Source organism: Bradyrhizobium sp. OK095 (assembly GCF_900109945.1).
Lineage (GTDB): Bacteria > Pseudomonadota > Alphaproteobacteria > Rhizobiales > Xanthobacteraceae > Bradyrhizobium.
Genome location: NZ_FOBX01000019.1, coordinates 1 through 55,010 on the forward strand (window position 1 = coordinate 1; position 55,010 = coordinate 55,010).

Genomic DNA, 55,010 nt, shown 5'->3' on the forward strand with positions numbered 1-55,010 from the left:
CCACGCCAAATGCAAAGATCTATACCCAAGCCCCGTTCGGCACGCTTGACTTAAAAGCCCTCATATGAGGGTGGGCAAAGCGAAGCGTGCCCACCATCTCCACCATCTGCGCCCAGTTGCCTGAGCAGATGGTGGGCACGGCGCGAGGGCGCCTTTGCCCACCCTACGGCGTTCGCGATTGCGGCGAGCCCTACTCCGTCACGGGCTTGTCCGAGACCTCCCAGTCCTTGCCGTTGAAGGTCGAGATGAAGAGCGTCTTCATCGGGGTGTAGTCGTCGGGCGTATAGTTGTAGTTGACGCCATCAAGGAAGAACGGCGAATGGAAGCCGTTCAGATTGGACGCCTTGTTCAACACATTGGCGCGCGTGAGATCGTCGCCGCAGCGGCGCAGGATCTCGCCCATGGTCACGGCCTGGCCATAGCCCGCATAGGCGATGGTGTTGTCGGGGTCGATAGCCGGCAGGTACTTCTTGCGCAACTCCTCGAACGCCATCGCCTCAGGATCCTTCTCCCAGGGGCCGGGTCCTGCGTCCTTGGAATAGCGGATGGCGACGATGCCCGTTGCATTTTCAAGGCCCGCGGCATTGAGGATTGACCGGCCCGTCGAACCCGCCGACAGCAATTGCAGCGGCTTCCAGCCGAGTTCGGCGACTTTTCGGATCGATTGCGACGTCGCCTTGCCGGTGGTGATATTGTAGAAAGCGTCGGCGCCCGACTTCGAGAGATTAACGAGCTGGGAATCGATGGTCGGGTCGCTCAGATCGTAGGTCTGCTCCATGATCACCTGCGCGGTGCCGCCGGCATCCGCCAGTGCTTTCTTGAACGGACCGAGGAAGTCACGGCCGAAATCATCGTTCTGATAGAGGATGCCGATCTTCGCGTTCGGCTTCACAGCGATGACGTGCTTGGCCAGGATCCGCGCCTCGGTCGGATAGAGCGGCAGACCCGCCATGGTCCATTTGAACTCTTTTGGATTGTTCCACTTGGACGCGCCGGTGTTGAGCAGAAGCTGCGGCACGCCCTTGGAATTGAGATATTTGTGCACGGCGGTCTGCGGTGCGGTGCCGAGCGAGCCGTAAAGCGCGAGCACTTCCTCCTGCTCGACCAGACGCCGCGTCGCCTCGACGCATTTCGGCGCGCTGTAGGCGTCGTCCATGGTGAGGAACTTGACCTTGCGCCCGTTGATGCCGCCCGTCTCGTTCAGCATCTGGAAATAGGCCTCGCCGACGCGGCCGAGCACGCCATAGAGCGAGCCGGGACCGGAGTGCGGCACGGTCTGCCCGATCTTGATCTCGGTGTCGCTGGCGCCGGCGTCGTATTTCTTGTCCGCGGCCCATACGTAGGGCGCAGGCAAGGTGGATGCAGCGATGGTCGCGAGCGCGCCGGCGCCGAAATCGCGCCGCGATGGATTCTTGGTCATTATTTGTTTCTCCCTGGTGCGCGCATTGTGCTGGCATCCCCGCACAGCTCGCAAGTGGGAAGTCGTCGCTTTGCGACGCAATGACCCTCAAATCGGAGCGCGATTAGCGCCTAGACTCAAGTTTTGTCGGCGACGATGACGAGGCCGCGCACCGGCTCGTTGTTCTCGATGCGCGGCGACCCCGGCTCCAGTGTCAGCAGCTTGAGTCCGGCCCTCGCAATCGCACTGCGCACATATTCCGCCGAGTGGGCATAGCGCAGGCCCTCGCCGAGAATGATGCCGCCGCCGTCATGGGTCTCCAGCGTGAAGGCGAGCACGCCGCCGGACGCAAGCACGCGCCTGGCTTCGGTCAGCACCGGCGCGAGATCGGAGAGATAGACGAAGGCGTCCGCCGCAATGACGAGGTTCGCGCTCGCATCGGCCTTGCCGCGCAGGCCATCGATCATGTCGGCGACTTCGAGCTCGGCATAGAGGTTTGTCGCGCGCGCCTGCTTGATCATGCCGGGCGACAGATCGATGCCGATGAAATGATCGACCTGTCTGGCGAAGGCGGCGGCTGCGAGACCGGTGCCGCAACCGAGATCGACGGCACGCTTGAACAGAGCGGGCTTCCTCGCGGCGACGCGTGCGGCCACCACCGCCTTGAAGATCAGGCTGGGGCCGCGATAGTCGAGATCGTTGACCAGCGTATGCTCGAAGCGCGGCGCATATTGATCGAACAGGGCCTGCACATAGGCTTTTGGCATTTCCGACAAATGCGCATCGCCGAGCCGCATCAGATGCAGGCCGGCGCCGTGCTGGTCGTCGGGATCGGATCGCCACGCTTCCCGGAATGCCACGATCGCCTTGTCGCGCTGGCCAAGTTGCGCGCGGATTTCGCCGAGCGTGAACCAGGCGGAGGTGAAGCCGGGCGCGAGCTCGAGCGCCTGCTCGATGAGGTCGGCAGCGGCCGGCAAGTCACCCTTGAGCTGGAGGTCACGCGCGAACTCGAAGCGGCGGTCGGCCATGAGATCGCCGGAAGTCAGAAACAGGCGCAGGGGCATTGGGAACCAAAGAGGAGTGGATGACGACTCGAAGATGCGGTGGCGCAACCTATATAACAGGCATGCGTCCGCAAGACATCCTGCTGCCAGTCGCGAGCGGCCTATGCTGCAAGCCCGGCGGCTTCCATATCGACCCTGTCCGTCCCGTCGAGCGGGCCGTGATTACCCACGGCCATTCCGACCATGCCCGCCCCGGCCATGGCGCTGTCCTCGCGACGCAGGAAACGCTCGACATGATGCGGTTGCGCTACGGCGAGAACTTTGCCGGATCGACGCAGGCGATCCGCTATGGCGAGGAGATCCGGCTCGGCGATACCAGCGTCAAATTCCATCCGGCCGGGCACGTGCTGGGCTCGGCGCAGATCGCGGTGACCTGCAAGGACACCTGCATCGTCGCCTCCGGCGACTACAAGGACGCGCCCGACCCAACCTGCACGCCGTTCGAGCTGGTGCCCTGCGACGTCTTCATCACGGAGGCCACGTTCGGGCTGCCGGTGTTCCGGCACGGCGATGCCGCTGACGAGGTGAAGAAACTGCTGGCCTCGGTTGCTTTGTTTCCGGAGCGCGCGCATCTCGTCGGCGCCTATTCGCTCGGCAAGGCGCAGCGCGTGATCGCACTGCTGCGGCAAGCCGGCTATGACGCGCCGATCTATCTGCATGGCGCGATGGAGAAGATCACCGAGTACTATCAGAGCCGCGGCATCGCGCTCGGCGAACTCCGGCCAGTGATGGGCATGAAGAAGGCGGCGCTCGCCGGCACCATCACGCTGGCGCCGCCGTCGGCGACCTCTGATGTTTGGACGCGCCGCTTTCCCGACCCCGTCACTGCGTTTGCGTCAGGCTGGATGCGCGTGCGCGCCCGCGCGCGGCAGCGTGGCATCGAACTGCCGCTGGTGATCTCCGACCATGCCGATTGGGACGGCCTCACCGCGACGATTGCCGCAACGGGCGCCGGCGAGATCTGGGTCACCCACGGCCAGGAAGATGCGCTGGTGCATTGGTGCCAAAGCAAGGGTCTGCGGGCGCAGCCGCTCGATCTCGTCGGCTATGGCGACGAGGAGGAGAGCGAGACGCCGCTTCAGGACGAGACGGAAGCATGAACCGCTTCGCCGAACTGCTGGACCGCCTCGCCTACGAGCCCGGCCGCAACAACAAGCTGCGGCTGATCACCTGCTATTTTCGCGAGGTCGGCGATCCCGACCGCGGCTACGCGCTGGCCGCGCTCACCGGCGCGCTCAGCTTCAAGCACGCCAAGCCGGCGCTGATCCGCGATCTCATTGCCTCGCGCACCGATGAGGTGCTGTTCGGATTGAGTTACGATTATGTCGGTGATCTCTCGGAAACGGTGGCGCTGATGTGGCCGAAGGCCGCGATGGCCGCCCACAACAACCCACCGCCTCCGACGCTGACCGAAGTCGTCACCACGCTGCGCACGCTCGGCAAGACCGAGCTGCCGAAGCAGCTCGAACGCTGGCTCGACGAGCTTGACGAGACCGGCCGCTGGGCGTTGCTGAAGCTCGTCACGGGCGCATTGCGCATCGGCATCTCCGCGCGGCTGGCCAAGACCGCAGCCGCGGCGCTCGGCGACAAGGACCCGCACGAGGTCGAGCTGATCTGGCCGGCGCTCAGCTCCCCCTATCTCGACCTGTTCGCGTGGCTGGAAGGCCGCGGCGAAAAGCCGGTCAATCGCGATCCCGCGCCGTTCCGGCCCGTGATGCTGGCCCATGCGATCGAGGACACCGATTTCGCCGCGCTCGATCCCGCCGACTACATCGCCGAATGGAAATGGGACGGCATCCGCGTGCAGGCGGTGGCGGGCCGCGACGAGCGCGGCCAGATCACGGCGAGGCTTTATTCGCGTACCGGCGAGGACATCACAGGCAGCTTTCCGGACCTCGTGCCGTCGCTGCGGCTGGCAGGCGCGATCGACGGCGAGCTGCTGATCCTGCGCGAAGGCCGCGTGCAGAGTTTTAATGTTCTGCAACAGCGCCTCAACCGCAAAATCGTCTCGCCAAAACTGATCAAGGAATTTCCGATCCATTTGCGCGCCTACGATCTGCTCGGCGACGACGAAAACGATTTTCGCGAACTCCCCTTTATCGAACGGCGCGAACGGCTGGAGACCTTCGTCAAGAAGCTCGATGATCCCCGCATCGATCTATCACCCACCGTCCCTTTCGCAAGCTGGGAAACCCTGACCGCCGCGCGCGCCGATCCCGCGAGTGCGGGTGCGGACGAAGACGCGGACGCCGTCGAGGGCGTGATGTTGAAGCGGCGCGATGCGCCCTATCTGCCGGGACGGCCGAAGGGCCAATGGTGGAAGTGGAAGCGCGATCCGCACATCATCGATGCCGTGCTGATGTATGCGCAGCGCGGCCACGGCAAGCGCTCGTCCTATTATTCCGACTACACTTTTGGCGTCTGGACCGAGGGCGAGACCGGCGACGAGCTGGTGCCGGTCGGAAAGGCCTATTTCGGCTTCACCGATGAGGAGCTGCTCCAGATCGACCGCTTCGTCCGCCGCAACACCACCGAAAAATTCGGCCCTGTCCGCCATGTGGTGCACGAGGCCGACAAGGGGCTGGTGCTGGAGGTCGCCTTTGAGGGCCTGCAACGCTCGCCGCGGCATAAATCCGGCGTCGCGATGCGCTTTCCCCGTATCAGCCGCCTGCGCTGGGACAAGCCGCCGCGCGAGGCCGACCGGCTGGAAACGTTGGAAAAGATGCTGAAGGCGGAGGTTGAGGCGTGAATCCGATCGCCGCCACGAAGGCAGCACGCCCCCTCTCCCGCAAGCAAGCGGGAGAGGTTGCAGCCAGCCCGCCGCATGTTCTTGCCCGAATTAAAATCCCGTAAGCCGATTGACGCTCCGTTGCGGGTTCCCCATGTGCCTCGCCGTGCCCTATAATGGGGTCGAATCCCCTGAGGAGTTTGAGATGGTCCAAGACGTCAGAGATTTGCCGGCCGGCCGCAGCGATGGGCTGAACCGCTTTCTCGGCGGCTCGCCGCTGGCGGTCGCATTTCGCCTGGTCCTGCTCTCGATCCTGGTCGGCGTCGTGCTGGCCGCGATCGGCTTCGATCCCTGGAACATCCTCATCAGCATTCGCCTGCTGTTCCAGCGTCTGTGGGATCTCGGCTTCGATGCCGTGAACTGGCTGTGGCGCTACTTCCTGCTCGGCGCCGTCATCGTGGTTCCGATCTGGCTGCTGATGCGCGTGTTCGGCTCGCCGCGCGGCCGGTAAGGTTTTGGAGGTCCGCAGCCGATGCAATTGCGCTTTGTCGGCTGCGGCGACGCCTTCGGTTCGGGCGGCAGGCTCAACACCTGCTTCCATATCTCGGGACGAGAAGCCAATTTCCTGATCGATTGCGGCGCGTCGGCTCTGCCGGCGCTGAAGCGGCTCGAGATCGAGCGCAACGACATTGACCTCATCCTGATCACGCATTTCCATGGCGACCATTTTGCCGGGCTGCCGTTTTTCCTCCTCGACGCACAGTTCTCGCGGCGGACAAGGCCGCTGACCATCGCGGGCCCGCAGGGCATCGAGATACGGCTCAAGCAGCTGATGGAAGCGCTGTTCGAGCACTCCTCCAAAACGAAGCAGCGCTTCGAGCTCTCCGTCGTGGAGCTCGCGCCGGAACAGGGCCAAAACTTCGGCGCGGTAATGGTGACGCCCTACCCGGTCGTGCACGGCGAATCCGGCGGACCATTTCTCGCCTATCGCGTCGAGGCCGAGGGCCGCACGCTCGCCTACAGCGCCGATACCGAATGGACGGAGACGCTCATTCCGCTGGCGCATGGCGCCGACCTTTTCATCGCGGAAGCCTACATGTACGAGAAAGTGGTCAAGAACCATCTCAGCCTGAAGACCTTGGAACAGCACCTCCCCGCCATCGGCGCCAAGCGGCTCGTCCTCACTCATATGAGCGACGACGTGCTGTCGCACCTCGACGATTTGGAACATCTCGCCGCCGAAGACGGCATGGTGCTCGTGTTCTGACATGCACGCGCCCGTTCATCCCAAAGTCGGCTCCCGTCAGGTGTTCGCCATCGCCGGCCCCGCGATGGTCGCGAACCTGACCACGCCGCTGATCGGCGTGGTCTCGACCACCGCAATCGGACGGCTCGATGATGCCGCCCTCCTCGGCGGCGTCGCGATGGCCTCCGTGATCTTCGACTGCCTGTTCTGGCTGTTCGGCTTCCTGCGCATGAGCACGCTCGCCTTCACCGCGCAGGCGCTGGGCGCCGGCGAGACCCGCGAGCAGACCGTGATCCTGGTGCGCGGCTTCATCGTTGCAGGCCTGATCGGCGCGGCACTGATCGCGCTGCAATTGCCGCTGGCCGCCGGGCTGTTCGATTTGATGGGCGGCAGCGAAGGGGTGACGCGGGCCGCGAAGACCTACTTCACGATCCGGATCTGGTCATCGCCGTTCGCGCTCGCCAACTACGTCATCCTCGGCTGGCTTATCGGCAAAGCCCGCGCGAATCCGGCGCTGCTGCTCCAGGTCGTCATCAACCTCGTCAACATGGTGGCGACGATCCTGCTGGTGCTGGTCTACGACGCCGGCATCGCGGGTGCTGCGGTTGCCGCGCTGCTGTCGGAGGCGATCGGCTTCGGGCTCGGCGTGGTTGTTTGCCGACGCTATGCAGACGGCCGTTTCGCCGTGCCCCGCGCAACGCTGTTCGATCGCGCAAAACTGATGCGGCTGCTGGCGGTGAACTCCGACATCCTGATCCGCACCGCGGCGCTGATCGCCGTGTTTCTTTTCTTCACCGCCAAGGGCGCGCGGGCCGGTGACGTCATTCTGGCGGCGAATTCCGTGCTCAACAATTTCCTGCTGGTCAGCGCCTTCTTTCTCGACGGCCTTGCGAATGCGGCCCAGCAGCTCTGCGGCCGCACTTTTGGCGCGCGCGATGCAAAAGGTTTTGCGGATTCGACCCGGCTGGTGCTGCTGTGGGGCCTCGGCTTCGCCATCGTCGTCGCCGCGCTGTTTGCGCTGTTCGGGCCGGCCTTGATTGATTTCATGACGGCGAGCGAAGCCGTCCGCCACGGCGCGCGCGAATTCCTGCCGTTCGTCGTACTTGCGCCAATTCCCGGCGTATTCGCCTTCGGCTTCGACGGCATCTATATCGGCGCGACCTGGGCGCGCGAGATGCGCAATCTGATGCTGGCCTCGCTCGCGATCTTCCTTGCCGCCTGGTGGGCGCTGCAATCGTTCGGCAATGCCGGACTGTGGGGCGCGCTGCTCGCTTCCTACGTCTCGCGCGGCGGCTTGCAGGCCGCGCGATATCCGGCGCAGTTCAGGGCGACGTTTCCGAAATCGTAGCCCAGATGCCTTACATCCCCGGCCAGTCTTCCGCGGTCAGCGTCGCGGCATCCGCGCCGACGATCTCCGACAATGAATCCCGTCCCGTCCGCAACATCGTCGAAGTCAGATCGCGCTTGATCTCGTCGACGAGGCCGAGGCCCTTGTAGACCAGCGACGAATAGAGCTGGATCAGGCTCGCACCGGCGCGGATTTTCGTCAGCGCCGCGCCACCGGAATCGACGCCGCCGACGCCGATCAGCGGGAATGCACCCTCGACGCGCACATAGGTCTCCGCGACCATCCGCGTCGACAAGCGGAACAGCGGCCGGCCGGACAGGCCGCCCTGTTCCTTGGCGCGCATCGCCTCGCGCAGCGTGCTCGGTCGCGCAATCGTCGTGTTCGACACGATGATGCCGTCGACCTTGCGTGAGCGCGCGACCTGCACGACATCGTCGAGCTGGGCGAGGCTCAAATCCGGTGCGATCTTGAGCAGTACCGGCGTGTCGCCGGCCTTCTGCCGCACCCGCTCGCGTGCATCGATCACGCGCGCGAGGAGCTCGTCGAGCAGTGCGCCTTCCTGGAGATTGCGCAGGCCAGGCGTGTTCGGCGAGGAGACGTTGACGGTGAAGTAGCTTGCGACCGGCGCGAAGGTCTCGATCAGCTTGACGTAATCATTGACGCGGTCTGGCGAATCCTTGTTGGCACCGACATTGACGCCGACGATGCCGCCGTGCTGCGCGCGCGCGGCAAGCCGGCGCAATGCGACTTCCGCACCGTCATTGTTGAAGCCCATGCGGTTGATCACGGCCTCGTCGCGCTCGAGCCGGAACAGCCGCGGCCGAGCATTGCCGCTTTGCGGCTTCGGCGTCACCGAGCCGATCTCGACGAAGCCAAAGCCGAGCCGCAGCAGCGCGTCCGGCACCTCTGCACTCTTGTCAAAGCCCGCGGCCATGCCGATCGGATTGGGAAAGTTGAGCCCGAAGGCGCGCACCGCGAGCTTGGGATCGTCAGGGCGCGGCTTGACCGGCGGCAGGAAGCGCAAGCCCTGGATCGCGAGGCGATGCGCGTCTTCCGCATCAAGCCAGCGCAGCAGCGGCAGCGAGAGAGCATCGAAGGCGCGGATCACGGCAGGAGCTCCGGAACATCGTGGCCGCCATCGGAGCGCATGTTGAGGTTCATCACCGAGAGCACCGCGCCGAGATCGAGCTCGCCGTAGAGATGCGGAAACAACTCCTCATTGCGCGAGCGCTCCCAGCGCAATTCGCTGCCGAGCACGTCGCCGTCGACCTCGACCAGGAACAGCGCGCGCTGCCCGAAATAATGTTTTCGCAGGGTCTCGGGAACCTGGGGGGCGGTCGAAAAATGGATGAAGCCGTCGCGCGCATCGTCCGCACTGCCGCGGTAGACACCCTGCCGTTCCGCCTCGCGCCAGGCCGAGGCCGGACAGATTTTGTAGATCTTGACCACCGCTTACGGAGCCCTTTGAATCTCTTGGGGTTTTTCGTCTCTTACGGGTCTTAAAACCCGAGCGCGACCGTAAAGGCCGCCCCCTCCGAACTCAAGAGTTAGAGCCATTCCCGCTCCGATGAAATCGGAGCGGGGCTCTAAATTCTTGTTTTGACGCGTTTTCTTCACGCGAACCGGGCATCCACTTCGCTTGAAAACGCTTTCCTTGCCGCCCCTTGCGCGAAAATCGGAAAACCGGTTGATTTGAGGACAGTTTTCCTGAGTTGCGACGGGCTGGACCTCCCATGGTCAGACAGGCCAAAGCGCAGAGGATACTGACACACGACCAGATCTGGGTCGCGCTGGATCGGTTGGCGGAGCGTGCCGGCCTGTCGCCATCCGGCCTTGCCAAACGCGCCGGGCTCGATCCCACCACCTTCAACAGGTCAAAACGCGTCACCCCCGACGGCCGTGAACGCTGGCCATCCACCGAATCGATCGCCAAGGCCCTCGAGGCAACCGGCGCCTCGCTCGACACTTTTGCCAGCTTGATCGGCGAGGCAGCAGGCGACGCCCGCGCGGTGCCGCTGCTCGGCTTTGCGCTGGCCAACACGAGCGGCGCTTTCGACGAAAGCGGCCTGCCATCCGGCAAGGGCTGGACCGAGACCGCGCTGCCCGCCACCGAGGATGGTCGCACGTTCGCACTTGAGATCGCCGGCAATGCGCTCGCGCCGGTCTATCGCGACGGCGACATGATCCTGATCTCGCCCGGCACGCCGATCCGCAAAGGCGATCGCGTGGTGGTGAGGACCAAAGCGGGCGACATGATCGTCGCGACGCTGAAGCGCCGCACGGCGAAGGCGCTGGACTTGCAGCAGATGGACGAGACGCAAGCGGAGCGGACGATCGCGGCGAGCGAGGTCGCGTGGATTGCGCGGATCGTTTGGGCGAGCCAGTGAACCGCGTCCCTCACGCACTCCGTGCCAGCGCGCCGTCGATCATGTTGACCGCGTTCTGCACGCCGTACACCGCGACGAAGGAGCCGAAGCGTGGGCCCTTCTCCTGGCCGAGCAGCACCTGGTAGAGCATGTTGAACCAGTCGAGCGTGACACCCGGACGGCCGTCCTTGCCCTTCTTGACCTGATCGAGGAACGGCTCGCGGCGGCCGATCTCGTAGACGACGTTCTGGATGTCCTCGGCCGACGATTCCTGCGGCAGCTGCGACAGCGCTTCGCGCAGATCCTGCAACGCGGCGCGCTCGACTTCGCTCGGCTGGCGGAACGTCTTCGTCGGCGCGACGAAGTCGCGATAATAGTTGATGGCATAGCCGACCATCGCATCGAGCTTCGGATGCGTCTGCGGGCTCACGCCGGGACGGTAGCGGCCGATGAAACCCCACAGTGTCTCGGCATTCTCCGCGTTCGACGACGACACCAGTGTCAGCAGCAGCTGGAACGTGACCGGCATGTCGGCTTTCGGCGGATGGCCTTGGTGAATGTGCCAGACGGGATTGCCGAGCTGCTGCTTGCCATCCTGCTTGGCAAAGCCGTCGCTGAACTGCTGGTAGTCGTCGACGTTGCGCGGGATGACGTCGAAATACAGCCGCTTGGCCGCCTTCGGCTCGCGATACATGAACAGCGTCAGCGATTCGGGCGAGGCGTAGCGCAGCCATTCGTCGATGGTCAGCCCGTTGCCCTTCGACTTCGAGATCTTCTGGCCCTTCTCGTCGAGGAACAGCTCGTAGTTGAAGCCCTCGGGCGGCGTGCCGCCCAGCGCCTTCGCGATCGCGCCGGACAGCTTCACGGAGTCGATCAGGTCCTTGCCGGCCATCTCATAGTCGACGCCGAGCGCGACCCAGCGCATCGCCCAGTCAGCCTTCCACTGGCATTTTACATTCCCGCCTGTGACGGGCGTTTCGACCTCTTCACCGCTGTCGGGATCGACATAAGTCACCGTGCCGGCCGCGACGTCGCGGCGGATCATCGGCACCTGGAGCACGATTCCGGTGGTCTTGCTGACGGGCAAGAAAGGCGAATAGGTCGCGCGGCGATCGGGCCCGAGCGTCGGCAGGATGATGTCCATCACCTTGTCGTAGGCCGCGAGCATCTTCAGCAGCGTCGCGTCGAAGCGGCCTGACTTGTAATAGACGGTCGAGCTTGCGAACTCGTAGTCGAAGCCGAAATGATCCAGAAACGCGCGCAGGCGCGCGTTGTTGGCATCACCAAACGACGGATATTCGTTCGAGAACGGGTCAGGCACCGCGGTCAGCGGCCGCCCCAGATATTGCGCCAGCATATCCTTGTTCGGGACGTTGTCCGGCACCTTGCGGAAGCCGTCCATGTCGTCGGAGAAGGCGAGCAGGCGCGTCTTGATCTTGTCCTCGGTCAGCACGCGGAAGGCATGGCGCACCATCGAGGTGCGCGCGACCTCGCCGAACGTGCCGATATGCGGCAGGCCGGACGGGCCATAGCCGGTCTCGAACAGCACCTCGTCCTTCGGGCTTTTCTTCAGCCGCGCGACAATCGCCTTCGCCTGCTCGAACGGCCAGGCGTTGGATTGTTCGGCGAGCGCACGCAGGTCGCTCGGGTTCGCGGCAAGATCGATAACAGACATCTAAGAGGCCTCCGGGCCGCGGAAAATAGCGATTTCCGGGCAGAATGCAATTTTGTGGGATAGTGCAGCCATACCCACCGTCATTGCGAGCGAAGCGAAGCAATCCAGAATCTTTCCGTGGAGACACTCTGGATTGCTTCGTCGCTACGCTCCTCGCAATGACGACGGGGGCAGTAGCGGCAGAACTAAAACGGGCTTACCGAAAAATACCGCAGCCACAGATCGGTGTAGCGGCCTTTTTCCCAGACGCGGAACAGGGCCCAGTTCAGGGCCTGGCGCAACACGTCGTTGCCCTTGCGCACGGCGATGCCGATGCCCTCGCCGAAGAACCGGCTCTCGACGAAGGGGCCGCCGGAGAAGGCGCAGCAATCTCCGGAATCCGTGCCGTTGATCCAGAACGCCAGCGAGATGGCATCGCCGAAGATGAAATCGACCTCACCCTTGCGCAAAGCGCCGCGCAGCGCATCGTCATTGGGATAGCCGTGCAGCTCGGCGTCAGTGAACATCGCCTTCAGATACGCCTCGTGCGCGGAGCCGCCGATCACGCCGACCTTCTTGCCCTCGAGATATTCGGGGCGGATCTCCGGCATCACCGCATCCTTGCGCGAGACGAAACGCGCGGGCACCCGGTAATAGGGATCGGTGAAGTCGACGCGGGCACGCAGCTGCGGGCTTACCGCCATCGAGGCGATGATGGCATCGCCCCGGTTGGAGGAGAGCGCATCGACCAGCGTCTCGAAGCGGCGCATCTGCACGGTGCAGGTGACCTTGATCTCCTCGCAGAGGCTGCGTGCGAGATCGACGTTGAAGCCGGCCGGATTGCCGTCCGCACCGGTGTAGTTGAACGGCGGGTAGTCGGTCTCGGTCAGGAAGCGGATCACGGTCAGGCGCGACAGGTCCGGCCGCTCCGGCCGCCGCCGTGGGTCCCAGAAGCCGGGGACGGCCTGGGGGGCCGCTTGAAGCGTGGTTTGCGGCGTGGCTTGGGGCGCAGCCGGAGGCTGCTTGGCCGGGGCCTGGGCCGTGGCGACGGTCAGGCCGGCGAGCAGGCAGACGCCTGCGACCAGCCCGGTCAGAAGCCCACGGGCAGATTTGGACGATTTCGCCTGTTGCGATGGAGCCATCGGCCGAAAATGAACTGATATCATTGGGATCGGAGGGCCTTATAGACCATCCGGCCGGGAACGCGAGCGCGGATTGAAGTTAACCCGAGGCGTCAGAGATACCGCTTCAAATCCGCAGCCGCCTCTTCCGGGGTCCGCTTCAAATTGAACGGCGAGACGAACCGGCCGTCACGGTCCATCAGATAGATCAGCGCGGTGTGGTCCATGGTGTAGTCGCCGTCCTTGGTCGGGACCTTCTTGGCATAGACCCGGTAGGAGGTGATCACCTTGGCGGTCTCGGCGGGGTCGCCGCTAAGGCCTTCGAGATGCGGGTCGAAGCTCGACAGATAATCCTTCATCGTCGCGGTCGTATCGCGCTCGGGATCGACCGAGATGAAGACGGCATTGACCTTGTCAGCGTCCTTGCCCATCGCACGCAGCACTTCCGAGATCTCGAACAACGAGGTCGGGCAAACGTCGGGGCAATGGGTGTAGCCGAAGAAGATCAGGGTCGGCTTGCCCTTCAGGTTCTTGTCAGTGACGGCCTTGCCGTGCTGGTCGGTGAGCTGGAACGGCCCGCCGATTGCGGCCGGCTGCACCACCTTGCTGACCCCGCCCATGGCCCAGAACACGATCAGGAGCCCGAGAACGAGGCTTGCGGCAAAGGCGGTCGCGATCACCAGCGGACGGGCGGTGGAGCTCATGAAAACTTCCTGTCGGGGGTCAGAAGCAGGCGGCGAAGCCGGTCCTGATCATTTCGAAGAACACCTGGGAGCCGTAGTGGAACCACAGCGCGAGCGCACCGAGCATAACCAGCCCGCCTACGCCTGCACCGGCCAACAGCAGCACGGTCGGCGTCCGGGCGGCAGTGGGCGAATTGTCCTGTAGCGGATGGGTGGGGTGCAGTGGTTGAGCCATGACAACGATCGGGGTCAACGATCGGGGCGACGGCCCCGGTTCCCTGCCTTTCAAATAGGCTTCACCCCGCCGGCGGGCAAGCGCCACGGGCGGTGCAGAGATCACGTCGTGCTGATAGTCTCAGTGAAGCAACTGGCCCCGGGCGGACTCGAGCTGCTCCAACTTCGGCGCAGGTCGGGGCGAAGCGGGCTTGTTGGTGGAGGCCTGCGCGTCGAGGTAGCAGGGCTTGTACATGGCCTGGAGCTGCCTGCCCTTCAGGAACAGCATATGCGGGGTGAGGCCGCCGCGCTGGTTGATCCAGCGCTTCACCTGCGAGGGATACATCGCATAGAGCATCTGGGTCGCTTCGGAATTGGTGACGGCGCGGCCGTTGGTGCCGAAATCCCAGGCGGCGTGGAAGCCCAGCGTCGCGTGCGAGGTCACACAGATACGGTCGTGCGGGATGGCGCCGAGGACGATGGTGCAGGCCGAGGCGCAGAGGCCATCGATGATGACAGTGTCACCTGATTGCCGCAGGTCCTGGTATTTGTCGACGTAAGTTCCGATCCGTCCACCACGGTCATCCGCGATGCGAACCACCGCGTGAGAAGCCCCCATGCAACCGACCAGGAGGACCGCCGCCAGCAACCCCGTCAGAAACTTCATTGTCCCCCGCCCCAGTCGAATTCGAATCTGTGTGTCAGGTGGTGATGCACGGCTAGCGTCTGTCGTAACCGGGGTTTTGTCTAGGCACGCCGGCTCGCTCAAAACAAATTCAAATCCAGTGTTGCGTCCGCGCTGCACTCAGGCCCGTTTCAATCCCAATGTGGAACAAGTTAACGAACTCTTACGCGCCTACCCCTTGATCTCAGTTGCAACCGCTGGCTTCAATCCGGGCAATTACAGGGGGGAACTCTATGACCGAGCATTCGACTGAGCAGGCTGACGTCATTGTCGTCGGCGGAGGACTATCGGGATTAGTCGCTGCAACCGAGATTGCCGACGCCGGCAAGCGCGTGATCGTGGTCGACCAGGAAGGCGAGCAATCGCTCGGCGGCCAGGCGTTCTGGTCGTTCGGCGGATTGTTTCTGGTCAATTCGCCGGAGCAGCGCCGGCTCGGCATCAAGGATTCCTTCGACCTCGCAATGCAGGACTGGCTCGGCACCGCCGGCTTCGACCGCGACGAGGATTTTTGGCCGCGCCAATGGGCCGAGGCCTATGTGGCATTCGCGGCCGGCGAGAAGCGCGCCTGGCTGCGCGCGATGGGCCATCGCATCTTCCCCGTGGTCGGCTGGGCCGAGCGCGGTGGCTATGACGCGATGGGCCACGGCAATTCGGTGCCGCGCTTTCACGTCACCTGGGGCACCGGCCCGGGCATCGTCGAACCGTTCGAGCGTCGCGCGCGCGAAGCCGTGAAGAGTGGCCGCCTGACCTTCAAGTTCCGCCATCGTGTCGATGCGCTCTCCATCACCAACGGCACCGTGGACGGCGTGAGCGGCGCCATTCTCGCGCCCGACACAGTCGAGCGCGGCAAGAGCTCGTCGCGCACTGTCGTCGGCGAGTTCGCGCTGAAGGCGCAGGCCGTGATCGTGGCGTCCGGCGGCATCGGCGGCAATCACGATCTGGTGCGGCAGAACTGGCCGAAGCGGCTCGGCGAGCCGCCAAAATTCATGATCTCCGGCGTGCCCGAGCATGTCGACGGCCGCATGATCGGCATCACCGAAAAATCAGGCGCGCGCCTGATCAACCGCGACCGCATGTGGCATTATGTCGAGGGCATCCAGAACTGGTCGCCGATCTGGCCGCGCCACGGCATCCGCATCCTGCCCGGCCCCTCCTCGATGTGGTTCGACGCCACGGGCACACGATTGCCGGCGCCGCTCTTCCCCGGCTCCGACACACTCGGCCAGCTCCAATACATCATGTCCACCGGATACGATTATTCCTGGTTCATCCTGACCCAGAGCATCATCAAGAAGGAGTTTGCGCTGTCGGGCTCGGAGCAGAATCCTGACCTGACCGGCAAGAGTTGGCGCATGACGATCAAGCGCGCCACCAACAAGGGCGCGCCGGCGCCGGTCGAGGCTTTCAAAAGCCATGGTGTCGACTTCATCGTGCGCGACAAGATCGAGGACCTCGTCGCGGAGATGAACAAGCTCGCCGGCAGCGACCTGCTCAAGCTCGAGCACATCAGGATGCAGATCGAGGCGCGCGACCGCGAGATCGCCAACCCTTACGTCAAGGATGCGCAGGTGATGAACATCCACAATGCGCGGCGCTATATCGGCGACAGACTGATCCGCACCGCATCCCCGCACCGCATTCTCGATCCTGCCCAGGGGCCGCTGATCGCGGTCAAGCTCAACATCCTCACCCGCAAGACGCTCGGCGGCTTCGAGACCGATCTCGACTCCCGCGTATTCGGTAGCGAGGGCGGCGTCATTCCCGGCCTCTATGCGGTCGGCGAGGCCGCGGGCTTTGGCGGCGGCGGCGTGCACGGCTACCGCTCGCTGGAAGGTACCTTCCTCGGCGGCTGCCTGTTCTCGGGCCGCAATGCCGGCCGCGCCGCGGCAAAGGCGGTGGGCTAGATCATGCGGCGGTGGATGCACATCGGGGCGCTTCTTGCAGGTCTCGCCGCTGCCCCGGCTGCGTCCGCCGACACCATCGACATCAACGGCACGATGCGATCCTACACCGCGCAACTGCCGGCGAAACGGCCCGCACCGCTGGTGATCGTGCTGCACGGCAAGACCCAGCGCGGCGCCGACATGATCACGCGGACGGCCTGGCCCGCAGTCGCCAAGCGCGAAGGTTTTGCCGTCGCCTATCCCGACGGGCTGAACAACGCATGGGCCGATGCACGGCCCGAGGAGCGGCGCGCCGGCCGCGGCCCGCCTGAGGGGACCGACGACGTCGCTTTCATCACCAAGCTGGTCGAGAAGCTGGTGGCCGACGGCACCGCCAATGCCAGGCGCGTCTATGTCACCGGCATCTCCAATGGCGGCGCGATGACGATGACGCTGGTCTGCGCGCGTGCCGATCTGTTTGCGGCCGGAGCAAGCGTGATCATGAACCTCACCGACGAATCGGCCGCCGCCTGCCATCCGTCGCGCGGCCTGCCGATGCTGATCATGAACGGCACAGTCGATCCCTTGATCCCCTATGAGGGTGGACGCGGGTCGAGCTATTTTGCCGCAGACGGGTTCTGGTCCACCGAGAAGACCGTGTCGTTCTGGCGCAAGGTCAATGGCTGCGAGGCAAGTGATGCCGCCAGGAGCGACCTGCCTCACAAGAATTCCGCTGACCAGTCCACCGTCACGCGGATCACATCGCGCTGCCCTGGGGGGCACGATGTCGTGCTCTATCGCGTCAACGACGGCGGTCACCGCATGCCCGGATTTGCGCCGGATGCCCGCTTCCCAAAGGTAGCAGCCGGCCTGCTCGGGCCACAGAACGGCGACATCGACGGCGCCGAGACAATCTGGACGTTCTTCAGTCAATTTCCCTGAGGCAGCGCATGCATGGCCGGCGACGCATGCGTGCCCGGCAACGCATGCGTGCCGGGGGTGGCAGAGCGCGGGGTGCTGGGCTAGACAGGGCCGCCATTCCAGCAGGAGATCCCAAATGAGCATTCAGCGTTTTGAAACCGGCCCGCGCATGAGCCAGGTCGTCGTGCACGGCAACACCGTCTATCTCGCCGGTGTCGTCGCCAACAATGCCGCCGGCGAGAGCGTGACCAAGCAGACCCAGGACATCCTGAAGACCATCGACAGCCACCTCGCCAAGGCCGGCACCGACAAGTCGAAACTGCTGTCGGCCACGATCTACATCACCGACATGAAGACCTTCGGCGAGATGAACGCGGCATGGGACGCCTGGGTCTCGCCCGGCAACACCCCCGCGCGCGCCACCGTCGAGGCCAAGCTGGCGGCGGCGCAGTACACCGTCGAAATCATGGTGACGGCTGCGAAGTAATTTCGCGCCAGAATTGTTGAGAACGAATGAAGCGCGATGAGACCATCATCGCGCTTCATTTTTTGCGCGTGACGATGACCTCCGAGGTAATCGATCAGCGCAAGCGAACCTTCGATAGTTGGGACAGCCGAACCCGGCAGCATCGAAGGAGAGCCCCATGACCGACCCCGTCACCATCGCCCACCGCTACGTCGAGCTCTGGAACGAGCGCGCGACAAGCCGCCGGCGCGAATTGCTGAGCCAGAACTGGACGGCGGATGCGAGCTATGTCGACCCCCTGATGAAGGGCGACGGCCAAGACGGCATCGACGCCCTGATATCAGGCGTGCAGCAGCGTTTTCCCGAGTTCAAATTCAAGCTGATCGGCGAGCCCAATGGCTACGGCGACCATCTGCGCTTTTCGTGGGGACTTGGTCCCGACGGCATCGACAGCCCGATCAAGGGAACGGATTTCGCGATGCTGAAGGATGGGCGGATCAGGAGCGTCACGGGATTCTTGGACCAGGTGCCCGCGGGGGCGTGAGAGGCTCCTCGTTACTGCGCCTCTCCCCTTGCGGGAGAGGGCAGCTCCGCTGGTAGACACAGACTCACCGGGGTGAAGGGTATCTCTCCCCGAGTGAATTTTGAGAGTTGAGTTCGCGGAGGCATACCCCTCATCCGGCGCTTCGCGCCACCTTCTCCCGCAAGGGGAGAAAGAGCACCGAGTCTGCGGCTTACGCAACTGCCAGCCGATACGCAGCTTTCGCGTTCGCCCCGAACGCCTTCTCCCGCACACCCGGACCCAGCTTCGCCAAACACGCCTCCAGCGCGCCCTTGATCTTACCATAGCTTCCCGCCAGCAAACACACCGGCCAGTCCGAGCCGAAGATCAGGCGATCCTCGCCAAAGCACGTCGCTGCGTGTTCGACGAACGGAAACAGCCGCCCTGCATCCCAATCATTCCAGACCGCTTCCGTCGCAAGCCCCGAGATCTTGCACCAGACATTGCCGCAGGCAGCTAACGCCTTGATGCGGTCGGACCATTCGGCGCTGCCACCATCGGCGATCGGCGGCTTTGCGGCGTGGTCGAGCACGAAACGCGCCTGCGGAAACGCCTTTGCGCTTGCGATCGCCGCGGGCAGCTCGCGGGTGCGGCCGAGGACATCATAGGCGAGATCGCGGGCAAACACTGCGCTGAGGCCGCGCTGGACGTCCTCGCGCAACAGCCAATCGGGATCAGGCTCGTCATGGACCTGATGGCGGATGCCGACGAGCTTTTCGCCGCCGGGCGAGGCGCGCAGCCGGTCGAGCGTGTCGCCGAGCGCGGCGTCGGTCAGATCAGCCCAGCCGACGACGCCGATTACAGAGGGCGTGGCATGCGCGATGCGCAAAAATTCCTCGGTCTCTTCGAGCGCGGAGCGGCACTGCACCACAATGCTCGCATCGATACCGTTCGCTCTCAGCAAGGGCGCGAGATCGGCGGGGCCGAAGGCGCGGCGGATCGGCGCGAGTTCGGGCGCGTCCATCCAGGGATAGTCGGCGCGCGCGGGATCCCAGAAGTGCTGGTGGCCGTCGATGATCATGGCTCACGCTCCGCCCGGCAGCGGCGCGCGTGCGTCGACGAGGTTTTGTGCGCGCAGTTCCTGCCAAAAGGCCGGCGGCACCGTCGCCTGCGACATCGCAATGTTGTCTGCGACCTCACCGGCGTTGCGCGCGCCCAGCACGGCGACCGTTACCGCCGGATGCGCCATGCAGAACTGAAGTGCGGCCGCCTTCAACTCGGTGCCGTGCTTGCGGCAGAGTTCGTCGAGCGCGAGCGCACGCGCGATCAGCGCCGCATCGGCGTCCTGATAGTTGAACTTGGCGCCGGTATGGGGGTTCGCCAAAATGCCGCTGTTGTAGATGCCGCCGAGCAGGATGCCGATGTTTTTGGCCGCGCAGACCGGAAACAGCGCATCCAGCGCGCCCTGGTCGAGCAGCGTGTAGCGGCCGGCGAGCAGGAAGCAATCGACCGGCACGGCTTCGGCAAAACGGACCAGCATTTCCGACTGGTTCATGCCGGCGCCGATCGCCTTGACCGTCCCCTCGCTGCGCAGGCGCTGGAGCGCGCGGAAGGCGCCAGCGACGGCCTCGTCATAATGATCGTCTGGATCGTGCACGAGCAGGACATCGACGCGGTCGAGCCCGAGCCGGACCAGGCTTTCCTCGACCGAGCGCATCACGCCGTCATAGGAGAAGTCGAACACCGGCCGCTCGCGCTGCCCGCTCTTGTAGTAATCGTCATCGGCAGCAGCGCCATCAGGCGCGCGCAGCAGGCGGCCGACCTTGGTCGAGACGACGTAGGACGCGCGCGGCTGTTGCCGGAGGAATGCACCCAGCCGCCGCTCGGCGAGACCAAAGCCGTAGAGCGGCGCAGTGTCGTAGAAGCGGATGCCGGCCGACCAGCCGGCTGCGAGCGTCGCTTCCGCATCGGCATCGCTGACCGGAGCAAACAATCCGCCGAGCGGCGCGGTGCCGAGGCCGATTGAGGTGACGTCGAGTGAGCCCAGTCGCGAACGCTGCATTCCAATTCCTTCCAGAAGCCAGTATCTCTCCCGCCTGCGGAGACCGCAAGCGGGAGAGACCATAGGAGTGTGGGGCTGGCGACACTCCTATTTTGACTCCATTACTTCAACATCTGCGCGACGTTGTCCTTGGTGACGAGATCGAGGCCGGTGTAGACGATCTCCGGCACCTTCTCGCCCTTCTTGATGGCGAGCAGCGTGTCCATCGCCTTCTCGCCCATCTCGAACGGACGCTGACCGACCAGCGCATTGGCATAGCCGTCGCGCAACAGCTCGAGTTGCATCTTCAGCGTATCGGCGACGACAAGCGTGAACTTGCCGGAATCGATGTCCTTCTTGGACCTCGAGGCAAAGGCCTTGAAGCCCTCGGGGGCGAACATCGGCCAGCCGCCGATGGGAACGATCGCGGCAAGGTCGGGCGTTGCGGTGCGCATATCCGTCATCTGCTGGACCGCGAGCGCGGGATCGTCGTTGCAGAACGTCGGCGAGCCCGCGACCTCGGCCCATTTCGAGCCCTTCAGCGCCTCGCGGACGCCGTCGACGCGCTCGGCGAGGTTCCTGGCGCCAGGGCCGCCCGAGACCATGGCGTATTTGCCGCCGTCGGGCCGGAGCTTGAGCAATTGCTTGCCGAGCGCGACGCCGAACTCCTTGTTGTTGGTGCCTATATAGGCGATGCGCTTGGAGCCGGGTGCATCGGCATCGAAGGTGATGACGGGAATGCCGGCCGCGGTCGCCGCCTCGATCGACTTGGACATGGCCGCGACGTCGGCGACCGAGATGGCGAGGCCGTCAACCTTCTGGGTGACGAAGTCCTGGATGATCTGCGCCTGCGTCGCCGGCTCGTGCTCGACCGGTCCCTTGTAGATGCACTCGATGTTACCGAGCTCCTTGGCCCGCTTCTGGCAGCCGTCGCGCGCAAAGTCGAAGAACGGATTGTTCATCGCCTTGGGCACGATCACGAAGCGGTAATTCGCCGCAAGCGCCGGCGTCGCCATCAGCGCGACGGCGATGCCGGCAAGAAGAAGTTTCCTCATTGTCTCCTCCACCCTTCTTTGGCGCCTGTCCTCTCGAATTTCGTCCGGGAAGCGGACAGGCGGCATTTTCGTTACCCTCCCGGAACGTTCGTTACGTCAAATCATCCGCGAGCGGATTCGGTCGACCAGTACGGCCAGGATGATGATCACGCCCACCAGCGTCTGCTGCCAGTAGGAGCTCACCTGCGCCAGCACGAGGCCGTTGCGGATCACCTCGAGCAGCACGCAGCCGACGATGGCCCCCAGCGGGCCGCCGATGCCACCGGCCAGATTGGCGCCGCCGATCACGGCCGCCGCGATCACGTTGAGCTCGTAAGAGGTCGCCATGTTGGCCGGCGCCGATCCGAGCCAGCCGGAGATGATGATGCCCTGGAGGCCGGCCGCGAGCGCGCAGACCACATACACCTCGATCTTCACCCGCACGACCGGGATGCCGGTGAGTTCCGCCGCCTTCTCGTTGCCGCCGAGCGCGAAGACGTGACGGCCGAACGAGCTGTGGTGCAGGACCACCGCCATCGCCAGCGCGAGGACCACCAGATAGATGAAAGGCACGGGCAGGCCGAGTATGTCACCCGAGGTGAGCGCGTAGAAATAATCGGCGTCCGGCCCACCCGGGAAACTGCCGCGCCCGTTGGAGACGACATAGCCGAGCCCGCGCACGATCGAGAGCATGCCGAGCGTGGTCACGAAGGGCGACAGGCCAAGCACGGCGATGCAGAAGCCGTTGACGAGACCCGCGATCAGCGCGACGCCGAGGCCGGCGAGGATCGAGACCAGCAGGATCAGCCCGGGCACGTTGGCCAGCACGGTCTTGCCGTCGGTCGCCATATGCACGAACAGCGAGGCGCCGAGCCCACCGGGCGTCGATAGCTCGGTCATGACCATTGAGGTGATCATGGCCGAGAAGCACATCATCGAGCCCACCGACAGATCGATGCCGCCGGTGATGATCACGAAGGTCACGCCGAGGGTGGCGATGGCGATGAAGGAAAAATTCTTCGCCACGTTCTGCATGTTGCCTTCGGTGAAGAAATACGGGCTGGCGAAATGCATGATCACCAGCAGCACGGCGAGCGCGAGCAGCACATAGCCGGTCTGGGAGGCGAAGATGCCGCGCTGCCACCATCTGGTCTTGCCGACGTTCGAGAACGTGACGGGAGATTCCATGGGCATGGCCATCACGCCGCCTCCTTCGCGCCGGTGATGAGGGCGGTGACTTCCTCAGGGCTGGTCTGGTGGATCGGCTTATCGGCGCGCTTCTCGCCGCGGCGCATGACGATAACGCGGTCGCACACCGCGAACACATCGGGCATGCGGTGCGAGATCAGCATCACGGCGACGCCCTGCTCCTTCAGCCGATGAATCAGGCCCAGCACCTGCTCGACCTGGCGCACCGAGATCGCGGCGGTCGGCTCGTCCATCATCACGAGCCTCGCGTTGGAAAGGCGCGTCCGCGCGATGGCAACCGCCTGGCGCTGGCCGCCCGACATCTGCTTGACGAGATCATCGGGCCTCGTCTCCGAACGCAGCTCGCCGAACAGCTCCAGCGCGCGCGCCGCCATCGCCTTGTGGTCGAGCAAGGCGATGGGTCCGAATTTGCGCTTCAGCTCGCGGCCGAGAAACACGTTGGCAGCGGCCGTCAGATTGTCGGCGAGCGCGAGGTCCTGATAGACGACCTCGATCCCGACCGCACGGGCGTCAATGGGCCGGTTGAAATGGACCGCATCGCCGGCAAAGCGGATCTCGCCATGGCTGGGGCGGAAATTGCCGGCGATGATCTTGACCAACGTCGACTTGCCGGCGCCGTTGTCGCCCATCAGGCCGACCACCTCGCCGGGATTGACGTGCAGATCGACGCCATGGAGCGCGCGGATCGCGCCGAACTCCTTGCCGATGCCGGAGAGCTCCAGGACCGGTGTCGCTTCAGCGCTTGTCATCGGCGGCCTCGCTCAGACATGGCGGTTGACCAGGGATTCCAGATATTCCTGCCGCCCCGAGCGCGGCTGCGGGTCGAAGCCGGGGCTCATCGCATGGTCGGCGAGATCGGCAAGCGACCGCTGGCCGCCGAGAATGGCGCGGCCCTCGGGAGCCGCCCATCCCTCGTAGCGCGTAGCGAGTGGCGTCGTAAGGACGCCGGCATCGATCATGTCGGCGGCGGCCAGGAACGCCCGCGCGCAGGCATCCATCGAGCCGACATGGGCATGAATGAGGTCATCGGGATCGATCGACTGGCGACGGATTTTTGCGTCGAAATTGAGCCCGCCCGAGGTGAAGCCGCCGCGGTTCAGGATCTCGTGAAACACCAGCGCCAGCTCGCCCACGTTCATCGCGAACTGGTCAGTGTCCCAGCCGAGCAGATCGTCGCCGCGGTTGATGTCCAGCGAGCCGAACACGCCGAGCGCTCCGGCCAGCGCGACCTCGTGATGGAAGGAGTGACCGGCGAGGATGGCGTGGTTCTGCTCGATGTTGAGCTTGACGTCCTTGAGCAGATCATAGCGCGCGAGGAAGCCGTAGCAGGTGGCGACGTCGAAATCATATTGATGCTTGGTCGGCTCCCTCGGCTTGGGCTCGATCAGGATCGGCCCCTTGAAGCCGATCTTGTGCTTGTGCTCCACGACCAGCGACACGAAGCGGCCGAGCTGGTCGAGCTCGCGCTTGAGGTCGGTGTTGAGCAGCGTCTCGTAGCCCTCGCGACCACCCCACAGCACATAATTCTGGCCGCCGAGCCGGTGCGTCACCTCCAGCGCGGCGCGGACCTGGCCGGCGGCATAAGTGAAGATATCGGGGTCCGGATTGGTCGCAGCGCCCGCCATGTAGCGGCGGTGCGTGAACAAATTGGCGGTGCCCCAGAGCAGGCGGACTTTTGCGGAAGCCATCTTTTCTTCGAACACATCCGCGATCGCATTAAGATTGGCGACGGATTCGCTGAGCGAAGCGCCTTCCGGTGCGGCATCGACGTCGTGAAAGGTGAAGAAGGGTACGTCCAGGATGCGAAACAGTTCGAAGGCGACATCCGCCTTGGCGCGCGCCATCGCCATGGGATCAGTGCCGTGATGCCAGGGCCGCAAAAAGGTCTCGCCGCCGAAGGGATCGCCACCCGGCCAGCAGAGCGAATGCCAGTAGCAAACCGCAAAGCGTAGATGATCCTCCAGCCGCCGGCCATGCACGAGCCGGTCCTTGTCGTACCAGCGGAAGGCATGCGTGTTTGCGGCATCCTTGCCGGCAAAGGCGACAGGCGTGCTTGCATCGAAGAATTTGGCTGACGCGTTCACTTAAGCGATCTCCTTCAACGCGGGATAAAGCTCGCGCCAGCGGCGATAGGCGTCGTCATAGGCGGAAGCGATGGATGCGCGGGGCACAAAACTCGCGAGCCGTCGCGGACGGGTACAAACCAACGCCGGATCCTCACCTGTGGCCGCAAGGCGGCCGAGCCGGGCGGCGCCGAGCGCGGCACCCACCTCGCCTTCCTCGACGCGGTGGACGGGAATCCCGAGCACATCGGCGCAGATCTGCGCCCACAGCGGCGAGCGCGAGCCGCCACCGACGAGATCGACTTCGCTGATCGGCCCGCTTGCCGCGCTCAGTGCCGCCAAATTGTCGCGCGCGGCGAAGGCAACGCCTTCGAGCACGGCCTGCACGATCTGGCCGCGCCCGGTCGCGCCGCGCAAGCCGACGAAGGCGCCGCTGGCGGCGGCGTCATTGTGCGGCGTGCGCTCACCGTCGAGATAGGGCAGGAATTTGATGGGGCTTGGCCCATCGACGCGCTCGCCAAGCGGCGCCAGCAGGGCTGCCGCCGGAATCTCCATCACGCCGGCGAGCCATGCGAGTGAGGCCGCCGCCGACAGCATCACGCCCATCTGGTGCCAGAGGCCGGGCAGCGCGTGGCAGAAGGCATGCACGGCGGTTTCAGGCGCCGGCGCGAAGCGATCGGTGACGCGGAACACCACACCTGAGGTTCCCAGTGACAGAAACGCATCGCCGGGCGCGATCGCGCCGAGCCCGATCGCGCTCGCAGCGTTATCGCCGGCACCGCCCGCAACCACGACGTCTTTGGCCATGCCCCAGCGCTGCGCGAAGTCCGGCGCGAGCACCGCGCTGACCTCGCTGCCCTCGACGAGGCGCGGCATGTGATGCAGATCGAGCCCGGTCGCGTGCAGCAGCGCTTCCGACCAGCAGCGCCGGCCGACATCGAGCCACAGCGTGCCGGCCGCGTCCGACATATCCTCGGCCATCTCGCCGGTGAGACGATAGCGCACATAGGCCTTCGGCAGCAGCACCTTTGCAACGCGCTTGAAAATGTGAGGCTCATGCCGCGCGACCCACAAGAGCTTTGGCGCGGTGAAACCGGGCATCGCGAGATTTCCGGCAATCGTGTGCAGCGACGGACAGCGTCGCTCCAGCTCGCCGCATTCGGCCTGCGAGCGGCCATCGTTCCAGAGGATCGCGGGGCGCAGCGGGCGGCCATCCTCGCCCAGCAGCGTCGCGCCATGCATCTGGCCCGACAGCCCGATGCCGCGCACCTGCGCGACCTCGCGCGGATGGTGGCTTGCGAGATCATCAACCGCGCCGGTCGCCGCATCGACCCAGGAATCGGGATCCTGCTCGGACCTCAGCGGCGCGGGATGCGACAGCGCAAGCTCGCGCGCTGCCGTCGCGACGATCGCGTCGGCTTCGCTCACAAGCACCGCCTTCACACCTGACGTGCCGATGTCCAGTCCGAGATACACGCCATCCTCCCTGTCGCCCAATGCGCTGTGCGAACTTGAAGTCGCCTTCCCCGCAACGGGCCTTCTCGAAATTTGTCCTGCCGCTTAAGGCAAATTGTCCCGCATCACGATGTCGATCCTGATCTTCTCCTGTTCGCGCAAGATCGGCTCGCCGCGCGCTAGCGCGAGCAGCACGCGCACGGCGGCGCGCGCCTCATGTCCGGGATTTTGCGAGATCCCGGCATCCATCACGCCCTGGAGCAGCAGCCGGCGCGTCAACGCGGTGACGTCATGCCCGACGAACACGACCTTGTCGCGGCCGGCATCGCTCAACGCTTTCGCAACGCCTTGTGTGCCGGCACCGACGTTATAAAGGCCGACAATGTCAGCATGCCTGCCCAACAGCCGCGCCAGCAATTGCCCGGAACGGTCGTCCTCGTCGCGCCCTTCCAGCACCGGCAGCACGCTCAGCTCCGGAAATTCCGACGCCATCACCTGGTTGAAGCCAAAAATGCGCTCGGCGTGGTCGCGCAGGCCCTGCGATCCCGCGAGGATGGCGACCTTACCGGACCGCCCGCCGGCCAGCCGCCCGACCAGCGCACCAGCGGTGCGCCCCGCCGCGATGTTGTCGATGCCGACATAATGGTGGCGGCGCGAGGACGGCACGTCCGAGACCAGCGTAACGATTTTGGTGCCGGCATCGACCAGATCGTTAATCGCAGCGCGGACACGGGGATGGTCGAGCGCGACCACGGCGACGCCGTCGTAATCGGCCGACAGCGCCTCCAGCGAGGCCGCGAGCACGGACGGATCGAACACGTCGGTCGCAATCATCTCGACGTTGAGGCGGCGTGCCGAGAGCCACGCCGACATCTCGCCGAGATAGGCCTCGATCTGCTGCATGAACGGGTTCGGCCCGGACGGCATCACGAAGGCGAAGCGACGGGCGCGGCCACGCGCAAGCTCTGCGGCGGCCACATGCGGCTGGAAGGCGTTGCGCTCGATCGCTTCCCTGACGCGCCGGACCGTATCCGGCCGCACGCCTGGGCGGTTGTGCAGGACGCGATCCACGGTCGCCAAGCTGACGCCCGCCTGGCGGGCGATGTCCTTCAGCGTCAGCGCGGTCGCGGTAAGGGTATCGGCCATCGCTGAAGGCTAGCAGAGGTGTTTTGAGGTACGCAACTCATTTTGAGGGCGTCCGCAGCGATTTCAAGCGATAGTTGCATATCACACGCTGGACACCCAGCCATTCCGGCAGTCTCGCGCCCTGCGACGTCGCACGTCTCGCTCGAACGCAGGACGCGCGGTTCCACGCTCTTGCCTATGGTTGCGCTGCACCGGACGAGCGCCGCGACGGCGTTCGCGGCAAGATCATGAGAGAGAGCCTTATGAAGTGGTTGCTTGATATGTCCGAGCAGTACCGGTCGCAACTCCGGCAAGGTCCCTTTTTCAGGCAAGTTGCCGGCGCGACGCTACCGAACGATCTGCAATGGGTTCACCAACTGATCCACCAGTCGCGCGAATTCACACAGGCGCTTTGCCTGCGCTCGTCGCTGTGTCAGGACAAACGTTATCAGCGCGTCTTCGCGGAGCACGCGGTAGAGGAAGCCGACCATCCCGATCAGCTCATTGCCTGGATGAAGGAGCACGGATTTCTCCGCGACGCCGAACCTGGCGATGTCCCGGCAACGATGGAAACACTGAATGCGATTTCATACTGTTGGCGCAGTGCGATGCGCGATCCGCATGACGTGCAGGTCGTCGCCCTGAACGTGCTCAGTGAAGGGGTCGCGTTCGACTTCTATTCTGCCGTGATCCCCGTGCTGGACAGGCTCAAGATTCTGAGCGGGCGCTATTGGAAGATCCACACCGACGTCGACGTCCACCATCTGTCCATGGGGCTCGATGTTTGCGGCGATGTCACGAAACACTCGGACAAGGGCAAGCTGTATCAACGCGTGCTGTGGCAGTCCGCGACGCTCTATCACCAGATGCTCAGCTCCTGGGTCGGCGAGCGGGTCCAGCCGCTGCCGCAACTGGCCTGAGCCTTGATCAGATTTGGTTCGACCTGGGCCGGTGTTGCTCAGCGGCCCAGGTCGAGCGTCAGAAACAGGCTGTTGGGATCCTCGGCATAGCCCTCGAACGGGCCGCAAGGCGCAAAACCGTGCGCTTGGTAGAGCGCATGCGCGGGCTTGAAATAGTCCCACGAGCCGGTCTCGAGGCTGAGCCGCTTCAGCCCGCGCGCGCGGCCTTCCGTGATGATGTGGCGGAGCATCTGGCCGCCAAAGCCGCGTCGCCGCGTGGACTGAAGCGTGTGCATCGACTTCACCTCGCCGTGGTCGGGCGACAGCATCTTCAGCGCGCCGGTGGCGACCAGCGCCTCGCCGTCCCAGCCGGTCCAGAACGCAATTTCGGGCGCACGCAAGCCGGCAAGATCGAGCGCATGCGCGCTACCCGGTGCGGTCTGCGCCCGCGCAGCGGTGACATGATGGTCGAGCAGCGCGATCACGCGCGGATCAAAAGTGTCGCCGGTGCGGATCTGCATCGTCAGGGCTGCACTCCACTTGCAAGGTGCTTCTGCATGAAGACGAGATCGAGCCAGCGGCCGAACTTGCAGCCGACCTCCGGCATACGGGCGACCTCGGCGAAGCCGAGCGAGGCATGCAGGGCGATCGAGCCGGCATTTGTCGCGTCGATGCCTGCGATCATCGCGTGCTTGTTCATGGCGGTGGCGCGCTCGATCAGTGCGGCGACGAGACTTCGGCCGATACCCGCCCTGTGGTGCCGCTCGTCGACATAGACCGAATTCTCCACGGTGTGGCGGTAGCCGGGGAAGGGACGGAAATCGCCGAACGAGGCGAAGCCGACAACGTCCCTGCCCTTCATCGCGACCAGCACGGGATAGCCTGCCTCTTGCCGTGCGCGGAGCCACTGCTGCCGCGACTCCAGATCAGTCGGCCCGTCGGTCCAGACCGCCGTGGTGTTGATCGCGGCGTAATTGTAGATGGCCAAAATATCTTCGGCATCCTCTGGCGTTGCGTCCCGCACGATCAGCGACATCACATTTTCCCGTACGATGTGCCGCGCCGCGTGATGATGACGTAGCGCGAATCCTGTTTGGTCTCGTTCTCGAAGGTCACCGCGCGCATCACGTCGAAATCGAGACAGTCGCCGTCGCGCAGGCGCACCGTCTTGGCGTCGATATGCACGCAGACAGCGCCCTCCAGCATCAAGAGCTGCTGGGTGAAGGCGCTGCGGCCCCAGGGGCTGTAGGAGACGCGCGCACCGGCCGGCAAGTCCACGACGATGATCTCGATGCCGCTGGCAGCATCCGGCGGCGAGGCATGACGCCGCCGGTAGCCGCTGTCGGGATCGCGCCAATGCGGCTGGTCGGCAAGCCGCGTCAACCGCTCCGGCGGCTTCTCCGCCAGCGCGACGACGTCGCTGAGCGTGACATCGAGCGCCGCGCAGAGCTTGTTGAGCAGCGCCGCGGTGGCACTGCTCTGCGCCCGCTCCACCCGCCCGATCATGGCCCGGCTGACGCCGGAGCGCGTCGCGAGTTCGTTCAACGTCATGCCCGCCTGCGTCCTCAACGTCTTCAAGCGACGACCGATCGCGCGGTCGAGTTTTTGCTGGTCCATTTTTGCGGGCCCTGGCTTTCATCCGAACATCGCCCGTCGCAGGGACCGCACCCGCCAGGGCATGAGGAGCTTAGGGCGGGCGGGGCGCGCGTGCCGGGAGCGAGCAGCTAATATATTAGAATCTTCTGCCTGCGCGCGAGCGCAACAGCGCAGTCAGATCGGATGATGATGCAGTCGGGGTTTTGGAGCGGGCGAAGGGAATCGAACCCTCGTATGCAGCTTGGGAAGCTGCCGTTCTACCATTGAACTACGCCCGCGGATGCGTTGCTCACGCCCGCTCTGATTAGCCGAGACGGCGCCGCCCGCCAAGCGGTTTGGCGCGCCCGGCCGGACGGTTCTTAACGTTTCAGTAAGATTTTGGGTGCGCCGGATTGTGGCGGTGTTATGATCAATGTGTCTGGGGAGAGACGTGCACTGAGTGGGGCGTGTGCATGGTGGGGCGTGGCTACACGATATTCGACACGGCGATCGGGCGCTGCGGCATCATCTGGAGCAGCACCGGTGTTGTGGCCGTGCAATTGCCGGAGGCGCGGGAGCTAGACACCCGCCGCCGGATCTTTCAGGTCCATCCGGAGGCACGCGAGCAGCAGCCTCCGCTCAATGCCGAGCTTGCGATCGAGGGCATCGTGGGACTGCTGCAAGGCAGCGATCCCGATTTTTCCGACGTCAGCCTGGATGCCGGCGCGGTGCTCGCCTTCAACCGGCGGGTCTACGAATACGCCTGCACGATCCCGCGCGGGGAGACACGCACCTATCACGAGATCGCCAGGGCGCTGGGCGCTTCCGGCGCTGCGTATTCGGTGGCGCAGGCGATCGCCAAGAATCCCTACATGCTGATCGTGCCGTGCCACCGGGTGCTGGAGGCCGGCAATTACGCCGACCGGCTCTCGCCCTATGGCGGGGTGATCTCCAAGCGGCGATTGCTGTCGCTGGAGGGCGCCCATCCGGTCGCCAGCAAGACGCTGTTCGAGGTGCTGCTGCCCGTTGCTCCGCCGCGCGCGCCCGGCTAAGGCGCGATCTTGATCGCACCTTAGCTTTGTTTTTTGGGCATGATCTTGTCGGACAACCGCTACACACTTGTCCGGATCATGCCTAGATAGGCGAGATGGACGCAACCACACTGCTGACCACGCCGTCGATGACCGTCTCCGAGTTTCGCTGCGATGCGGGACCGGGCGACAATCCGTTCGCCGAGTGCCGCACCGGCCATTCCATCGCCTATGTCCGCTCCGGCAGTTTTGGCTGCCATTGCCGCGCCGGCTTCTTCGAGCTGGTCGCGGGCGCGATGCTGGTCGGCGCGCCCGGCGACGAATACACCTGCACGCATGAGCACGTCTCTGGCGATATCTGCCTGTCGTTCTTCCTCAGCGAAGACCTCGTCGACGCTCTCGGCGGGCGGCGCGAGGCCTGGCAGGTCGGCGCGACGCCGCCGTTGCCCGAGCTGATGGTGCTGGGCGAACTCGCCCAGACGGCAGCAGATGGCAACAGCGACCTCGGCCTCGACGAGATCGGCCAGATTCTTGCCGGCCGCTTTGTCGATGTCGTCTCCGGCAACTCGCGCAAACCGGCAACGCCCACAGCGCGCGACCGCCGCCGCGCGGTGGAAGCCGCATTGTGGATCGACGACAATTCGCATGCCGAGATCGATCTCGAACAGGCGGCAAAGCAGGCAGGCCTCAGCCCGTTCCATTTCCTGCGGCTCTTTTCGAGCGTGCTCGGCGTCACCCCGCATCAATATCTGGTGCGCTCGCGGCTGCGGCACGCAGCGCGCCTGCTTGCCGATGATGATCTCGCGGTCACCGACATCGCCTATGACGTCGGCTTCGGCGACCTCTCCAATTTCGTCCGCACTTTTCATCGCGCCGCCGGCGTGTCACCGACAAAATTCCGGCAGGCCTCGCGCGGGGAGCGCAAGATTCTCGGCGAACGGCTGACCCTCAACTGAGTCAGCGAACCTTGCTAAGGCTTCGTTGACCAGACGAACTGAATGGCTCTCCGCATCCGGCGTACTGCGCTATCGTATCACTAAAGCGCGCGGCGAGGCTTAACGTGGCATGGATCTTCACGATCGGGGTTTTCGCAGCCTTCTATTGGATGGCGCGGCGCACCCGCGAGCAAGCGGCCGAGCATGCCGCGACGGGCATGCTGCACTCGCCGCTATATTGGTCGGCCGCGACGATCACCATGACCTTGCTCGGTGTCGTTCTGTACATGGCGCATCTCGGGCATCAGGGGCCGATCCCATGGTTCTACTATCCGTTTGTCGGGATCATGGCTGTTGTCGTCCTGCTGCTGCGGCGCGCCTTGAAATGGCGTTATCCGGTCTAGTCTGATTGCGACCATCCCGCCTCTAGAGATCACTCCGGCTATGGCAACGAAGCGCAAGATTCTCCAAGAGCGGCCTGCCCTCGACTGACTAGGGTCGTCTCCGGCGCGCGCCATTTGCGGCGCGCTTTGGACATGGAGACGATCATGTATGATCACATCGGACTGCGCGTGGCCGACCTCGACACTGCCACGCGTTTTTACACCGCGGTGCTGGCGCCGCTGGGTTACGTGCTGTGCTCCAGCGGCGACGGTTATGCCGGCTTCGGGCCGAAGGGTGAGCCCGCGCTGTGGTTGCATCTCAACAAGGGCCGCAAGGCCGACGGCGCCCATATTGCGTTTCGCGCCGGAGATCACGACGCGGTCAAGGCATTCCACAGCGAGGGCTTGAAGAGCGGCGGCCACGACAATGGCGGCGCCGGGCCGCGCAAGGATTACAGCCCGACCTATTACGCGGCGTTTCTGATCGATCCTGACGGCAACAATGTCGAGGCGGTTTGCACGTAGCGGCCGCCGCGCGCGAGCACTCGCAGGGTGGGCAAAGCGTAGCGTGCCCACCATCGCGTGCGACAATGCCGATGAATGGTGGGCACAGCGCGCGAAGAGCGCGCCTTTGCCCACCCCACGAACTTCTCAATCAAGGACACCTTCATGGCCTCCATCCACAACGACATTCCTCTCCCCGTCCCCGCGCGCGACCTCTGGGACGCGGTGCGCGATTTCGGCGCGCTGCATCTGCGGCTGGTGCCGGGCTTCGTCACCGCTTGCATGCTCGACGGCGATGCGCGCATCGTCACTTTCGCCAATGGCTCCGTCGCGCGCGAGGTGCTGATCGACTGCGACGATACGCGGCAGCGGCTCGTCTATGCCATCAACAGCGAACGGCTGAAGCATTACAGCGCCTCGGTGCAGGTGATCGCCGAGGGCGAGGCGAGGTGCCGCCTGGTCTGGATCATCGACATGCTGCCCAACGAGCTTGCCGCCTACGTGCAGGGGCAGACGAAGGAGGCAGTCGTCGCGATGCACAAGGCGTTTCCGGCCTAGTTTGTTATTTGAGCATGATTTTCTCGAAAAACCGCTGCGCACTTTTCCGGATCATGCTCGCGGCTGCGTGATCTTTCTCACAGAGCCCTCTCCTCACCAGCCGTAACCATGGCCGCGTGCGTCCGGTTGGCTCCGCTCTCCCGGCGGAGCCACGCACGCGAGGAGCATGCCATGAGAGGTGCGGACAAGGTGATCTGCCAGGCAGCCGCCGTGCTGCTGCTATTTTCGGTCGCGAGCACGCCGGCAAAGGCGCAGTTCCTCGGCGGCGGCGCCGGCGGCGAGGACATGATGACCCAGATGGCGCCGATGCTGGAGATGATGAAGGCGAAGATGGGCAAGCGCCGCTTCGCCATGCTGATGCAAACCATGGGCCCGATGATGAGCCGCATGATGGAGAATGGCGGCGGCGGCCTCGGTGGCATGATGGGCGGTGGAGGTTTAAGTGGCCTCGGCGGCGGCAATTTCGGCGGCGGTTTTGGCGCGCCCAATTACGGCGGCTACACGCCGATGAGCGGAGGCGGCACCATGCCGAGCGGACTCGGCGGCATGGGCGGCGGCGATATCATGGGCATGCTCGGCGGTTCCGGCGGCGGCGACATGATGTCGATGATTCCGCAATTGATGCGGCTCGCCAATGTCGGCGGCGGTGGCGGCCATCGCCGCCACAAGCATCGCTGAGGCGGGTCGGCCTATCGCCGCTGCGTGGCAAGCTGGCAACGAGGCAACCACCCTTCGCGGGGCACGAAGGATGGTTGCGCCGAATCGGCGGATGGGGCGCCGCCGGTATCAGACCCGGTCGTTGAGCAGGACGCCCGACACCGAAGAATCGCTCGATTGCGTCGCGCTGTAGGTCGAATCCGTGAGCGAGTTCTTCAGCGACTGAAGGAATTGTTGCAGCAGATCCGTCGCCGACGTGCTGCTTGAGGAACTATCCGTGCTGCTCCCAGTCGTCGTGTCGCTTGATCCCGTCGTGCTGGACGAGGTCGAATCGGTGGACGAGCTAGTCAGCGACTGAAGGAATTGCTGCAGCAAATCCACCACCGAATTGCCGCTCGACGAACTATCCGTGCCACTGGCCGAAGACCCGCCAGACGGCGGCGGCCCGGGCGGCGGTCCACCTGCTCCGCCCGGTCCACCCGGACCATGGGAGAACGCCGCCTTGAACACGCCTTGCAGCTCGGTGGCCTGCTGGTCGGTCAGCTTGCCGTTCGACACTTCCTGCTGGATGAGATCGTCGATCTTGGACTTGAACTCGTCGGGCGACAATTTGCTGCCGCTGGATTGATCGCTCGCGCTGGTCGATTGCAGGGCGGAATCGATATCGCCGAGCGCGGACGACAGCGCCGATTGATCGGTCGAGCTGATCGCGCCGGAACTGACTTCCGACTGCAGCTCGTCTTGCAGTTTTTGCAAAGGTGACGCGTGGTGATGATGGGAGGAGAGCGACGAAATCGAGGTCATGTGGCCTTCCGTGCTTCTGGTGGACTCGCGGCGAAATTGTCCCCAGGAGCTGGCGCGGAGCCTTCGGCAGAGGGCAGCCAGGTTGCTCGATATTGCCAGACAACGCCTGGAAATATTCAGAAACAAAAATCCGGCAAGCAGGCGTTAGTCGGCCGCGGCCGACAGAGCCGGTCTGATCGCGGGCTTGCTTTCGCGCGGCGCCCAGCGCGTCAGCACCACGCTGGAGCAGGAGAGCAGGCCGAGCACGACCATGGAGCTTGCGGCCAGCCAGAAGTAGCTCTGCGCGGTCGCCTCATGCGTCGACAACCACCAGCCGATCGACGCGATGTAGATCAGCCGCGCGGTCTGCGCCAGCACCGGCCCGATCACCTTGGCGGCACCTTGCGAGGAGAAATACATCGTCGAGGCGAGGCCAATGAAGGCGTAGAACGGCGCCACCGTCGACAGATATTGATGGCTGGTGGCGCGCACCGTCGCGCTGTCGGTGAAGATGTTGACCCAGAGATCCGGGAAGGTCGCAACGAGGCACGCCGGCGCACCGACGGCAACGAAAGCGGACGCGCCCGCGATCCAGGCGATGCGCCGCGCGCGCGCGATGCGGCCGGCGCCGATCGCCATGCCGACCATCGGCACCGAAGCGATGCCGAACGAGAACGCGATCGAGGTCAGCAGGAATTCGAGCCGCGCGCCGATGCCGTAGCCGGCGAGGATCGCGGTGCCGAACTTCGCCAGCATGTGGGTGAAGATCGAGATCGTCAGCACCGATTGCAGCGGCGAGAAGCAGGCAATGGCGCCGACCTTGAGGATGTCGAAAAACATCGCCCATTGGATGCGCAATCCGCGCAGCTTCGGCACGACACGGGCGCGGCCGGAGAACAGATACCAGCCCATCACGCAGATGTTCATGGAATAGGCGATCAGCGAGCCCGCCGCGACGCCGCGCATGCCAAGCTGCGGCACCGGCCCAAGTCCCAGGCCCAGCGTACCGCCGAGTACGATCTGCCAGACCGCGGAGTTGAGGATCAGCAGCGACGGCAGCTTCATGTTGCCGGTGCCGCGCAGCACGCCGGCCATGGTGTTGAGCAGCCAGGGCAGCACGGCGCCGCCGAAAAACACCTGCGTGTAGGCGATCGCATGGGTCAGCACGGCGCCGCGGCCGCCGAGCATCTCGAGCACCTTGGGTCCGAAGATCAGCATGCCCAGCATGAAGACGAGACCGAAGGTGATGCCGATCAGCAGCGCATGCGCGGCAAGCGTGCCGGCGCGCTCGCGATCGCCGGCGCCGAGCGCGCGTGCGATGGCCGAGGCCACTGCACCGCCCATGGCGCCGCCCGACATCGTCATGGTCAGGATCACCGTTGGAAACACCAGCGCCATCGCGGCCAGCGCCTCGACGCCGAGCCGCCCGATATAGGAGGTCTCCGCGATCACCACGCAGGTGCCAGCCGAGAGCGCGATGACGTTCGGCCAGGCAAGCCCCAGCAGCGTGCGCAGGATCGGCCCGTCCGTCAGCGCGCTTTTCACCGGACGCGGGGGCGGCGGCAGCGGACGCTCTTGTTCATCGACCGGGATCTCGGCGATGTCGGACATTTCCTCTCCCGGACACAAGCGCCATTCACGGCGCGGCAATGATGAGGTGTGCCAATCAATTTTTCGCGTAAAGGGCGTGGCAAGGCGCTTGTTAGCACGGCGCTTGCCGATTCCTCCTGCGTCCGGCGCAGGCGTGCCCCGCGACTGCGCATTTCGATAGGCGGAATTACCCGATGGTCCAGACCAGCGGTGGGCGGCCGCCTGCCGTCGGGCCCAAGTGCACGCTGATGTGCCGCCCGCATCCGGCAGCCAGTCCTTCGAACAGTCCTTCCAGCACCTTGGCGCAGGCACGGTGATAGTCGGTGACGTCGTCCATCAGCTTCCAGCTCTGCTGGCGGATTTCGAATGTGCCTTCGGATTGCGTCGTCTCGGCCGCATCGTCCTGCGCGGCGAACAGCGCGTTGAGGAATGACGCGAACTCGTTCGCGCCACCGCGGTTCGTCGCGAGTGCGGCTGCGACCTCGTCGAAATACTGCATCCCAATCAGCTTTCCGGTCAAATGCAGCAGATAGCCGGCATCCTCCGGACCAAACAGCTGCACCATCACGGGCGCGGCGGTGCGGACATATTCCATCGCATAGTTGCGATAGGCTTTTTCAAGCCGCGGCTTTGGCCAGCTTGCGACCGGCAAAGCCGGCGCGGTCTTGGCGTCGAACGTAGGGGCTTCCAGATGCCGCGCGAACACCAGACGCTGGTCGAGCTCGAGCGGATAGTCGTATTGATGATAATAGCCTTCGAGCCCGTCCTGGCCGTCGACGCTCTGCTTGGTGCAGACGAAACCAAGCCTGATATCGCCGAGCGCGACGCCGTTGTTGGCATGCCAGCCACGCAACATCGCGCGCGAGACCTCGCCCGGCACGCCGCAAATCGCAGTGCCCTTCCAGATCCAGCGCGGTGGCGGATAGCGGATCCAGGCCTTGGTGTCGCTCTCATACATGTATTCGACGTGCACGCCGCCGATCCAGTTGGAGAGGTAGTGATATTGCGCAGCAGCCACAGCCGGCGGCAGATGGCTGAGACCGAGTTTTTCGAGCCCCGGCAGGAAGCGCTCTTGCTGCTGGCGGCGAAACACGCGGAAGACGAACTCCGCTGCATCGGCCGTGCCGCGCCGCGTGACGACGGTGAGGATCAGGCCGGTGAAGTAAGCGTGATAGAGATCGGCGACCGCGCGCCAGCGTTTCCATTGGGCCTCCTGCACGGGGTCTGATGCTGCAGTCATGTTCGCTCCCGATCATTGTTTTGATCGAGTGTGTCACTGCGCTCAGTGACAAGCAACATAACGCGCGTGCAGGACGCCCTGCGCGCCAGCACCCCAATTCCGCATCACGAATTTTGTTCAGATCTTCGGCCGCGCCGTGTTGCAAAGCGCGACCACGTCCATGCGCATCGTCTCGGGAACGCAAATGATGGAATCGTCGAGCACGACGCAATAATAGGGGAAGCGGCAGCAGGCGGTGTTGAGGACTTCGCGCAGCGTCGGCCAGGCCTCGAACTTGAACGGCGGAGGCGGCGGCGCGAGGAAGGCACGCGCGTCGTCGATCACAATGACATGGGGATGCGGCGAAGCCCCGATGGCCTCGAGCTCGGCGAGGAGCGGGCAATTGTCGTCGTCGGCGAAGAAGCCGGCGCCGGCATGCCCGTCCAGCCAAAACAAGGTCGTGCCGGTCAGACCAGCGACGACATCCGGAAGCAGGGTTGCCGAATCTCCCAGCAGGAACTCGATGTTACTGCCCAGCGAGGCCGCGATGGCCTTCTCATGAAATTCGCGCTTGATCTCGATCGTCACCACGCGCGGAAAAATCTCGGCGGCGAACCGCGCGCTCGCGCCGAGATAGGTCCCGGTCTCGACAAAACAATCGATGCCGTAGTTCTGCGCCAGCTGTCGCACCAGCGACACCAGCGGTTCGGCCGCAATGGATCCCATGCTTGCTGCTCGCCGTTATAGGCCGGGCCCTACACCCGGAAATGCTTGCTCAGCTTCAGACCCTGCGCTTGGTAGTTGGAGCCGATGCGCTGGCCGTACATCGCGTCGGGACGCGCCAGCATCTTCTCGTAGACGAGGCGGCCGACGATCTGGCCGTGCTCGAGAATGAAAGGCACTTCGCGCGAGCGCACTTCAAGCACGGCGCGCGATCCTAACCCACCTGCGCCAGCATAGCCGAAGCCGGGATCGAAGAATCCGGCATAGTGCACGCGGAATTCACCGACCAGCGGGTCGAACGGCACCATCTCCGCGGCGTAATCGGGCGGCACCTGCACGGCCTCTTTCGACGCGAGGATGTAGAACTCGCCGGGATCGAGGATCAGCCTGCCGTCGGGACGCGCCGAGATCGGCTCCCAGAACTCTTCGACTGAATAGCCGGAGCGGCGATCGACATCGACCACACCCGTGTGGCGCTTGGCGCGATAGCCGACGAAGCCGCCACTCTTCTCGCCAGAGAGATCGACCGATACGGCGACACCGCCGGTGAGATCGGCATCGTCGACATCGACGAGACGCTCAGCCGCGTGCAGCGCCTCGAGATCGTCGATGTTGAGGATGGCATCGCCGGTGCGGAAACGCACCTGGCTCAAGCGCGAGCCCTCGCTGACCAGCACGGGAAATGTCTTCGGACTGATCTCGGCGTAAAGCGGTCCGTGATAGCCGGCGCCGATCATGTCGAAACGGCGGGTGCCGTCGGCTATCACGCGGGTGAAGACGTCGAGCCGGCCGGTCGAGCTTTTGGGGTTCGCGGCTGCGACGATCTCCGGCGGCAACGCCAGGCTCTCAAGCAGCGGCACGATATAGACGCAGTTGGTCTCCAGCACCGCGCCATCAGCGAGGCTGAACTCGTGCAGCTTCAATTCGTCGATGCGCTCGGCAACGGTCGCGCCGGGTCCCGGCAGGAAGCTGGCGCGAACGCGGTAGGCGATGTCGCCAAGGCGGAGGTCGAGGCTTGCCGGCTGGATCTGGCTTTCGACGAAGTCGTATGCAGGCAGAATGAGACCCGCCTCCGCCATCGCCGCGATCATGCGGTCGGGCAGGATACCATTGGCGTCGGCGGCAACCGTGAAACTCAACCGGGGGTCCTCGTCAGGGGTTAAACGCATCCGGACATACGGGAAATACTAGCGTTTTACGGCTATCCGATGGACGTCTTGACGGAAAGGCCATTGCGGAATAAGAGCATGACTTATCCCGTGGTGATTTGAGCCGGCCGGCTTGCAGCCACGTTAAATAAGTCGCTAAACAGGCCGGGGACCTCTGTGATCCCGGCCCGTGGTTTTATCCAGGCCGGTTTTTTTGTGGCCATTTTCGATGGTCACGCAGAGGAGGTCCTATGTCGAAGTCCCCGGCGCCCACCGCGCAATATCGTCCCGAAACCCGGCTGGTTCATTCCGGCACCCTGCGCTCGCAATATGGCGAGACGTCGGAGGCGCTGTTCCTGACGCAGGGGTATGTCTACAACAGCGCCGAGGAGTGCGAGGCGCGGTTCAAGGGCGAGGACCCCGGCTTCATCTATTCGCGCTATTCGAACCCGACCATCGCGATGTTCGAGCGTCGCATGATCGAGCTCGAAGGCGCCGAAGCGGCCCGCTCGGCGGCAACCGGCATGGCCGCGGTGACCACCGCGATCCTGGCGCCGCTAAAGGCCGGCGATCATGTCGTCGCATCCCGCGCCCTGTTCGGCTCGTGCCTCTACGTCATTCAGGACCTGTTGCCGCGCTACGGCATCGAGACCACGCTGGTCGACGGCCTCGATCTCGATCAATGGCAGCGCGCGCTCAAGCCGAACACCAAGACGTTCTTCCTGGAGAGCCCGACCAATCCGACGCTCGACGTGCTCGACATTCCCGGGATCGCCGAGATCGCCCACAGCGGCGGCGCTCGGCTCGTTGTCGACAACGTGTTCGCGACCCCGATCTGGCAGAGCCCGCTCGCGCTCGGCGCCGACGTCGTGGTCTATTCCGCGACCAAGCACATCGACGGCCAGGGCCGGTGTCTGGGCGGCATCATCCTGTCGTCGGAAGCGTTCATCGCCGAGCACATCCACAATTTCATGCGCCAGACCGGGCCGTCGATCTCGCCTTTCAACGCCTGGGTTTTGCTCAAGGGCCTGGAAACGCTGGCTGTGCGCGTGCGCGCGCAGACCGACACAGCGGCACGCATCGCCGACGTGCTGGCGAGCCATCCGAAGATTTCGCGGCTGGTCTATCCCGGCCGCGCCGATCATCCGCAGGCAGCGCTGGTGAAGAAGCAGATGCGCGGCGGCTCGACGCTGGTCGGCTTCGAGGTCAAGGGCGGCAAAGCGGGCGCCTTCCGCGTGCTCAATGAGCTGAAGCTTGCAATGATTTCCAACAATCTCGGCGACGCCAAGAGCCTGGTGACGCATCCGGCGACCACGACGCATCAGCGCCTGAAGCCGGAGGATCGCGCCGCGCTCGGTATCAGCGAGGGCTTTATCCGCTTCTCTGCGGGGCTCGAGCATGTGGATGATCTGATCGAGGATCTGACGGCGGCGCTGGAAAAGGCGTGAGGTTGGATCGTAGGGTGGGTTAGCTCGCGGCTGCGCGAAGCGCAGTCCGCTGGCGTAACCCACCAACTTCGTTCTGCATTCGCTGAAGCATGGTGGGTTACGCTTCGCTAACCCACCCTACGGCACCGACGGCCTACATCGGCCGGTACGCCCGCACGTCCGCAGGTACGTTCACCCCGATCTTGATCTGGCCGACGGAGCGGATGATGTCGTCGCCGAGCAGCTGGGCGAAGCAGGCATAGCCCCAATCGTTCATGTGCAGGCCGTCGGCGATGACGAAGCTCTCCACCGGGATAGATTGTTTCTCGTGCCAGTCGCGCATCACTTCGAAGCGCGGGAAGATGCCGACGTGACGGAGCTCGGCGACCTTGCCGAGCAGCTTCACCATCTTGCCGGCGCTCTCGGCGCGCTGGTTGACGGCCGGCGAATATTGCGGATCAACCAGCACGACGTCAGCATCGCCGGCAGCCTGGATGCGGGAAATGCCGTCCTCGACCATCTTCGCGGTGTCGCCGGGATCGAGGTTGCGCAGCACGGCGTTGGTGCCGACCTGCCAGATCACCAGATCCGGATGCACATCGATCACCTCCGTCTGGAGGCGTTTCATCATCTCGGGCGCGTCCTCGCCGCCGATGCCGGCATTGATGACGGTGATGTTGGCACCTGGATATTGCCGGCGCAGCTGCGCGGCGAGACGATTCGGATAATTGAAATCGGGCGAGCTTGCGCCATAGCCCGCCGTCGACGACGAGCCGAACGCGACGATCACGACCGGCTTGCCGGCCACGAGCTTGCCCGCGACATGCGGTAGCGAGCCCATCGTCTTGGAGCCGCCCTTCGGCGCCAGACACGGCACGCGGCTGAAGATGTCGCCGGCGGATTTGGCGACCTGCTTCACCTTGTCGATGGCGCGCGCGGTGATGCCGCGCTGCTCGGCGGAGGGGTGGGTCGCAGCAACGGTGGTCTGGGACGACGAGGAACTAGCGGACGGCGCGGGCGTCGCCTGCGCCTGCGCGCGCGACTGCGATACCGGCGACAGCGACAGCAGCGCCGCCAGCGCGGGCGCAGCCAGCCATGCCGTCAGGCAAAAAGGGCGGAGAGAACTCATTAACGCTAGACCTCAATTTTGCTGCTGGGCCGGTCCCAGATGGGCGGCATCAATCACGAACTGTGCCAGCGCCCGGCCAAGGCAATCATGGACCTGTTTCGCCAGCTCAGGCCCGCGGGACGGGCTGAACAGGTCGAACTGACCCTGATCATTCCACTGCCGCATGATCGCGAAACGGTCGAACAGCGGAACGTCATGCTCCTGCGCCACCACCCGCATATTATCGAGATAGGGCGGCACCGAGATCATGGTTTCGGTACGCGGGCTGTACTGCAAGTTCATCAACACGACGTCAGCCCCTGCGTTTTGCAGCGCGGCAACCCCATCGGTCACTGCGCCGCGAAAATCGTCGGGATCGATTGCTCGGATAGCATCCACGGTCCCGGTCTGCCAGATGACCAAAGTAGGCCTTTTTGCTTCCATCAGCTTAACGAAGGTGGTGGCCGCCTCCTCGGCCGTCTTCTTGCTCTGTATTTCTACGGAGACGTGCACGGCCTCCGACGGCGGCAGCTTGTCCTTCAAAATGGCCTGCATTCGCGCCGGATAGGAAGCGTCCTCGGAGGCCGGAATCGTGGTCGAACGGCTGCCGATGACCAGGATTTCGAGCGGTTTGCCTGATTTGATGGCCTCGCCGACCTTGGGAAGCTGGCTTTCGCTGCTGAGCAGATAGGACGGCAATTCGCAGGCTGGAGGCACGGCGGGAGTTGCAGGCACAGCATCGCCCGCGCGCGCCAGAGGCGCGGCGAGACCACCGCACAGCAGGATCAGGCTCAGGAGAACCTTCGCCTTCATCAGCCCCCTCCCGCCATATCGGCGTTGCCGACGGCGATTTTGGGTTTCGCACCGCTCTTGTCAGCCACGCGCTTGTACCACGAAATCACCCACGCAACGCCCCACATGATCAGGATTCCGGAGAGACTAATCACCGCATGCATGGCTGCGCCGCCGGAGACTTCGGCCAGGATGAAATGGCCGGCGAAGGCGAGGAAGACGCCGAGGCAGAATATCTCCAGCGAATGCGAGCCGCACAGGATCAGCGGCCGCAGCCATGGCGATTTCAGGCCCGGCCAGTCGCGCGGCAGGAAACGCACGGTGAGCGCGGCCAGCGCCAGGAAATGCGTCAAACGCAGCACGTCGAGGTCGGTCTTGTCGATCGGATACATCCACTGCTCGAGCCGCTTCGGCATCAGATGGGACAATTGCGGCACATACCATGTCAGCGTCACGCAGAACGCCGCTACGATATAGGCGACCGAAATCCACATCGTCACCGGTGACGCCAGAATACGTGACATGCGCCGCGCACCTCCGAGCGCACACCATGCACCGAAGACGAAAAGCAATTGCCAGGCCAGCGGATTGAACGCCCAGAAGCCGTTCGGATAGGCGGAGAAATAAAGGTCGTATTCCCAGGTCACCGCGTAGAGCACGGCGGACAGGGCGAGCGTGAGGTCGGGCTTCCACTTCATCGACCACAGGATCACGGGTAGCGCCAGCATCAGCACGATGTAGAGCGGCAGCACGTCCATGTTGACGGGACGGAAACGCAGCAGCAGCGCCTGCACGATAGTGACGTCGGGCTGCTTGAGGAAATCCATGATGCCCATCTCTTCGGTGTAGAGCGGGTTCTCGAAGCTGGTCGCGACATAGGAGATCTCGGCGAGGAAGATCGTGAACAGGAAGACGTGGGCGACATAGATCTGCCAGACGCGTCGCATGATGCGCGCGGTGGCGATGACGACGCCGCTCTCCAGCATCGCGCGGCCGTAGACGAAGGCGGCGGTGTAGCCGGAGATGAAGATGAAGATCTCGGTGGCGTCGCTGAAGCCGTAATTGCGGATCGTGAACCAGGTCAGCACGCTCGGCGGCAGATGGTCGATGAAGATCAGCCACAGCGCCAGACCGCGGAACAGGTCGAGCCGGAGCTCGCGCTCGCCGATCGCGGGAAGCGAGATCGCCGGCGCGGCGGCGCGCGGCTTCGCCTCCGCAGGTTTCGCACCGGCGGTTCCTGCGATTGGCGTTCCCGTCACTTGGTCCGCAATGGTCATCGGGGGCTAAAAACCCTTCCGCAAATCGCGCCGTTGATGAGGAGTGTACCGATCCGGGCGGCCCCTCGCAAAGCGGCCGGATCACATCCGGGTGTACTTCTCCGCCAATTCTGGCGGGACGATGTCGCGAAAGCGGCCTGCGGCGTTTGGTTCCCGGCCGGGTTTTCGTTATGATGGCAGCCATGTACCGCGCCGTGACCCGCCATATCGAAGTGACCGTCGAGCCGAACTTTGTTCCGGAGCAGTCGTCGGCCGACCGTTCCCGGTTTTTCTGGTCCTACACCATCGTCATCACCAATTCGGGCGAGGAGACCGTGCAGCTGAAGACGCGGCACTGGATCATCACCGACGCCACCGGCCGCCAGCAGGAGGTGAAGGGCGAGGGCGTGGTCGGCGAGCAGCCAACGCTGGCCCCCGGCGAACGCTTCGAATACACCTCCGGCGTCCCGCTCTCGACCGCCTCCGGCTTCATGACCGGCCGCTACCAGATGGTCAGCGCAAGCGGCGAGCGTTTTGAGATCGATGTGCCGACGTTCTCGCTGGACAGCCCGGATAATAAGAGGGTGTTGAATTAGCGCGGTGCACATCGTTGCCGTAGGGTGGATTAGCCGAAGGCGTAATCTACCACTGTCTGCTTCCTAGGAAATGGAAGAGGTGGATTACGCTGCGCTAATCCACCCTACGCAGATCGCGCCTACGCGTCCTCGACGCCCGCCTCATCGGGCGTGAATTCGTACACCGACGAGCAGAACTCACAGGTCACGACGACCTTGTCGTCCTTGACCATGGCGGCGCGGTCGTCGGCCGAAAAACTCTTCAGCATGGCACCGACCGCGTCACGCGAGCAGGAGCATTGGGCTTTCAGGACTAGCGGATTGAACACGCGCACGCCGCGCTCGTGGAACAGGCGATAGAGCAACCGCTCGCCGGACAGCTCCGGATCGATCAGCTCGACGTCCTCGACGGTCTCGATCAGCGAACGCGCCTCGACCCAGGCGTCGTCCTCAGCGACAGCGTGCACCTCGACGCCGTCGGGCGCATCGCCGGGATGCAGATCGGCCTGCCGCGCGCGCTCCGGTGCCTTCGGCAAAAATTGCATCAGCATGCCGCCGGCGCGCCAGCGATGCTTGCCGCCGTCGTTCGAACGCCATTCCTCGCCGACCGCGAGGCGCACGCGCGTCGGGATCTGCTCGGAGCGCAGGAAATATTCGTGGGCGGCGTCTTCCAGGCTGCCGCCGTCGAGCGCGACCAGACCCTGGTAGCGGCTCATGTCGGCGCCCTGGTCAATGGTCATGGCAAGATGACCGCTACCGAGCAGCGTGCCGGAGTCCATGCCAGAATTTTGGGCATCGCCCAGACGCGCGGCATCGAAGCGCGCATAGGCCCGCAGGCGATCCGGCGCCTGGTAGTCCACCACGAGGAACGACACCGGACCGTCGGTCTGGGCCTGGAGGATAAAACGGCCCTCGAATTTCAGCGCCGAGCCGAGCAGCGTCGTCAGCACGATGGCCTCGCCGAGCAGCTTGCCGACGGGCGCGGGATAATCGTGCTTGGTCAGGATCTCGTCGAGCGCCGGCCCGAGCCGAACCAGGCGTCCGCGCACGTCGAGCGCGTCGACCTCGTAGGGCAGCACGGCATCGTCGATCGGAACCGCGGATGGTGCGCGAACCGGGCCTTCGGGCCCGGTGTTCATGTCAGGGGATTGGGAAACCATGGCGCTTTATCTGGGGTCGGAGGGTGGAAAATGGAAGGGGCGCAGCCGCATTCCGCCGTCCGCGGAACCACGGGCAGCGTAGCCCGGATGGAGCGCAGCGCAATCCGGGACGCCTTACCTGCGCGTTGAAAACCCCGGATTTCGCTACGCTCCATCCGGGCTACAAGGTGATTATTTCACCGCGTCAAAGCACCAGGCCAGAATGCCCTTTTGCGCATGCAGGCGGTTTTCGGCCTCGTCGAACACGACCGATTGCGGGCCGTCGATCACCTCGTCGGCGACCTCCTCGCCGCGATGGGCCGGCAGGCAGTGCATGAACAGCGCGTCGGATTTTGCCAATGACATCAGCTGGGCATTGACCTGGTAGGGCTTGAGCACGTTGTGGCGGTGCTCGCCTTCCTTATCGCCCATCGACACCCAGGTGTCGGTGACGACGCAATCGGCGCCCTTCACGGCGGCCTCGGGATCGGTGCCGATCATGATCGGCGCGCCGGTGGCCTTGATGAAGTCGCGCATTACCTTCTTCGGAGCAAGCTCCGGCGGAGTCGCGATGTTGAGCTGAAACTTGAAGCGTTCGGCCGCGTGCGCCCAGGACGCCAGCACGTTGTTGTCGTCGCCGGTCCAGGCCACCGTCCGGCCCTCGATCGGGCCGCGATGCTCCTGATAGGTCATGAGGTCGGCCATCACCTGGCAAGGATGCGAACGTCGCGTCAGGCCGTTGATGACGGGCACGGTCGCGTTGGCCGCAAGCTCGAGCAGCGCATCATGGTTGAGGATGCGGATCATGATGGCATCGACATAGCGCGACAGCACGCGCGCGGTGTCGGCGATGGTCTCGCCGCGGCCGAGCTGCATCTCGGCGCCGGTGAGCATGATGGGCTCGCCGCCGAGCTGGCGCATGGCGACGTCGAACGAGACGCGCGTGCGCGTCGAGGGGCGCTCGAAGATCATCGCCAGCGTCTTGCCTTCGAGCGGCCTGACCGGCTGATGCGCCTTCTGCTTCGCCTTCATGGCAGAGGAGGCGTCGAGCATGCTCTTGAGCTCCGACAGCGGGAGCTCGTTGATATCCAGGAAGTGTTTCGGCGACTTGCTCATCAGCTTGCCGCCCGCTTGGTCTGACTGGACGAGATCGCGGTGCAGGCGCGCTCCAACCGCCCGACGCTGTCCTCGATCTCGGCTTCGCTGACGATCAAGGGCGGCAGGAAACGCACGACATTGTCGCCGGCGCCGACCGTCAGCAGTTTTTCGTGACGCAGCGCCGCGACGAGATCGCCGGATGGCACCACGGCCTTGATGCCGATCAGGAGGCCTTCGCCGCGCACCTCGCTGACGATGTCAGGATAACGGTCGATCACGGAAGCGAGCTTCTGCTTGAGCAGCAGCGACATCTTCTGGACGTGATCGAAGAAGCCGGGCTTGAGCATGACGTCGAGCACGGCATTCGCAGCGGAGATCGCCAGCGGATTGCCTCCGAAGGTCGAGCCGTGCGAGCCGGGCCCCATGCCGGAGGCAGCGTCGGCAGTCGCCAGCACCGCACCGATCGGGAAGCCGCCGCCGAGCGCCTTCGCCAGCGACATCACGTCAGGTGTGACGCCGGTGCGCCGATGGGCGAACAGATCGCCGGTGCGGCCCATGCCGGTCTGCACCTCGTCGAACGCGAGCAGCAGGCCCTTGTCGTCGCAGAGCTGGCGCAACGCCCTCAGGAACGCAGGCGTTGCCGACCGCACGCCGCCCTCGCCCTGAATCGGCTCGATCAGGATGCCGGCGGTGTGCGGACCGATCGCCTTCTTCACGGCCTCGATGTCGCCATGCGGAATCTGGTCGAAACCGTCCATCGGCGGACCAAAGCCTTCGAGATATTTTGCAGATCCGGTCGCAGCCAGCGTCGCCAGCGTGCGGCCGTGGAAGGCACCTTCGAAAGTGATGATGCGGTAACGCTCTGGATGCCCCTTGGAGAAGTGATGATGGCGGACCAGCTTGATCACACCTTCCAGCGCTTCGGCGCCGGAATTACAGAAGAACACGAAGTCCGCAAAACTCTCGTTGCACAGGCGCGCGGCAAGCTTCTCGCCGTCCGGGCTCTGGAACAGGTTCGACATATGCCAGAGTTTCGTCGCCTGCTCCTGCAACGCCTTGACCAGCGCGGGATGGGCGTGACCAAGCGCGTTCACGGCGACGCCGGAGGTAAAATCGAGATAGCGATCGCCATTTGTCGCAATCAGCCAACAGCCTTCGCCGCGCTCGAAACCGAGGTCGGACCTGGCGAAAACGGGGAGCAAATGCGGCGCTGCGCTGTTAGTCATGACGGTCACTTGATGTTGCGGACGGCGTGAGCGTGCATTGCGCAACGCACCATCAACCGGCCCGGAAAACGAAACGTGCCGCCTTTTAAGGGCGGCACGTCACACTATCTTAGGCCTGGTGAGACGGGTGTCAATGCCGCCCGAAAGCCTCGCGAAACGCTGAATCCGTAGTCTTGCGGTGCCGAATTTGCGGGTTTTTGCCACGGAACATGTGGAAGCGAGTCGGCGGACTCTTGCGCGTGAGTCACGCCATATTGTAGCGTTTGAATTGTCAGATACGACATCTCGTGCAGTGTTTCTGATCCCAAGAGTCCTCATGTACCGGCGTAAACGTTCGGGCGCTCAGTTGCGCCCGGCGAGCCTTAAGGGATTCTGGCGGCACGGGTTTTTGGAAGCTTAGGCATTCGCCGCAGGGCGCCAGCATGGCAGCCGCGTGGCGAGGGAAAGGGTGCAATGACAGTTTTGACCTGGTCCGATGATCGCGTCGAGCAGCTAAAAAAGCTCTGGGAGGCCGGATTGTCGGCCAGCCAGATTGCAGCCGAGCTCGGGAACGTGACCCGTAATGCCGTAATCGGCAAGGTGCACAGGCTCGGCCTGTCCGGCCGCGCCAAGAGCCCCTCATCGGCAGCTCCCCGGCCGCGCAAGGCGCGCCCCGCGCAGCACATGATGCGGGTGACCCGCCCGATCGCGCGTGGCAACACCGCGCTGGCGCAGGCCTTCGAGGTCGAGGTCGAGGCCGAACCGCTCACCTACGATAACGTGGTGCCGATGAGCCAGCGGCTATCGCTGCTCGAACTCAACGAGGCGACCTGCCACTGGCCGATCGGTGATCCCTCGAGCCCGGACTTCTTCTTCTGCGGCGGCAAGGCGCTTTCCAGCCTGCCCTATTGCGCCCAGCACTCGCGCGTCGCGTACCAGCCGGCATCCGATCGCCGCCGCGCACCGGTGAAGCCGAGTCCCCGCTGAGGTCAGCCCCAAACGACATCGTCCCGGCGCAAGGCCGGGACGGATCGAGAAAGAGCGCGCCACCGAGCGCGCTTTTTATTTGCGTGTTTGAAGCAAACCCTACGCCTGCTCCGCCTTCGCGAAGCGATCATCGAGTGCATAACCCGCGCCGCGAACTGTGCGGATCGGGTCCTGCTCGCGGCCGAGATTGAGCAGCTTGCGCAGGCGGCCGATATGCACGTCGACGGTGCGTTCGTCGATATAGATGTCGCGGCCCCAGACGCTGTCGAGCAGCTGCTCGCGCGAGAACACGCGACCGGGATGCTCCAGGAAGAACTCCAGCAGGCGATATTCGGTCGGGCCGAGATCGATCGGCCGGCCCGAGCGCGCGACACGGCGCTTGTCGCGATCGAGCTCGATGTCGCCATAGGCGAGCACTGTGGCGAGCCGCTCGGGGCTGGCGCGCCGCAACAGGCCCTTCACGCGGGCCAGAAGCTCCGGCACCGAGAACGGCTTGACGATGTAGTCGTCGGCGCCGGTCGCAAGGCCGCGCACCCGCTCGCTCTCCTCACCGCGCGCGGTGAGCATGATGATCGGGAGCTGCTTGGTCTCGGGACGGGTGCGAAGCCGCCGGCAAAGCTCGATGCCGGACAGCCCCGGCAGCATCCAATCGAGCACGATCAGATCGGGGATGTGCTCCTTGAGACGGGTGTCGGCATCGTCGCCGCGCATCACCGTCTCGACGTCATAACCGTCGCCTTCGAGGTTGTAGCGAAGCAGCTCGGTGAGAGCTTCCTCGTCCTCAACCACCATAATGCGTGCGCCCATCGGGTCGTCGCTCCTTAAAGGATTCAGGTATTCGGGACCGTCGTGGCGAAATTCGTCATATCGCCCTTCGGCCGCTTGTCGGTGATCGCCTGGCCCTCGATCATGTAGAACACGGTCTCGGCGACGTTGGTGGCGTGGTCGCCGATCCGCTCGATGTTCTTGGCGCAGAACATGAGGTGGATACAGAACGAGATGTTGCGCGGATCCTCCATCATGTAGGTGAGGAGCTCGCGGAACAGCGAGGTGCAGATGGCATCGACTTCCTCGTCGCCCTTCCACACCGCCATCGCCGCCGGCAAATCGTGCGCGGCATAGGCGTCCAGCACCGATTTGACCTGCTGCTGCACGAGGTCGGTCATGTGCTCGAGGCCGCGGAACAGTTTCAGCGGATGGAAATCCGTCTCCAGCGCCGCGACGCGCTTGCCCATGTTCTTGGCGAGATCGCCAATGCGCTCGAGATCGGTCGCAACGCGCATGGCGCCGACGATCTCGCGCAGATCGACCGCCATCGGCTGGCGGCGGGCGATGGTGAGCACGGCGCGCTCCTCGATCTTCTTCTGGAGCGCATCGAGCTCGGCGTCGATGACGACGACGCGCTGACCGAGCGCGACATCACGGCGGATCAGCGCGTCGACGGAATCGACGATCATGCGCTCGGCGATGCCACCCATCTCGGCGACCAGGCGGGTGAGTTCCTGGAGGTCGGTGTCGAAGGCCTTTGCGGTATGTTCAGTACCCATGTCCCGTCTCCTCAGCCGAACCGGCCGGTGATGTAATCCTGCGTGCGCCGATCGGTTGGCGACGTGAAAATCTTGCTGGTGTCGTCGAATTCGATCAGCTCGCCGAGATACATGAAGGCGGTCTTGTCGGAGACGCGGGCCGCCTGCTGCATGTTGTGGGTGACGATCGCGATCGTGTAGTCCTCGGACAGCTCCTGGATCAGCTCCTCGACCTTGGCGGTCGAGATCGGATCGAGCGCCGAGCAGGGCTCGTCGAACAGGATCACTTCAGGCCGCACCGCGACCGTGCGCGCAATGCAGAGGCGCTGCTGCTGGCCGCCGGAGAGCGACAGGCCGGAAGCGTTGAGCTTGTCCTTGACCTCGTTCCACAGTGCGCCGCCGCGCAGCGCCTTCTCGACGCGGCCGTCCATCTCGGACTTCGAGATCTTCTCGTAGAGACGGATGCCGAAGGCAATGTTCTCGTAGATCGTCATCGGGAACGGCGTCGGCTTCTGGAACACCATGCCGACGCGGGCGCGCAGCAGATTGAGGTCGAGCTTGGGGTCGAGGATGTTGGTCTGGTCGAGCATGAGCTGGCCGGTGGCGCGCTGGCCCGGATAGAGGTCGTACATCCGGTTGAAGATGCGCAGCAGGGTCGACTTGCCGCAGCCCGACGGGCCGATGAACGCCGTGACGCGGTTGGCACCGAGCGTCAGGTTGATGTTCTTCAGCGCGTGGTGCTCACCGTAATAGAAATTGAGGTTGCGAACCGTCACCTTGGCCGGAGCTTCGGGCAGCGGCTGCGAGCCGGGATGAACGGAGGCCGTACTGACGGAAACAGACATTTCGCTCATTTTGCAGTCCTCTCGGCGCTCAGGATGCGCGCGCCAATGTTCAAGGCAAGCACGGTCAAAGTGATCAGCAGCGCGCCGCTCCAGGCCAACTGCTTCCAGTAGGCATAGGGGCTCTGCACGAAGTTGTTGATGGTCACCGGCAGGTTGGCCATCGTCTTGTTCAGGCCCAGGCTGAAGAACTGGTTCGACAGTGCGGTGAACAGCAGCGGCGCGGTCTCGCCGGCGACGCGGGCGGTGGCCAGCATCACGCCGGTGATGAGACCAGATCGGGCCGCACGATAGGCGATCCGCTTGATCACCAGCGAGCGCGGCAGGCCGAGGGCGGACGCCGCCTCGCGCAACGGATTCGGCACCAGCAGCAGCATGTCCTCGGTCGTACGCAGCACGACCGGGATGACGATGACGGCAAGCGCGAGGCTCCCGGCGATCGCCGAGAAGCCGCGCATCGGCACCACCACCGCGCCGTAGATGAACAGGCCGATGATGATCGAGGGCGCCGAGAGCAGGATGTCGTTGATGAAGCGGATCACCGAGGTCAGCTTGTCGTTGCGGCCGTATTCGGCGAGGTAAGTGCCGGCGAACAGGCCGAGCGGTGCGCCGATGCCGACGCCGATCACGGTCATGATGACCGAACCGACGATGGCGTTGCGCAGGCCGCCCTCGGTCGAACCCGGAGGCGGCGTGTCCGCGACGAAGAGCTCGAGATTGAGGCCGGCCAGGCCGTTGAAGAGCAGCGTGATCAGGATCAGCGCAAGCCAGGTGACGCCGAAGGCGGCCGCTGCGAAGCAGAGCCCACGGATGACGATGTCCTTGCGGCGACGGCGCGAATAGATCGGATTGAGGGCCATGACCTTACTTCCCCGCCTTCTTGTCCAACCGCATCAGCATCAGCCGCGCGCCGGACAGCACGAAGAACGTCAGCACGAACAGCAGCAGGCCGAGCAGGATCAGGCCGGACTGGTGCAGGCCGTCGCTCTCGGCGAACTCGGACGCGATCGCCGCCGAGATCGTGGTACCCGGGGCGAAGATCGATGAGGAGATACGGAACGAGTTGCCGATGATGAAGGTGACCGCCATGGTCTCGCCGAGCGCGCGGCCCAGCGCCAGCATGACGCCGCCGATGATGCCGACCCGGGTGTAGGGGATCACCACGCTGCGGACGACTTCCCAAGTGGTGCAGCCGACGCCGTAGGCGGCCTCCTTCAGCACCGGCGGCACCGTCTTGAACACGTCGACCGAGATCGAGGTGATGAAGGGCAGCACCATGATCGAGAGGATCAGCGCGGCGTTGAACAGGCTGAGATAGGACGGTGGTCCTGCGAAGATCGCGCCGAGAACGGGGACGCCGTCGAAAATCTTGATCATGAAGGGCTGGAAGGTGTTGGCCAGGAACGGGCCCAGCACGAAGAAGCCCCACATGCCGTAGATGATCGAGGGAATGCCGGCGAGCAGCTCGATCGCCATGCCGATCGGGCGGCGCAGCCATTGCGGGCAGAGCTCGGTCAGGAAGATCGCAATGCCGAGACCGACCGGAATCGCGATCAGCATCGCGATGAAGGAGGTGACGAGCGTGCCGTACATCGGGCCGAGTGCACCGAGCACGGGAGGATCGGCCGACGGCGCCCAGCGCTGCGTCCACAGGAAGGCGAAGCCGAATTCCTTCATCGCCGGGAAGGCGCCGACGATCAGCGAAATGATGATGCCGCCGAGGATCAGCAGCACTGAGATCGCGGAAAGCCGCGTGATCCAGTAGAAAGTGACGTCGCCGAGCTTGAACGCGCTCAAGGCCTTGGCGCGATCATATGGTCCGACGTCGTCGACGATATCGCTCTGAACGGCCATCTCTGCCACGCCGATCCCCTGTACCCGTTTAATATACGCTTTTGCCTGGTCTCGTGCCCCGGATGCGGCGCCAGCCGCGAAGCGGTGCGATGCTGATCCGGGGCCTGGTCTGTTGTGGGTCCCGGCTCTGCGGAGCAGCACGATTTGCTGCTCCGCGTCCGGGATACGAGATGAGCGCTTAGCTCTTGATCTCGGCAGCCCAGGTCTTCTCGATCAGGGTCACGACGCCCGCGGGCATCGGGATGTAGTCGAGCTCTTCAGCCGCCTTGCCGCCGTTCTTGAAGGCCCAGCGGAAGAACTTGATGGCTTCCTGCGAGGCCGCCTTGTCGGTCGCGTCCTTGTGCATGAGGATGAAGGTCGCAGCCGTGATCGGCCAGGACTTCTCGCCGGGCTGATCGGTCAGGATGACGTAGTAGCCGGGAGCCTTGGCCCAGTCGGCGTTGGAAGCGGCCGCCTGGAAGGCCTCGACGGTCGGCTGCACCGTCTTGCCGGCCTTGTTGACGAGGCCGGTGTAGGTCAGCTTGTTCTGCTTGGCATAGGCGTACTCGACGTAGCCGATCGAGTTCTTGGTCTGGCTGATGTTGCCCGACACGCCTTCGTTGCCCTTGGCGCCGACGCCGACCGGCCACTCGACCGCGGTGCCCTCACCGATCTTGCTCTTCCACTCCGCGCTCGCTTTGGCGAGGTAGTTGGTGAAGTTGAAGGTGGTGCCCGAACCGTCCGAGCGGCGAACCACGGTGATGGCTTCCGAGGGCAGCTTCACGTTCGGATTGAGTTTCTTGATCGCGGCGTCGTCCCACTTGGTGATCTTGCCGAGATAGATGCTGGCGAGGGTCTCGCCGTCGAACACCAGCTCGCCGGCCTTGACGCCCTCGATGTTGACGACGGGAACGATGGCGCCCATCACCATCGGCCACTGCGCGAGGCCGTCCTTCTCGAGCTGCTCGGCCTTGAGCGGCGCGTCGGTCGCGCCGAAGGTCACGGTCTTGGCCTGAATCTGCTTGATGCCGCCGCCGGAACCGATCGACTGGTAGTTCAGACCGTTGCCGGTCTCCTTCTTGTAGGCGTCAGCCCACTTGGAATAGATCGGGAACGGGAAGGTCGCACCTGCACCCGTGATGTCGGCAGCAAAGGCCGCCGTCGTCGTTGCGGCGACCAAGCCGGCAGCGACGATAGTTTTGATGAAATTCATGGTGGTCTCCATACAGGGGAGCGAAGCGCCATCAGCGCCCGATCGCGCTCCCCGTGCCGCCCCTTTAGGAGCGGTCGGCTGTGCTTTTACGAAGGTTTCGTGACAGCTGGATGACACACCCAAGCAATTGAAATTGCTTGAATTTCAGGCCGCTCCCGGCATCCTGACCTGGGGAAAACAGGCGGTGAAAGTGGCGCCCTGCTTGGGTACACTTTCGATCACCAGCCGGCCGCGATGGCGGTTAAGAATATGTTTCACCAGCGATAATCCGAGCCCGGTGCCGCCCTGCGAGCGGCTGTCGCCGACGTCGACCCGGTAGAACCGCTCGGTCAGCCGCGGCAGGTGCTCGGGCGCGATGCCGGGGCCGAAATCGCGCACCAAGACCCGGATTTCCTGAGTTCCATCAGGGGCCGCGCCGGGGGTCAGCGTCACGATGACGCGTCCACCCGAGGCGCCGTATTTGAGCGCATTCTCGATCAAATTCTCGAACAGGCGAAGCAGCTCCTCGCGGTCGCCCGCAATCATCACCGGTGCCTCCGGCAGGCTGGTCTCGACCTCGACCTGGCGTTCCCGCGCCAGCGGCTCGAGCCCGTCGGCGACCTGGAAGATGATCGGCAGCAGGTCGACCAGGGTGTCGGGCCGCACATGAGCCGACAGCTCGACCCGCGACAGCGACAGCAAATCGTCGATCAGGCGCGCCATGCGGGTGGCCTGGTTGTGCATGATGCCGAGGAAGCGCTCGCGCGCCTTGGGATCGTCCCTGGCCTGGCCCTGGAGCGTGTCGATGAAGCCCGACAG

The 55,010-nt window shown here is 64.4% G+C and carries 58 protein-coding genes, 1 tRNA gene and 1 riboswitch (1 of these 60 running past the window's edge); of the genes, 20 read left to right on the plus strand and 39 right to left on the minus strand.

The window, feature by feature from the left end:
- Positions 1–190: 190 nt before the first annotated feature.
- Positions 191–1,420: an ABC transporter substrate-binding protein gene (locus BMW89_RS33835; protein WP_177196510.1), complete on the minus strand. Its 1,230-nt coding sequence runs from the start codon at positions 1,418–1,420 to the stop codon at positions 191–193.
- Positions 1,421–1,536: 116 nt separating this feature from the next.
- The gene (locus BMW89_RS33840) at positions 1,537–2,463 is read right to left on the minus strand and encodes a methyltransferase domain-containing protein (protein ID WP_092034676.1); all 927 of its coding nucleotides are present in this window, start codon (positions 2,461–2,463) and stop codon (positions 1,537–1,539) included.
- A 62-nt stretch (positions 2,464–2,525) separates the two neighbouring features.
- Here BMW89_RS33840 and BMW89_RS33845 point away from each other — a divergent pair, with 62 nt between their 5' ends.
- From BMW89_RS33845 to BMW89_RS33865, 5 genes are all read left to right on the plus strand, one after another.
- On the plus strand, positions 2,526–3,563 hold the full coding sequence (locus BMW89_RS33845) for a ligase-associated DNA damage response exonuclease (RefSeq protein ID WP_092034677.1): 1,038 nt from the start codon (positions 2,526–2,528) through the stop codon (positions 3,561–3,563).
- Positions 3,560–5,212 (plus strand): cisplatin damage response ATP-dependent DNA ligase, encoded by a 1,653-nt coding sequence (locus BMW89_RS33850; protein ID WP_092034678.1) that lies wholly within the window; start codon positions 3,560–3,562, stop codon positions 5,210–5,212. The genes BMW89_RS33845 and BMW89_RS33850 overlap by 4 nt, the downstream gene beginning before the upstream one ends.
- A gap of 184 nt (positions 5,213–5,396) precedes the next feature.
- Entirely contained in the window at positions 5,397–5,702 is a 306-nt protein-coding gene (locus tag BMW89_RS33855) for a DUF6460 domain-containing protein (RefSeq protein ID WP_177196511.1), read from the plus strand.
- Between the two features lie 21 nt (positions 5,703–5,723).
- Positions 5,724–6,458, plus strand: a complete 735-nt coding sequence (locus BMW89_RS33860; protein ID WP_092034680.1) for an MBL fold metallo-hydrolase — start codon at positions 5,724–5,726, stop codon at positions 6,456–6,458.
- 1 nt (position 6,459) lies between these two features.
- Complete coding sequence (locus tag BMW89_RS33865; RefSeq protein ID WP_092034681.1) at positions 6,460–7,785, plus strand: MATE family efflux transporter; 1,326 nt, start codon at positions 6,460–6,462, stop codon at positions 7,783–7,785.
- Between the two features lie 10 nt (positions 7,786–7,795).
- Here BMW89_RS33865 and BMW89_RS33870 read toward each other — a convergent pair whose 3' ends face one another.
- Positions 7,796–8,893, minus strand: a complete 1,098-nt coding sequence (locus BMW89_RS33870) for a quinone-dependent dihydroorotate dehydrogenase (RefSeq protein ID WP_092034682.1) — start codon at positions 8,891–8,893, stop codon at positions 7,796–7,798.
- Positions 8,890–9,234, minus strand: coding sequence for a DUF952 domain-containing protein (locus tag BMW89_RS33875; RefSeq protein WP_092034683.1), 345 nt, complete (start codon positions 9,232–9,234; stop codon positions 8,890–8,892). The genes BMW89_RS33870 and BMW89_RS33875 overlap by 4 nt, the downstream gene beginning before the upstream one ends.
- Before the next feature lie 284 nt (positions 9,235–9,518).
- Here BMW89_RS33875 and BMW89_RS33880 point away from each other — a divergent pair, with 284 nt between their 5' ends.
- Positions 9,519–10,172, plus strand: coding sequence for a S24 family peptidase (locus BMW89_RS33880; RefSeq protein ID WP_092034684.1), 654 nt, complete (start codon positions 9,519–9,521; stop codon positions 10,170–10,172).
- A 10-nt stretch (positions 10,173–10,182) separates the two neighbouring features.
- Here BMW89_RS33880 and BMW89_RS33885 read toward each other — a convergent pair whose 3' ends face one another.
- The 5 genes from BMW89_RS33885 to BMW89_RS33905 all read right to left on the minus strand — a co-directional run bounded on the left by BMW89_RS33885 (position 10,183) and on the right by BMW89_RS33905 (position 14,489).
- Positions 10,183–11,826, minus strand: coding sequence for a lysine--tRNA ligase (locus BMW89_RS33885; protein WP_092034685.1), 1,644 nt, complete (start codon positions 11,824–11,826; stop codon positions 10,183–10,185).
- Between the two features lie 185 nt (positions 11,827–12,011).
- Complete coding sequence (locus tag BMW89_RS33890; protein WP_092034686.1) at positions 12,012–12,947, minus strand: ABC transporter substrate-binding protein; 936 nt, start codon at positions 12,945–12,947, stop codon at positions 12,012–12,014.
- Between the two features lie 92 nt (positions 12,948–13,039).
- Complete coding sequence (locus BMW89_RS33895; RefSeq protein WP_092034687.1) at positions 13,040–13,630, minus strand: SCO family protein; 591 nt, start codon at positions 13,628–13,630, stop codon at positions 13,040–13,042.
- Positions 13,631–13,649: 19 nt separating this feature from the next.
- The gene (locus BMW89_RS33900; RefSeq protein WP_092034791.1) at positions 13,650–13,844 is read right to left on the minus strand and encodes a hypothetical protein; all 195 of its coding nucleotides are present in this window, start codon (positions 13,842–13,844) and stop codon (positions 13,650–13,652) included.
- 120 nt (positions 13,845–13,964) lie between these two features.
- On the minus strand, positions 13,965–14,489 hold the full coding sequence (locus BMW89_RS33905; RefSeq protein WP_177196512.1) for a Clp protease/crotonase-like domain-containing protein: 525 nt from the start codon (positions 14,487–14,489) through the stop codon (positions 13,965–13,967).
- Between the two features lie 251 nt (positions 14,490–14,740).
- On the opposite strand from BMW89_RS33905, the gene BMW89_RS33910 reads away from it, so the two are divergent.
- The 4 genes from BMW89_RS33910 to BMW89_RS33925 all read left to right on the plus strand — a co-directional run bounded on the left by BMW89_RS33910 (position 14,741) and on the right by BMW89_RS33925 (position 18,321).
- Positions 14,741–16,411: an FAD-binding dehydrogenase gene (locus BMW89_RS33910; RefSeq protein WP_092034689.1), complete on the plus strand. Its 1,671-nt coding sequence runs from the start codon at positions 14,741–14,743 to the stop codon at positions 16,409–16,411.
- Positions 16,412–16,414: 3 nt separating this feature from the next.
- Complete coding sequence (locus BMW89_RS33915) at positions 16,415–17,332, plus strand: CE1 family esterase (RefSeq protein ID WP_092034690.1); 918 nt, start codon at positions 16,415–16,417, stop codon at positions 17,330–17,332.
- 115 nt (positions 17,333–17,447) lie between these two features.
- A complete protein-coding gene (locus BMW89_RS33920) occupies positions 17,448–17,798 on the plus strand; it encodes a RidA family protein (RefSeq protein ID WP_092034691.1) in 351 nt (116 codons plus the stop codon).
- Between the two features lie 157 nt (positions 17,799–17,955).
- The gene (locus BMW89_RS33925; RefSeq protein WP_092034692.1) at positions 17,956–18,321 is read left to right on the plus strand and encodes a nuclear transport factor 2 family protein; all 366 of its coding nucleotides are present in this window, start codon (positions 17,956–17,958) and stop codon (positions 18,319–18,321) included.
- A gap of 190 nt (positions 18,322–18,511) precedes the next feature.
- Here the strand turns inward: BMW89_RS33925 and BMW89_RS33930 are convergent, their stop codons facing one another.
- The 8 genes from BMW89_RS33930 to BMW89_RS33965 all read right to left on the minus strand — a co-directional run bounded on the left by BMW89_RS33930 (position 18,512) and on the right by BMW89_RS33965 (position 27,227).
- On the minus strand, positions 18,512–19,360 hold the full coding sequence (locus tag BMW89_RS33930; RefSeq protein ID WP_092034693.1) for an amidohydrolase family protein: 849 nt from the start codon (positions 19,358–19,360) through the stop codon (positions 18,512–18,514).
- 3 nt (positions 19,361–19,363) lie between these two features.
- Positions 19,364–20,341 carry an aldo/keto reductase gene (locus tag BMW89_RS33935; RefSeq protein WP_092034694.1) on the minus strand — a complete coding sequence of 326 codons (978 nt, stop codon included), beginning with the start codon at positions 20,339–20,341 and terminating at the stop codon, positions 19,364–19,366.
- A gap of 101 nt (positions 20,342–20,442) precedes the next feature.
- A complete protein-coding gene (locus tag BMW89_RS33940) occupies positions 20,443–21,375 on the minus strand; it encodes a sugar-binding protein (RefSeq protein ID WP_177196513.1) in 933 nt (310 codons plus the stop codon).
- Positions 21,376–21,471: 96 nt separating this feature from the next.
- A complete protein-coding gene (locus tag BMW89_RS33945) occupies positions 21,472–22,554 on the minus strand; it encodes an ABC transporter permease (RefSeq protein ID WP_177196514.1) in 1,083 nt (360 codons plus the stop codon).
- Positions 22,554–23,312, minus strand: coding sequence for an ATP-binding cassette domain-containing protein (locus tag BMW89_RS33950; protein WP_092034697.1), 759 nt, complete (start codon positions 23,310–23,312; stop codon positions 22,554–22,556). Before BMW89_RS33950 ends, BMW89_RS33945 begins: the two co-directional genes overlap by 1 nt.
- Before the next feature lie 12 nt (positions 23,313–23,324).
- Complete coding sequence (xylA, locus tag BMW89_RS33955) at positions 23,325–24,647, minus strand: xylose isomerase (protein WP_092034698.1); 1,323 nt, start codon at positions 24,645–24,647, stop codon at positions 23,325–23,327.
- Positions 24,648–26,102, minus strand: a complete 1,455-nt coding sequence (gene xylB / locus BMW89_RS33960) for a xylulokinase (protein WP_092034792.1) — start codon at positions 26,100–26,102, stop codon at positions 24,648–24,650. It abuts the gene before it with no gap.
- An 84-nt stretch (positions 26,103–26,186) separates the two neighbouring features.
- Positions 26,187–27,227, minus strand: a complete 1,041-nt coding sequence (locus BMW89_RS33965) for a LacI family DNA-binding transcriptional regulator (protein WP_092034699.1) — start codon at positions 27,225–27,227, stop codon at positions 26,187–26,189.
- Positions 27,228–27,469: 242 nt separating this feature from the next.
- Here BMW89_RS33965 and BMW89_RS33970 point away from each other — a divergent pair, with 242 nt between their 5' ends.
- On the plus strand, positions 27,470–28,126 hold the full coding sequence (locus tag BMW89_RS33970) for an iron-containing redox enzyme family protein (RefSeq protein ID WP_092034700.1): 657 nt from the start codon (positions 27,470–27,472) through the stop codon (positions 28,124–28,126).
- Between the two features lie 38 nt (positions 28,127–28,164).
- On the opposite strand, the gene BMW89_RS33975 is transcribed toward BMW89_RS33970, so the two are convergent.
- From BMW89_RS33975 to BMW89_RS33990, 4 genes are all read right to left on the minus strand, one after another.
- Entirely contained in the window at positions 28,165–28,626 is a 462-nt protein-coding gene (locus BMW89_RS33975) for a GNAT family N-acetyltransferase (RefSeq protein WP_177196515.1), read from the minus strand.
- Between the two features lie 2 nt (positions 28,627–28,628).
- Positions 28,629–29,141 carry a GNAT family N-acetyltransferase gene (locus BMW89_RS33980; RefSeq protein WP_177196516.1) on the minus strand — a complete coding sequence of 171 codons (513 nt, stop codon included), beginning with the start codon at positions 29,139–29,141 and terminating at the stop codon, positions 28,629–28,631.
- On the minus strand, positions 29,141–29,722 hold the full coding sequence (locus BMW89_RS33985) for a helix-turn-helix domain-containing protein (protein ID WP_092034702.1): 582 nt from the start codon (positions 29,720–29,722) through the stop codon (positions 29,141–29,143). Before BMW89_RS33985 ends, BMW89_RS33980 begins: the two co-directional genes overlap by 1 nt.
- Before the next feature lie 183 nt (positions 29,723–29,905).
- Positions 29,906–29,979: transfer RNA gene (locus BMW89_RS33990), tRNA-Gly, on the minus strand.
- A 174-nt stretch (positions 29,980–30,153) separates the two neighbouring features.
- Between BMW89_RS33990 and BMW89_RS33995 the strand changes: the two genes are divergently transcribed.
- The 6 genes from BMW89_RS33995 to BMW89_RS34020 all read left to right on the plus strand — a co-directional run bounded on the left by BMW89_RS33995 (position 30,154) and on the right by BMW89_RS34020 (position 33,769).
- Positions 30,154–30,732, plus strand: a complete 579-nt coding sequence (locus BMW89_RS33995) for a methylated-DNA--[protein]-cysteine S-methyltransferase (RefSeq protein ID WP_092034794.1) — start codon at positions 30,154–30,156, stop codon at positions 30,730–30,732.
- A gap of 95 nt (positions 30,733–30,827) precedes the next feature.
- Positions 30,828–31,667 (plus strand): helix-turn-helix transcriptional regulator, encoded by an 840-nt coding sequence (locus BMW89_RS34000; RefSeq protein WP_092034703.1) that lies wholly within the window; start codon positions 30,828–30,830, stop codon positions 31,665–31,667.
- Positions 31,668–31,771: 104 nt separating this feature from the next.
- On the plus strand, positions 31,772–32,050 hold the full coding sequence (locus tag BMW89_RS34005; RefSeq protein ID WP_092034704.1) for a hypothetical protein: 279 nt from the start codon (positions 31,772–31,774) through the stop codon (positions 32,048–32,050).
- A 144-nt stretch (positions 32,051–32,194) separates the two neighbouring features.
- Positions 32,195–32,554, plus strand: a complete 360-nt coding sequence (locus tag BMW89_RS34010; protein WP_177196517.1) for a VOC family protein — start codon at positions 32,195–32,197, stop codon at positions 32,552–32,554.
- Between the two features lie 144 nt (positions 32,555–32,698).
- Positions 32,699–33,091 (plus strand): SRPBCC family protein, encoded by a 393-nt coding sequence (locus tag BMW89_RS34015; protein ID WP_092034795.1) that lies wholly within the window; start codon positions 32,699–32,701, stop codon positions 33,089–33,091.
- A 171-nt stretch (positions 33,092–33,262) separates the two neighbouring features.
- Complete coding sequence (locus BMW89_RS34020) at positions 33,263–33,769, plus strand: hypothetical protein (RefSeq protein WP_177196518.1); 507 nt, start codon at positions 33,263–33,265, stop codon at positions 33,767–33,769.
- Between the two features lie 108 nt (positions 33,770–33,877).
- Here BMW89_RS34020 and BMW89_RS34025 read toward each other — a convergent pair whose 3' ends face one another.
- The 5 genes from BMW89_RS34025 to BMW89_RS34045 all read right to left on the minus strand — a co-directional run bounded on the left by BMW89_RS34025 (position 33,878) and on the right by BMW89_RS34045 (position 39,232).
- Positions 33,878–34,552, minus strand: coding sequence for a hypothetical protein (locus tag BMW89_RS34025; RefSeq protein WP_092034707.1), 675 nt, complete (start codon positions 34,550–34,552; stop codon positions 33,878–33,880).
- A gap of 144 nt (positions 34,553–34,696) precedes the next feature.
- Positions 34,697–36,142 (minus strand): MATE family efflux transporter, encoded by a 1,446-nt coding sequence (locus BMW89_RS34030; RefSeq protein WP_092034708.1) that lies wholly within the window; start codon positions 36,140–36,142, stop codon positions 34,697–34,699.
- 166 nt (positions 36,143–36,308) lie between these two features.
- Entirely contained in the window at positions 36,309–37,361 is a 1,053-nt protein-coding gene (locus BMW89_RS34035) for a hypothetical protein (protein WP_092034709.1), read from the minus strand.
- Between the two features lie 117 nt (positions 37,362–37,478).
- Entirely contained in the window at positions 37,479–38,066 is a 588-nt protein-coding gene (locus tag BMW89_RS34040; RefSeq protein ID WP_092034710.1) for an O-methyltransferase, read from the minus strand.
- A gap of 29 nt (positions 38,067–38,095) precedes the next feature.
- Complete coding sequence (locus BMW89_RS34045) at positions 38,096–39,232, minus strand: 2'-deoxycytidine 5'-triphosphate deaminase (RefSeq protein ID WP_092034711.1); 1,137 nt, start codon at positions 39,230–39,232, stop codon at positions 38,096–38,098.
- Positions 39,233–39,312: 80 nt separating this feature from the next.
- Positions 39,313–39,392: riboswitch (SAM riboswitch) on the plus strand.
- A gap of 70 nt (positions 39,393–39,462) precedes the next feature.
- Between BMW89_RS34045 and BMW89_RS34050 the strand changes: the two genes are divergently transcribed.
- Positions 39,463–40,659 (plus strand): O-succinylhomoserine sulfhydrylase, encoded by a 1,197-nt coding sequence (locus tag BMW89_RS34050; protein WP_092034712.1) that lies wholly within the window; start codon positions 39,463–39,465, stop codon positions 40,657–40,659.
- Between the two features lie 133 nt (positions 40,660–40,792).
- Here BMW89_RS34050 and BMW89_RS34055 read toward each other — a convergent pair whose 3' ends face one another.
- From BMW89_RS34055 to BMW89_RS34065, 3 genes are read right to left on the minus strand one after another with little or no spacing between them, the layout of a single operon-like run.
- On the minus strand, positions 40,793–41,767 hold the full coding sequence (locus BMW89_RS34055; protein WP_092034713.1) for an SGNH/GDSL hydrolase family protein: 975 nt from the start codon (positions 41,765–41,767) through the stop codon (positions 40,793–40,795).
- A 12-nt stretch (positions 41,768–41,779) separates the two neighbouring features.
- On the minus strand, positions 41,780–42,559 hold the full coding sequence (locus BMW89_RS34060) for an SGNH/GDSL hydrolase family protein (protein WP_092034714.1): 780 nt from the start codon (positions 42,557–42,559) through the stop codon (positions 41,780–41,782).
- A complete protein-coding gene (locus tag BMW89_RS34065) occupies positions 42,559–43,815 on the minus strand; it encodes an OpgC domain-containing protein (RefSeq protein ID WP_092034715.1) in 1,257 nt (418 codons plus the stop codon). Before BMW89_RS34065 ends, BMW89_RS34060 begins: the two co-directional genes overlap by 1 nt.
- A 182-nt stretch (positions 43,816–43,997) precedes the next feature.
- Between BMW89_RS34065 and apaG the strand changes: the two genes are divergently transcribed.
- Positions 43,998–44,390, plus strand: coding sequence for a Co2+/Mg2+ efflux facilitator ApaG/CorD (apaG, locus tag BMW89_RS34070; RefSeq protein ID WP_177196531.1), 393 nt, complete (start codon positions 43,998–44,000; stop codon positions 44,388–44,390).
- A gap of 119 nt (positions 44,391–44,509) precedes the next feature.
- On the opposite strand, the gene BMW89_RS34075 is transcribed toward apaG, so the two are convergent.
- The 3 genes from BMW89_RS34075 to BMW89_RS34085 form a co-directional block, all read right to left on the minus strand.
- On the minus strand, positions 44,510–45,529 hold the full coding sequence (locus tag BMW89_RS34075) for an Hsp33 family molecular chaperone (protein WP_092034717.1): 1,020 nt from the start codon (positions 45,527–45,529) through the stop codon (positions 44,510–44,512).
- Positions 45,530–45,700: 171 nt separating this feature from the next.
- Positions 45,701–46,624, minus strand: coding sequence for an ornithine carbamoyltransferase (gene argF / locus BMW89_RS34080; RefSeq protein ID WP_092034718.1), 924 nt, complete (start codon positions 46,622–46,624; stop codon positions 45,701–45,703).
- On the minus strand, positions 46,624–47,832 hold the full coding sequence (locus BMW89_RS34085) for an aspartate aminotransferase family protein (protein ID WP_177196520.1): 1,209 nt from the start codon (positions 47,830–47,832) through the stop codon (positions 46,624–46,626). Before BMW89_RS34085 ends, argF begins: the two co-directional genes overlap by 1 nt.
- A 453-nt stretch (positions 47,833–48,285) precedes the next feature.
- Here BMW89_RS34085 and BMW89_RS34090 point away from each other — a divergent pair, with 453 nt between their 5' ends.
- A complete protein-coding gene (locus BMW89_RS34090) occupies positions 48,286–48,798 on the plus strand; it encodes a GcrA family cell cycle regulator (RefSeq protein ID WP_092034720.1) in 513 nt (170 codons plus the stop codon).
- Positions 48,799–48,897: 99 nt separating this feature from the next.
- Here the strand turns inward: BMW89_RS34090 and phoB are convergent, their stop codons facing one another.
- From phoB to BMW89_RS34125, 7 genes are all read right to left on the minus strand, one after another.
- Positions 48,898–49,605, minus strand: a complete 708-nt coding sequence (gene phoB, locus BMW89_RS34095; protein ID WP_014491300.1) for a phosphate regulon transcriptional regulator PhoB — start codon at positions 49,603–49,605, stop codon at positions 48,898–48,900.
- Positions 49,606–49,628: 23 nt separating this feature from the next.
- Positions 49,629–50,345: a phosphate signaling complex protein PhoU gene (gene phoU, locus BMW89_RS34100; protein ID WP_092034721.1), complete on the minus strand. Its 717-nt coding sequence runs from the start codon at positions 50,343–50,345 to the stop codon at positions 49,629–49,631.
- Positions 50,346–50,356: 11 nt separating this feature from the next.
- Positions 50,357–51,178 carry a phosphate ABC transporter ATP-binding protein PstB gene (gene pstB, locus BMW89_RS34105; RefSeq protein WP_092034722.1) on the minus strand — a complete coding sequence of 274 codons (822 nt, stop codon included), beginning with the start codon at positions 51,176–51,178 and terminating at the stop codon, positions 50,357–50,359.
- Complete coding sequence (pstA, locus tag BMW89_RS34110; protein WP_092034723.1) at positions 51,175–52,026, minus strand: phosphate ABC transporter permease PstA; 852 nt, start codon at positions 52,024–52,026, stop codon at positions 51,175–51,177. The genes pstB and pstA overlap by 4 nt, the downstream gene beginning before the upstream one ends.
- A 4-nt stretch (positions 52,027–52,030) precedes the next feature.
- A complete protein-coding gene (gene pstC / locus BMW89_RS34115) occupies positions 52,031–53,020 on the minus strand; it encodes a phosphate ABC transporter permease subunit PstC (protein ID WP_177196532.1) in 990 nt (329 codons plus the stop codon).
- Positions 53,021–53,198: 178 nt separating this feature from the next.
- Positions 53,199–54,212, minus strand: coding sequence for a phosphate ABC transporter substrate-binding protein PstS (gene pstS, locus BMW89_RS34120; RefSeq protein ID WP_092034796.1), 1,014 nt, complete (start codon positions 54,210–54,212; stop codon positions 53,199–53,201).
- 144 nt (positions 54,213–54,356) lie between these two features.
- Positions 54,357–55,010, minus strand: the 3' portion of a protein-coding gene (locus BMW89_RS34125) for an ATP-binding protein (protein ID WP_092034725.1). The gene runs 645 nt beyond the window's last position; only the last 654 of its 1,299 coding nucleotides appear in the window; its start codon lies beyond the right edge, outside the window; it ends in the stop codon at positions 54,357–54,359.

Bases quoted from the DNA above. Each gene is read 5' to 3' on its own strand.
- BMW89_RS33905 (WP_177196512.1), bottom strand. From the start codon at position 14,489: ATGAAGTTTCTGACGGGGTTGCTGGCGGCGGTCCTCCTGGTCGGTTGC.
- BMW89_RS33935 (WP_092034694.1), bottom strand. From the start codon at position 20,341: ATGCAGCGTTCGCGACTGGGCTCACTCGACGTCACCTCAATCGGCCTC.
- BMW89_RS34055 (WP_092034713.1), bottom strand. From the start codon at position 41,767: ATGAGTTCTCTCCGCCCTTTTTGCCTGACGGCATGGCTGGCTGCGCCC.
- apaG (WP_177196531.1), top strand. From the start codon at position 43,998: ATGTACCGCGCCGTGACCCGCCATATCGAAGTGACCGTCGAGCCGAAC.
- BMW89_RS33970 (WP_092034700.1), top strand. From the start codon at position 27,470: ATGAAGTGGTTGCTTGATATGTCCGAGCAGTACCGGTCGCAACTCCGG.
- BMW89_RS33920 (WP_092034691.1), top strand. From the start codon at position 17,448: ATGAGCATTCAGCGTTTTGAAACCGGCCCGCGCATGAGCCAGGTCGTC.
- BMW89_RS33860 (WP_092034680.1), top strand. From the start codon at position 5,724: ATGCAATTGCGCTTTGTCGGCTGCGGCGACGCCTTCGGTTCGGGCGGC.
- pstA (WP_092034723.1), bottom strand. From the start codon at position 52,026: ATGGCCCTCAATCCGATCTATTCGCGCCGTCGCCGCAAGGACATCGTC.
- BMW89_RS33840 (WP_092034676.1), bottom strand. From the start codon at position 2,463: ATGCCCCTGCGCCTGTTTCTGACTTCCGGCGATCTCATGGCCGACCGC.
- BMW89_RS33950 (WP_092034697.1), bottom strand. From the start codon at position 23,312: ATGACAAGCGCTGAAGCGACACCGGTCCTGGAGCTCTCCGGCATCGGC.
- BMW89_RS34015 (WP_092034795.1), top strand. From the start codon at position 32,699: ATGGCCTCCATCCACAACGACATTCCTCTCCCCGTCCCCGCGCGCGAC.
- BMW89_RS33965 (WP_092034699.1), bottom strand. From the start codon at position 27,227: ATGGCCGATACCCTTACCGCGACCGCGCTGACGCTGAAGGACATCGCC.
- BMW89_RS33995 (WP_092034794.1), top strand. From the start codon at position 30,154: ATGGTGGGGCGTGGCTACACGATATTCGACACGGCGATCGGGCGCTGC.
- BMW89_RS34000 (WP_092034703.1), top strand. From the start codon at position 30,828: ATGGACGCAACCACACTGCTGACCACGCCGTCGATGACCGTCTCCGAG.
- BMW89_RS33890 (WP_092034686.1), bottom strand. From the start codon at position 12,947: ATGGCTCCATCGCAACAGGCGAAATCGTCCAAATCTGCCCGTGGGCTT.
- phoB (WP_014491300.1), bottom strand. From the start codon at position 49,605: ATGGGCGCACGCATTATGGTGGTTGAGGACGAGGAAGCTCTCACCGAG.
- BMW89_RS34065 (WP_092034715.1), bottom strand. From the start codon at position 43,815: ATGACCATTGCGGACCAAGTGACGGGAACGCCAATCGCAGGAACCGCC.
- BMW89_RS33850 (WP_092034678.1), top strand. From the start codon at position 3,560: ATGAACCGCTTCGCCGAACTGCTGGACCGCCTCGCCTACGAGCCCGGC.
- BMW89_RS33975 (WP_177196515.1), bottom strand. From the start codon at position 28,626: ATGCAGATCCGCACCGGCGACACTTTTGATCCGCGCGTGATCGCGCTG.
- BMW89_RS33880 (WP_092034684.1), top strand. From the start codon at position 9,519: ATGGTCAGACAGGCCAAAGCGCAGAGGATACTGACACACGACCAGATC.
- BMW89_RS34045 (WP_092034711.1), bottom strand. From the start codon at position 39,232: ATGCGTTTAACCCCTGACGAGGACCCCCGGTTGAGTTTCACGGTTGCC.
- BMW89_RS34090 (WP_092034720.1), top strand. From the start codon at position 48,286: ATGACAGTTTTGACCTGGTCCGATGATCGCGTCGAGCAGCTAAAAAAG.
- BMW89_RS34035 (WP_092034709.1), bottom strand. From the start codon at position 37,361: ATGACTGCAGCATCAGACCCCGTGCAGGAGGCCCAATGGAAACGCTGG.
- BMW89_RS33895 (WP_092034687.1), bottom strand. From the start codon at position 13,630: ATGAGCTCCACCGCCCGTCCGCTGGTGATCGCGACCGCCTTTGCCGCA.
- BMW89_RS34020 (WP_177196518.1), top strand. From the start codon at position 33,263: ATGAGAGGTGCGGACAAGGTGATCTGCCAGGCAGCCGCCGTGCTGCTG.
- argF (WP_092034718.1), bottom strand. From the start codon at position 46,624: ATGAGCAAGTCGCCGAAACACTTCCTGGATATCAACGAGCTCCCGCTG.
- BMW89_RS34030 (WP_092034708.1), bottom strand. From the start codon at position 36,142: ATGTCCGACATCGCCGAGATCCCGGTCGATGAACAAGAGCGTCCGCTG.
- BMW89_RS33835 (WP_177196510.1), bottom strand. From the start codon at position 1,420: ATGACCAAGAATCCATCGCGGCGCGATTTCGGCGCCGGCGCGCTCGCG.
- BMW89_RS33940 (WP_177196513.1), bottom strand. From the start codon at position 21,375: ATGAGGAAACTTCTTCTTGCCGGCATCGCCGTCGCGCTGATGGCGACG.
- BMW89_RS34050 (WP_092034712.1), top strand. From the start codon at position 39,463: ATGTCGAAGTCCCCGGCGCCCACCGCGCAATATCGTCCCGAAACCCGG.
- pstB (WP_092034722.1), bottom strand. From the start codon at position 51,178: ATGAGCGAAATGTCTGTTTCCGTCAGTACGGCCTCCGTTCATCCCGGC.
- pstC (WP_177196532.1), bottom strand. From the start codon at position 53,020: ATGGCCGTTCAGAGCGATATCGTCGACGACGTCGGACCATATGATCGC.
- BMW89_RS34025 (WP_092034707.1), bottom strand. From the start codon at position 34,552: ATGACCTCGATTTCGTCGCTCTCCTCCCATCATCACCACGCGTCACCT.
- BMW89_RS34010 (WP_177196517.1), top strand. From the start codon at position 32,195: ATGTATGATCACATCGGACTGCGCGTGGCCGACCTCGACACTGCCACG.
- BMW89_RS33910 (WP_092034689.1), top strand. From the start codon at position 14,741: ATGACCGAGCATTCGACTGAGCAGGCTGACGTCATTGTCGTCGGCGGA.
- BMW89_RS34085 (WP_177196520.1), bottom strand. From the start codon at position 47,832: ATGACTAACAGCGCAGCGCCGCATTTGCTCCCCGTTTTCGCCAGGTCC.
- BMW89_RS34040 (WP_092034710.1), bottom strand. From the start codon at position 38,066: ATGGGATCCATTGCGGCCGAACCGCTGGTGTCGCTGGTGCGACAGCTG.
- BMW89_RS33855 (WP_177196511.1), top strand. From the start codon at position 5,397: ATGGTCCAAGACGTCAGAGATTTGCCGGCCGGCCGCAGCGATGGGCTG.
- BMW89_RS33845 (WP_092034677.1), top strand. From the start codon at position 2,526: ATGCGTCCGCAAGACATCCTGCTGCCAGTCGCGAGCGGCCTATGCTGC.
- BMW89_RS33915 (WP_092034690.1), top strand. From the start codon at position 16,415: ATGCGGCGGTGGATGCACATCGGGGCGCTTCTTGCAGGTCTCGCCGCT.
- BMW89_RS33885 (WP_092034685.1), bottom strand. From the start codon at position 11,826: ATGTCTGTTATCGATCTTGCCGCGAACCCGAGCGACCTGCGTGCGCTC.
- BMW89_RS33930 (WP_092034693.1), bottom strand. From the start codon at position 19,360: ATGATCATCGACGGCCACCAGCACTTCTGGGATCCCGCGCGCGCCGAC.
- BMW89_RS33945 (WP_177196514.1), bottom strand. From the start codon at position 22,554: ATGGCCATGCCCATGGAATCTCCCGTCACGTTCTCGAACGTCGGCAAG.
- phoU (WP_092034721.1), bottom strand. From the start codon at position 50,345: ATGGGTACTGAACATACCGCAAAGGCCTTCGACACCGACCTCCAGGAA.
- BMW89_RS33925 (WP_092034692.1), top strand. From the start codon at position 17,956: ATGACCGACCCCGTCACCATCGCCCACCGCTACGTCGAGCTCTGGAAC.
- BMW89_RS34075 (WP_092034717.1), bottom strand. From the start codon at position 45,529: ATGGTTTCCCAATCCCCTGACATGAACACCGGGCCCGAAGGCCCGGTT.
- BMW89_RS33865 (WP_092034681.1), top strand. From the start codon at position 6,460: ATGCACGCGCCCGTTCATCCCAAAGTCGGCTCCCGTCAGGTGTTCGCC.
- BMW89_RS34060 (WP_092034714.1), bottom strand. From the start codon at position 42,559: ATGAAGGCGAAGGTTCTCCTGAGCCTGATCCTGCTGTGCGGTGGTCTC.
- pstS (WP_092034796.1), bottom strand. From the start codon at position 54,212: ATGAATTTCATCAAAACTATCGTCGCTGCCGGCTTGGTCGCCGCAACG.
- BMW89_RS33980 (WP_177196516.1), bottom strand. From the start codon at position 29,141: ATGTCGCTGATCGTGCGGGACGCAACGCCAGAGGATGCCGAAGATATT.
- BMW89_RS33900 (WP_092034791.1), bottom strand. From the start codon at position 13,844: ATGGCTCAACCACTGCACCCCACCCATCCGCTACAGGACAATTCGCCC.
- BMW89_RS33985 (WP_092034702.1), bottom strand. From the start codon at position 29,722: ATGGACCAGCAAAAACTCGACCGCGCGATCGGTCGTCGCTTGAAGACG.